We start from the raw sequence: 55,774 nt of genomic DNA on the forward strand, positions 1-55,774 counted from the left end.
CCAGCGCGGCCGCCTCCGCCGCGGACAGCGAGTCCGGCAGCGCGACGAGGTTGACCTCGGCGTTCTCGATGGCGACGTACTCCGCGAACGAGCCCCAGTGGGTCGCGCCCGGCTGGAACTCGCGGTCGCAGATCTGCTGGTCACCGGCGGCGCACCGCGCACAGGTGCCGCACGCGCAGACGAACGGGACGGTCACCCGGTCCCCCACCGACCAGCCGCGGACGCCCTCGCCGAGCGACGCGATCCGGCCGGCGAGTTCATGCCCGGCGACGTGCGGCAGCTTGACGGAGGTGTCGTGACCTTGCCAGGAATGCCAGTCGCTGCGGCACACCCCGGTCGCGTCGAGCGCGATCACCACCCCGCCGGGCGGTACCGAGGGGTCCGGTACCTCGCGCACCTCGGGCAGTACCCCGAACTCCTCGAAGACGACCGCCCGCACCGGCTCTCCTTCAGTTTCCCGTCTCGCGGCCCCGCTGCATCACCAGGCCCTCGCCGGGCACCGTACACCGGGCGGCTCGGCCACGCGGTGGTCCCAAAAGGCGCGACAGGGACTCCGACGGCACCCCGAGGATCTCTTCGAGGTTCTTGAGCACCAGCAGGGATTCCGGCCGTTCGGGGCGACAGCGCCCGGACTGCCAGTGGCTCAGCGTCGCGAGGCTGATCGAGCAGCCACGGCCGCGAAGCCGGTATCGGATCCTGTCGAGACCGAGCCCCCGCGCTCTGATCGCGGCTCTGAGGGCATCCGCGAACGGCCCGGTCTCCAGCAGCCGCCTGAGTTCACGTCCTTCCGCCACCCCCCGGTCGATGGTGTGTGTCCGCTGACCGGTCATTGTCATCGCCTTCGCACGCTCGCTAGCCACCCGGAAAAGCGCAGCCTAGGCGTGCGAACACATGATCGGAAGGGCCTTAGATCACCTAAACCCGTGGCATGTGGGTGATGTGCGAAGAGGCGAATTATGCAGGGACGTAGGGAAAATTCCCACCGCGAGTCCCGGCCGAAATGCGTCCACAGTGGACGGGAGCGACGAGGGGTCAGCGCAGCGCGACGGACAGCGCCTGCGCGATCTCCTTGCCGATGGCGTGCGTCGCCGCGTCCGGCGGCGAGCCGACCTTGACCACCATCGGGCCGCCGAACGGCTGGCGCTCGACGACCTCGATCCGCTCGCCGAGGTTGATGGCGTGCTCGGTGAGGTACCTCAGGAGCTCCGGGTCGGTGTCCCAGACCCGGACGATCTCGCCCACCGCGCCGGGCGGGAGGTCGTCGAGGATGCGCATCGGCATCTCCTCGACGCTGCCGTCGGGAGCCGGGATGGGGTCGCCGTGCGGGTCGCGCACCGGGTTGCCGAGCTTCGCCGCGATGCGCTCGACGAGCCTGTCCGACACCGCGTGTTCGAGCGCGTCGGCCTCGGCGTGCACCTCGTCCCAGGTGTAGCCGAGCTCGGACACCAGGTAGGTCTCGATGAGCCGGTGACGGCGGAGCACCGAGCGGGCGAGCTGCCTGCCTTCGGCGGTCAGTTCGATCCCGCGGTACGGAACGTGCGCGACCAGCCCGAGCTGGGAAAGCTTCGTGACCATGCCGGACGCGGACGACGGGCTGACCTCCAGCCGTCCGGCCAGCGACGTGTTGGTGACGGCCTCACCGCGCTCCACCAGCCCGTAGATCACCCGGACGTAGTCCTCAACGGACGACGACCTGCGGTTTGCCCCTTCACCCATGCCCGTGAGTTTACGGCTTGCCGGTCAGCTCCGGCTCATCCGCCGTGGGGCCGCCAGCGGTACCGGATCCAGCCCGGGACCTGCTCGGCGCCGAGCTGGGCGTAGAACGCCTCGCCCTTTGCGTTGCCTTCCTGCATGTCCCATTCGACCCGGCCCGGTGTGCGGGCGGCCAGCTCGTCGAGGAGCTCCCGTCCGAGGCCGAAGCGGCGGTGCTCCGGGCGCACGAAGAGGTCGTCGAGCCAGATCCCCGGGCGGGCCTCCCAGGTGGAGAAGTTCCAGCTGCAGAAGGCGAAGCCGGCGACCTCGCCCGGCTCGTCCGGCGGAGTGGCGAGGAGCACCCACGCCTTCGGATCCGGCCCGAAGAGGAACCCGGCCATCTCCTGGCGGTCCAGCTTCAGATCGTGTTTGTCCTCGTAGACCGCGTGCTCCTCGATGAGCGCGCAGATCTCCTCGATGTCTTCCGCGACAGCGTCCCGTACCGGCATGGGTCTCAGCTCCGTTCGTAGACGATGTCGCCGCCGACGGCGGTGGCGACGACGTGGATGGAATCCAAAGTGGACTCGTCGGTCGGGTCCGCCGAGAGTACGGCGAAGTCGGCGAGCTTCCCGGGTACCAGCGTGCCCAGGTCCTTCTCGGCGAAGGCGGCATACGCGGAGCCGTATGTGTATGCGCGCAAGGCTTCCGCCGGGGTGAGCCGCTCCTCGGGTCCGAGCACGACGCCGGACGAGGTCTTCCGCCGGACCATGTCCGCGAGCCCGAGCAGCGGCGCGCCGTCGACGACCGGTCGGTCCGAGCTGGCGGGCAGGACACAGCCGGCGTCGAGCAGGGTCTTGAGCCGGTAGCACCACGGCTCGCGTTCCGGGCCGAGCGCGGCGCGCATCCCGTCGCCGATCTCGTTGACGAACCTGCCCTGTGGCGACGCGATCAGCCCCAGCGACGCCAGCCGCTTCAGCTCCTCGGGCCGCAGCACCGCGCAGTGCTCGATGCGGTGCCGGTGATCCGGCCGCGGGTCTGCCTTCAGCGCCGCTTCGTAGGCGTCGAGGACGACGGTGATCGCACGGTCGCCGATGGCGTGCGTCGCGATCTGCCAGCCGGCTTTGTGCGCGGCGGCGATCGTCCGCGCGATCTCGTCCTCGGGCACCTGGAAGTAGCCGACGTTGTCCGGCTCCCCGGCGAACGGTTCGTGCATCGCGCAGGTCCGGCCGATGAGCGAGCCGTCGGCGAACAGCTTCATCGCGCCGATCCGCAGCCGGTCGTCACCGAAACCGGTGCGCATCCCCAGGTCGAGGCCGTAGCCGGCACCGGAGTCCAGGTCATGGAGCACACTCGCGGCGACCATCACCGTGCTCCGCACGCGCAGCACCCCGCGATCGCGCGCCAGCTGGTACGCGGCGAGTTCGGCGGGGGTCTCCCCCACGAGCCCTCCGCCGATCCCGGCTTCCTGGACGCTCGTGATCCCTTCGGAGAGGTACCGCGCGCTCGCCCGGTCCAGCCCGCGCGCGACGGTCTCCACCGGCGTCGGGTAGGTCAGCGGCCGCAGCAGCAACTGGGCCTGCTCCCGCAGTAACCCGGTCGGCGAGCCGTCCTCGTCGCGGACGACGTCGCCGCCCACGGGCACGCATCCGAGGTCGAGCTGCTCCAGGACCGCGGAGTTGACCACGGTCATATGTCCGGACGTGTGCTTCAGCCGCACCAGGAAGCCGGGCGCGGCGCGATCGAGGCCGTACCTCGTCGGATGCCCGCCTTCGAGCTTGTTCTGGTCGTAGCCGCTGCCGATGATCCAGCTGCCCGCCGGGAGGCCGGCCGCACGGGCCGCGACGGCGTCGTAAACCTCGTCCACGCTGCGGCAATCGGACAGCGGGACGTCGTCGAGCGCCATCCCGAACCACGCCATGTGGTTGTGGGCGTCGTGGAATCCGGGCACCACCACGGTGCCGCCCAAGTCGACACGACGCACTGCGGAAAGCGCTGCCGCGTCGGCGCCGATGGCGATAATTCGTCCGTTCAGCACCGCTAGAGCATCGGATTCCGCAACACCGGTGAGGAACCGGGCGTTCTCGTAGACCGTGTCGACCCGCATGGATCCGACCCTATCGATCGATCGATCGGTCGTCTAGGCTCGGCGTCATGAGCACCGTGGACTACGCACTCGACGACGGCATCTGCGTGATCTGGCTGAACCGCCCCGAACGGTTGAACGCGGTGGTCGCCGAACTGGTCGACGACCTGCTGGAAGCCCTCGACGCGGCCGCGCGCTCGGACGCGCGGGCCGTCGTCCTCGCCGGCCGGGGACGCGCCTTCTGCGCCGGGCACGACCTCAAGGAGCCCACCCCCGCCGGGGATACAGTCGATTCCCGAGCGCGACTCGACCGGCTACAGGACGTCACCCGCCGCCTGCGCGGGCTGCGCCAGCCCGTCATCGCCGCGGTCCACGGCTACGCGATCGGCGCGGGCGCCGAGTTCGCGATGGGCTGCGACCTGATCCTCGCCGCGGACGACGCGGTGTTCGCCTTCCCCGAGGTCTCCCTGGGCCTGAGCGTGACGGGTGCGGCGTCGCGGCTGCTGCCGCTGCTGGTCGGCCCGCTGAAGGCCAAGGAACTGCTGCTGCTCGGCGAACGGGTGAACGGCGCCAAGGCGCACGAGCTCGGACTGGTCAACGCCGTCGTCCCGGCCGACGACCTGATGGACACCGCGCTCGACTGGGCGGGCCGGATCGCCGCGCATCCGGCCGCCGCGGCCACGATGGCCAAACGGGCCCTCGATTCCGGCATCGACAGCTCACTCGACGCCGCGCTCGAACTCGAGGTCAGCCACGCGCTGATCACCGAGCACTCCGCCGCCGTCCTCGCGTCGTCCGAAGCCTTCCGGAGCCGCACATGACCTCACTCGCCGGGATCGACACCCTCGTCGGACTGACCACCCGCGCCGCCGGACTGTGGCCGGACAAGACGGCCTGGATCTTCGACGCCACCGGCGAACGCTTCACCTTCGCCGACGTCGACGCGCGTAGCACCGGCTTCGCCCGCGCGCTGCTGGATCTCGGCGTACAGCCCGGTGACCGGGTCGCGGTGATGCTGCGCAACCAGCCCGAGTTCCCGCTGCTGTGGTTGGCGCTGGCGAAGATCGGCGCGGTGCTCGTCCCGGTGAACACCGGATACCAGGAGTTCGACGGCGCCCACGTCCTGCGGCATTCCGGCGCCCGCTTCGCCGTCGCGGCCGAGGAATTCACCGGGCTGCTGACGAAGATCGCGCCGGAGACCTCGCTGGAACGGGTGCTCACGCCCGGCGAACTCACCGACCCCGGCGGCGACCAGGCCTTCGAAAGCGAGGGCGAGCGCCCGATCAACATCCAGTACACCTCGGGCACCACGGGCGCGCCCAAGGGCTGTGTGCTGCCGAACCGGTACTGGACGACCCTGGCGATCAGCCTGGCCACGGATTTCCCGATGGTCGGCGCGGACGACGTCATCCTGACCGCGCAACCGTTCCACTACATAGATCCACAGTGGAATGTCGCGCTGGGGCTCGCGGGCGGCGCGACCCTGGTGGTGCTCGACCGCTTCCACCCGTCGACGTTCTGGGAGAAGGTCCGCGAGCACGGCGTCACCTGGTTCTACTGCCTCGGCCTGATGCCCACGCTGCTGCTGCGCCTGCCGGAAAGCGAACTGGACAAGGCACACCAGGTCCGGGCGATCTGCGCGTCGGCCATCCCTCGCGACCTGCACGCCTCGCTCGAAGCACGCTGGGGCGCCCCTTGGTACGAGGCCTTCGGAATGACCGAAACCGGCGGCGACATCCGGATGTACCCGGCGGATCACGAGGAGACCGTCGGCACCGGCTGCCTCGGCAGGCCCGCGCCCACCCGCGAGGTGATGATCGCGGACGCGGACGGGAAACCCCTGCCGCGCGGGGAAACCGGTGAACTGCTGATCCGCGGGGTCGGGCTCATGCACGGCTACCACGACGACGAGGAAGCGACGGCGCGCGCGTTCGCCGGCGGCTGGTTCCACACCGGCGATCTGGCCACAATGGACGGCCAAGGCCGCGTGTACTACGTGGGCCGCACCAAGGACATGATCCGGCGCAGCGGCGAGAACATCTCCGCCGACGAGGTCGAGCGGGCGCTGCAGCTGCACCCGGCGGTCAAACTCGCCGCCGTCGTCGCGGTGCCGGACGACCTGCGCGGCGAAGAGGTCAAGGCGTACCTCGTCCTCGACGAAAACGAGGGCCACCAGTGCGAACCGGCCGAACTGGCGGAGTTCTGCGCGGCGAAACTGGCCTACTTCAAGGTTCCGCGGTTCTGGGCGTTTCCCGCCGAACTGCCGATGACTCCGTCGGAGCGGGTCGCCAAGGGCGAGCTCAAGAAGGTGGAGGACCCGCGCGCCGGATCCTGGGACAGGACGACCGAAGAATGGCTGTGAACACTCGTGAGCGGGTGCGTCAGGCGGCGGTGAAACTGTTCGCCACCAAGGGTTTCCATGGCACCGGCATCCGGGATCTGGCCCAGGAGGCGGAGCTGTCGTCCGCCAGCCTGTACCACTACATGGGCACCAAGGAGGATCTGCTGGTGGCCATCATGAACGAGTCGCTGCGACGCCTGCTCGACGCGGCCGAGCAGGCGACCGCCGGGCTCACCGATCCGGTGTCCCGGCTCGGATCACTGGTGGCACTGCATGTCCTGGCCCACGCCATCCAGCCGGACGACACCCGCGTGGTGGACAACGAGGTCCACGCGCTCTCCCCCGAAGCCAGGGCCGGGGTGGTCGGACTGCGCGACGCCTACGAACGCCTTTGGGCCGACGCCATCGAAGACGGTGTCCGGGCCGGCGTCTTCCACACCGATCAGCCGTCGGTCACCAGGCTCGCACTGGTGGAGATGTGCAGCGGGGTCGCGCGCTGGTATTCGCCGCGGGGGCCGCTCACCCTCGATCAACTGGCCTCGCACTACGCGGAACTGGCTCTGCGAGCGTTAGGCTGCACACGTCACCTGGACGTCACCGCGGTGCAAAACTGCCGTGAAGTGGTCTCGGGAGTGTGGCGAGTGCCCGTTTAGCGGCGACTTTAGGACGGTACGCCTTGCTCAGACGGCTTCTCTGGGGGACGCTCGAAGGGTGACTGAGCAAACGATCCAACTCGAACTGGACGACTCGGGTCTCTCGCCGGCGTTGCCGGTGCCTTCGAACCCCCGTGATCAGGTACAGGATGTCCCGTATCGTCCGGTGGGATTTCGCGACGACGACCTGCCCACGGCACTCGAACGGTGTGCCAAGTGGCTGCGTCAGGCCCAGGAGTGGCTCGGGGAGCCGGTCGATGTGCTGGCCGTCCATCTCGATTACGACGACCGCCAGGGTTCGCCGTATTACGACGTGAAGCTTCTCTGCAACGAGGAGGACCTGGCCGGGGTCCCGATCGCGATGCGGAACCAGAAGGAAGACTAGACGCGACGCAATGAACGGCCCGTTCCTTGCGAAATTTGCAAGGAACGGGCCGTTCATGGCATGTACCGGGGAGCTCGGGCGGCGTCGGCCCGGTGTCAGCCGAGAGTGCCGCCGACCTTGACGTGCCCCTTCAGCAGGTTCCGCGCGATGGTCCGGCGCTGGATCTCGTCGGTGCCCTCGTAGATGCGCAGCAGCCGCAGTTCGCGGTACCACCGCTCGACCGGCAGTTCCCGCGTGTAGCCCATTCCGCCGTGGATCTGCAGGACGCGGTCGACGATCTCGTTCGCCTTCACCCCGCCGTAGAGTTTCGCCATCGACTGCGCGTGCCGCGAGTCCATCTTCTGGTCGACCTGCCAGGCGGCGTGCAGCACCAGCCAGCGCAGCGCCTCCAGTTCGGTGCCGGAGTCCGCGATCATCCACTGGATCGCCTGGCGCTCGGCGATCTTCTGCCCGAACGTCTCCCGCGTGTTGGCGTGCTCGATGGCCATCGAGATGAGCCGCTCGCACGAACCGATCGCGCGGGCGGGCAGCAGGTAGCGGCCCGCGCCGATCCACTGCATGGCCAGGTCGAAACCGTGGCCGAGTTCGCCGAGGATCTGCGTCTCGGGCACGCGGACGTCCTCGAAGACCAGCGACGCCGGGCCCCATTCGCCCATGGTGTCGATGTATTCGGACTTCCAGCCCGCGTCGCGGTCGACGAGGAAGCAGGTGACGCCGCCGTTCGCGCCCTTCTCCGGGTCGGTGATCGCGAAGACCATCACGAAGTCGGCCTCGTTGCCGCCGGTGATGAAGGTCTTCTCGCCGTTGATGACCCACTCGTCGCCGTCCTTGCGGGCCGACGTCCGGATGGCCTTGGCGTCCGAGCCCGCGCCGGGTTCGGTGATCGCGAAGCAGGACTTGCGCTCGCCCGAGATCGTCGGGAGCAGGTAGCGCTCCTTCTGCTCGTCGTTGGCGTAGTACAGGATGTTGTCCGCGGCGCCGCCGAAGCGGAACGGCACGAACGTGCGGCCGAGTTCGGCCTCCAGCAGCGCGGTCATCACCGCGGACAGGCCCATGCCGCCGTACTCCTCGGGCGTCTGCACGCCCCAGAAACCGGACTCCTTGGCCTTCAGCTGCAGCTCGCGCAGCTCGTCGGCGGTGATCCCGGGCTGGCCGGCGCGTTCGCGGCGCAGCACCTCCTGCTCACGCGGCATCAGCTCGCGCTGGACGAACGTGCGGACCCAGTCGCGCACCTCGCGTTCCTCGACGCTCAGAGTGAAATCCATGGCGGGACCGTTCCTCCTCGGCATTACTAAGCGCTTGCTTAGCCCAAGCGTACCGCTTCGGTTGTCGTTCGCCGAGGAACTGTCATAAGTTTTCGCGACCTGTTCCCATGTCGTCGAAGGGCACCCATGGCCACCGAGACCTCCGCACCGAAGCGGGACCGGACCCATTACCTCTACATCGCCGTCATCGTGGCGGTGGCACTCGGCATCGCGGTCGGCATCCTGTTCCCCGCGCTCGGCAAGGAACTGAAGCCGCTCGGCACCGGCTTCGTGAACCTGATCAAGATGATGATCTCGCCGATCATCTTCTGCACGATCGTGCTCGGCGTGGGCTCGGTGGCGAAGGCCGCGAAGGTCGGCCGCGTCGGCGGGCTCGCGATCGGCTACTTCCTGGTGATGTCGACGGTCGCGCTGGTCATCGGCCTGGTCGTCGGCAACATCCTGCAGCCCGGCACCGGCCTGCACCTGACCCCGGAGATCGCCGAAAAGGGCCAGGACCAGATCGCCAAGAGCGAGAGCACGGTCGAGTTCCTGCTCGGCATCATCCCGAAGACGCTGGTCTCGGCGTTCACCGAAGGCGAGGTGCTGCAGACGCTGCTGGTCGCCCTGCTCGCCGGGTTCGCGCTGCAGAAACTGGGCACGAAGGGTGAGCCGATCCGCCGCGGCATCGAGCACATCCAGCGGCTGGTGTTCCGCATCCTGGCGATGATCATGTGGGCGGCCCCGATCGGCGCGTTCGGCGCCATCGCCGCCGTGGTCGGCGAGACCGGCTGGAAGGCGCTCCAGAGCCTGGCCGTGATCATGCTCGGCTTCTACATCACCTGCGCGCTGTTCGTGTTCGTGGTGCTCGGGCTGATCATCGGGCTGCTGGCCAGGGTCAACATCTTCAAGCTGCTGAAATACCTGGGCCGAGAGTTCCTGCTGATCCTGTCGACCTCGTCGTCGGAATCGGCGCTGCCGAGGCTGATCGCGAAGATGGAACACGCCGGGGTGTCGAAACCTGTCGTCGGCATCACCGTGCCGACCGGGTACTCGTTCAACCTCGACGGCACCGCGATCTACCTGACGATGGCGTCCATCTTCATCGCCGACGCGCTCGACAAACCGCTGACCATCGGTGAGCAGATCTCCTTGCTGGTGTTCATGATCATCGCGTCGAAGGGCGCGGCGGGCGTCACCGGCGCCGGACTCGCGACGCTGGCGGGCGGGCTGTCCTCGCACCGGCCGGAACTGGTGGACGGCGTCGGCTTCATCGTCGGCATCGACCGGTTCATGTCCGAGGCACGCGCGCTGACGAACTTCGCGGGCAACGCCGTCGCGACCGTTCTCATCGGCACCTGGACCAAGGAGATCGACCGCGAACAGCTGGACCGGACGCTCAACGGCGAATCGCCGTTCGACGAATCGACACTGCTCGACGAACACTCGAGTGATGCCAGTGCGGAATCGGGTAAGAAGGAGACGTGATCGAATGTGCGGTCCGCTGGTCCCCGCCCCTGCCCGCTGAACCCCGGTTCCTGGCCCTGCTCGACGACGTCGAACAGGGCCGGTACGACGGCTACCGTCAGGACATCGACAAACGCCGGTTCCTGACCGGCCGCGTGCTGGCCAAGACGGTCACCGCCGAACGGCTCGGCCTGGCCGTCGAGGACGTCGCCTTCGACGCGACCTGCGACGACTGCGGCAAACCGCACGGCCGTCCGCGGGTGCCCGGCGCGGCGCTGATGCTGTCGATCTCGCATTCCGGCGACCTCATCGGCGTCGCGGCCACCGCGGGGACCCCGGTCGGCCTCGACGTCGAGACGGCCACCAGGAAGGCCGACGACTCGCTCATCGAGTACGCGCTGAGCCCGGTCGAGCAGGCGGCGGTGTCCGGTCTGCTCGCCGAGCAGCGGGCGACGGCGTTCTTCACGTACTGGACGCGCAAGGAAGCCGTCATGAAGGCCACCGGGAAGGGCCTGAAGATCCCGCTGCAGAGCATCACGTTCTCCGGGCACGACGAGGCGGCGAGGCTGGTCTCGTCCGGCGACGCGGCCCTCGACCCGGCCCGGACGCGGCTCGTGGACCTGAAGGCGTCCGAGGGCTACCGGGCCGCCGTCGCGCTGCTCACTGCCGACGAGATCTCGGTGACCGAGGACTTCGCGACCCTCTGACCCCTCGCGTTTAGTCCTCTGGATGCGGTAGTTGCACACGCAAGGACCGCATCCAGAGGACTAAACGCGGGCGGGGCTAGATCTCCAGGCCCATGGCGGCGAGCAGGGTGCGGAACTTCGCCGAGGTCTCGTCGAGTTCGGTCCGCGGGTCCGAGGCGGGCACGATGCCTCCACCGGCGTAGAGCCGCATGGAGGTGTCGGCGATCTCCGCGCACCGGATCCCGACGGCCCATTCGCCGTCTCCGGCCGCGTCGACCCAGCCGACGGCGCCCGCGTAGTACGCGCGGTCGAACGGCTCCAGTTCCTGAACCAGTGAACGGGCGGCGCCGGTCGGTGTGCCGCAGACGGCGGGCGTCGGATGCAACGCGGCGGCGAGGTCCAGCGCGGTGACGTCCGGGTCGATCAGCTCGCCGGTGACGGTCGTCGAGAGATGCCAGATCGCCGGCGTCGAGACCAGTTCGGGGCCGCGGACGTCCAGCCTGCGGCAGAACGGCCGCAGGATCTCGACGACGGATTCGACCACCACCGCGTGTTCGACGTGGTCCTTTTCGGACGCCAGCAGCGCCTCACCATTCGCCTTGTCGATGGCCGGGTCCGCCGACCGGGGCATCGACCCGGCATGCGGCCGGGAGACGACGGAGCCGCCGGTGCGGGACAGCAGGAGCTCGGGGGTGGCGCCGACGAGCGTGCGGCCGCCGGGAAGCTGCGCGGCGTAGGTGGTGTGCCGGGGGTTCCCGTTCGCCAGGTTCCGGACGACGCGAGCGACCGGAACGGCCTCGGAGAAGTCGAGATCGAGTGCGCGGGCCAGGACGACCTTGCGCAGGTCACGCTCGTCCAGGGCGGCGACGGCCGCGCGGACGGCGGCCAGATGTGCCTCCGGTTCGGGCACAGGAGTGACCTTCACCGGCTGCGGGAGGGCGGTGCGAGGCGGGACGGCCGCGTGTTCGGCCGACGCCCGACGCACCGCGCGAGGCAGGACCAGATGCCCCGGCGTCGTCGTGCCCTCGCTGGTGTCGAAGGGCAGGACACCGACCGCGATCGGCGTGTCCGACGCGCTGAACAGCCCCGGGAGCGCCCGGGACAGCCGCGCCGGATCGGTGTCGGTCGCGGTCGCCGCGGCCCCGCTCGCGAGGAGCGCGTGCCGAGCCGTGGCCAGGAGGAAGTCGCCCCGCTCGTAGCGGGCGGCCAGGTCTGCCGGGGTCGCCGGTGCGGTACTGGTCGTCACCCCACCAGCGTCCCAGCCTTCGGCTGAGACCAGGGGAAAGTGTTGCCCGGGCAACAGCCTCTCAGGCAACACCTTCCCCCGGACAGCCCGTGACCTGGGCGGAAGCGTTACTTCAGCGCCTCGAGGAGGGCCTCGCGCTGCCGCTCGCCCAGGCCGGCGGCACGCCGGTCGGGGTCGATTCCGGCCTGCTCCAGCAGGGCGGCGACCTTGACCGCGCCCAGGCCGGGGACGGCCTTCAGCAGCTGCGTGACCTTCGTCTTGCCGATGGTCTTGTTCTCCTTGGCCTGCTTGAGCACCTTGTCGATGCTCTCCTTGCCGGACTTGATCGACGCAAGCAGCTCGGAGCGCGCCTTGCGAGCCTCAGCCGCCTTGGCGAGGGCATCGGCGCGCTGCTCCGGAGTCAACGTGGGCAGAGCCAACGTAGTAGTCCTTTCATCTCAGGTCTCCGCTTTCGCGGCCGACGGCCATTTACCCGTGCTTGCAGCCGCAAGCGCTGGCCAGCCGTCTCTGTACCACGGCCCCAGTAAACGCCACCCGTTCCGTGGCCGTGAAACCGACACGCACTTATTACCCCTCGACCACGCCATGGGCAACCCGCCCCAGCCTGCGGAAACACGCCATTCGGGCGGCGATTCGATGGCGTTCATCACCCTTATGAGCGATGCCGTCACTTCACAGTGTTAGTCATTTTTCGTTTGATGGCAGGAAAAGTACGAATTATTGACGATCTTGACCCGAACCGGCGAACACCCGTTAGCGCGACACTGTGACCGAACGGTTGCCTGCGACGTTACTGACCAGTTCACCCGACCCGGATTAGAGTCGGCCCAACCCCAGTTCACCGGAGAACGAGCACTACGGGAGTACACGATGTTGAGCACGATGCAGGACGGACAGCTGTCGCTGGGCAGGCTGCTCCGCCACGGCACCAAGGTGCACTCCAGCAGCGAGGTCATCACCTGGACCGGTTCAGAAGCCCGTCGCGAGACCTACGGCGAACTCGGCAAGCACGCCGCCCGGCTCGCCAACGCCCTCCGAAGCCTGGGGATCACCGGCGACCAGCGCGTCGGCACGTTCATGTGGAACAACGCCGAGCATATGGCCGCCTACCTGGCCATCCCCGCGATGGGCGCGGTGCTGCACACCCTGAACATCCGGCTGTTCCCCGAGCAGCTGGTCTTCGTCGCCAACCACGCCGAAGACCAGGTCGTCATCGTCGACGGCACGCTGGTCCCGCTGCTGGCCAAGCAGCTCCCCGAACTGAAGACCGTGCGCCACGTCATCGTGGCCAACGGAGACGCCTCCACCCTCCCGGCGCCCGACGGCGTCCAGGTGCACTCGTACAGCGAGCTGCTGGCGGGGCAGCCGGACACCTTCGACTGGCCCGAGGTGGACGAGCGCTCGGCCGCCGCGATGTGCTACACCTCGGGCACCACGGGTGACCCGAAGGGGGTCGCGTACTCCCACCGGTCGATCTGGCTGCACTCGATGCAGGTCACCATGACCGACAGCATGCGGCTGGCCCAGCACGACAAGGCCCTCGCGATCGTCCCGATGTTCCACGCGATGGCGTGGGGAATGCCGTACGCGGCGCTGATGGTCGGCGCGTCCCTGCTGATGCCGGACCGCTTCCTCCAGCCCGCCCCGATCGCGCAGATGCTCGACGCCGAGAAGCCGACCTTCGCCGGCGCCGTGCCGACGATCTGGCAGGGCCTGCTCTCGCACCTCGACGCGAACCCGCAGGACATCTCGCACCTTCGCGAGGTCGTGGTCGGCGGTTCGGCCGCGCCGCCGTCGCTGATGCACGCGTTCGAGGACCGCTACAACGTGCCGATCCTGCACGCCTGGGGCATGACCGAGACGTCGCCGCTGGGCAGCGTCGCGCGCCCTCCGGCGGACGCGACGGGCGAGAAGGCGTGGGACTACCGCTACACGCAGGGCCGGTTCCCCGCGTCCGTCAGCGCCCGGCTGATCGGCGACAACGGCGAGGAACTGCCGTGGGACAACGAAAGCGTCGGCGAACTCGAGGTGCAGGGCCCGTGGATCGCGGCGTCGTACTACAGCGGCACGTCCGGTGACGAGCCCGATCCGGAGAAGTTCCACGACGGCTGGCTGCGCACCGGCGACGTCGGCAAGATCAGCCCGGACGGCTACCTCACGCTGACCGACCGCGCGAAGGACGTCATCAAATCCGGCGGCGAGTGGATCTCGTCGGTGGACCTGGAGAACCAGGTGATGGCGCATCCCGCGGTGGCCGAGGCGGCCGTGGTCGGCATCCCCGACGAGAAGTGGGACGAGCGCCCGCTGGTCGCCGTCGTCGTCAAGGAAGGCCAGACCGTCACGGCCGAGGATCTGCGCGAGTTCCTGTCCGACAAGGTCGCGAAGTGGCAGCTTCCGGAGAATTGGACCTTTGTGGACGAAGTCCCCAAGACCAGCGTCGGCAAGTTCGACAAGAAGCGGCTGCGGGCGTTCCACGCCGAAGGCAAGCTCGACATCAGTCAGCTCTAACGGGTTAATCTCCCGCGCGCCTGCCCTTCCGTGAAGGCCATCTTGAGGGACGCTGTTCCCTGAAGATGGCCTTCACGACGTTCGGCGAAGGGTTTCGTTGGTGCGTAAGACAAGCAGGCGCGCGTTCCTCGCGCTGGCCGGTACGGCCGCGCTTTCGGCCTGCGGGTCCAACACCGTCCAATCAGGAAACCCGCCACCGTCGACGGCCTATTCCGCCGGGGTGACCCGGCCGAAACCGAAGCCGGTGGACCTCGCGCAGTGGTACCACCCGTATCCCGATGCGGGAGTCCAGGAAGCCGTCACGCGCTACGCGGCCGTATACCAGAAGTCCAAGGTCGCCGTGCAGTGGAATCCCGACGACTACGAAACGAAGCTCAACGCCGCTCTCCAGGCAGGCCCGGTTCCGGACGTCTTCGAAGGCCAGGTCACCGTCGACCGCGTCCGGCAGAACCTTCTCGTCCCGCTCGACGACGTCATCGGGCCCGTGCGCAACGACTTCACCAAATCGCTGCTCGCGGCGCAGACCGTCGATGGCAAGATCTACGGCATCCCGCAGTCGATCGACACCCAGGTTCTCTTCTACCGCAAGAGTTTCCTGCAGGAGGCGGGAGTGCAGCCGCCGCAGACGCTCGACGAACTCGTCGAGGCGGCGCGGAAACTCTCCAAGGACGGCGTCAAAGGACTGTTCGCCGGCAACGACGCCGGCGCGGCGACGCTCGCCGGACCGCTGCTGTGGGCCGCGGGACTCGACTACGTCAAGGACGGCAAATCGGTCGGCTTCGACGATCCGCGCGCGGCCACGGCGTTCGCGAAACTGCGTGACCTCAACGGTTCACTGCTGCTGGGCGCGTCCGGGGACTGGGCGGATCCGATCCCGTTCATCGACGGGGTCGCCGCCATGCAATGGACCTGGCTGTGGAATCTGCCGAAGATCCAGGAAGCCCTGAAGGACGACTTCGGCATCCTGGCCTTCCCGAGGCTCGACGGGGCGGGCGCGCCGTCGGTCCCGGTCAGCGGGTTGAGCGCGATGGTGCACTCCAAGAGCCTGAACGCCAACGCCGCCAAGGACTTCGTCAAGTGGCTGTGGCTGGAGCGCGTCGACTTCCAGCAGGAGTTCGCCACGAAGTTCGGTTTCCATCTGCCCGCCCGGCTGAGCGTGCTCGACCGGGTCGCCCCGGCGGCCGACGCGGCGAAACTGGTCCGGGAGAACGGCCGCGCCGCCGGTCCACTGTGGACACCGGCGGCGAACACCGCGCTCGTCGAGGCGGTGGGCCGGATCGCCCGTGACGGCGCCGACCCGGCCACCGAGACGAAGGCCGCCGTCGAAGCCGTCAAAGCGGAACTGGGTCGCCTGTCCGCGTGAGCCGGCGCGAGCGCACGTAGGCGACGATCAGGACGACCGAAAGGATCACGGCGCCGCCGTCGGTGACCAGCGACGGCAGCACCCCCGGCCAGCCGTGCGCCTCGATCGCGGCCCGGTGCACCTCGAACGGGACGACGAACACGCCGAACGACTGGCCGACGTTGAACGCGAGCACCGGCCAGAACAGCCGGCGCCGTCGGAACCACACGAGCAGGCCGAGCGCGTTGCCGACGATGAAGACGTTCCCCACCAGCCGCAACGCGCTGAGATAGGCGGGCGCGTCGCCGGTCGGCACACCCTTCAGCCGCATGCTCCGTTCGATCAGGTCCAGATCGATGATGACGAAGTTCTGCAGCACGGTCCCGATCACGAAAATGACCGAGCACAGCACCGTGACCAGGCGAATCTTGGGTGTCCAGCGCATCACTTCCCCCGTTCTCTATCAGTGATAGAGACAAATCTATCACTGATAGAGTCAGCCGGGTGGCACGCAAAGGCTCACTGGACCTCGCCAAGATCACCGAAGCGGCCGTCGCCCTGCTCGACGAGGCGGGTCTAGCCGAGCTGACCACCAGGCGCTTGGCGGCGAAGCTCGGCGTCAGCTCACCGACGCTCTACTGGCACGTGAAGGACAAGGCGGAACTGCTCGACCTCGTCGCCGAGGCGATCTGCGCCGACGCCTTCGAGATCGACCCGGACCTGCCATGGCGCGGCCAGCTCGCGAGCGGGCTCCGCCAGTTCAGGGCTTTGCTCCTGAGCCACCGGGACGCGGCCGCGCTACTGCGGGAACGGCCGCCGACCGGGCCGCACCGGCTGGGACATATCGAAACGACCGCGCGGATCCTGCTCGGCGCGGGCTTCTCCGAAGAGGACACGGCGGGGATTTCGCGGCTGCTCACCGCACACGTACTCGCGTCAGTGGAATCGCAGCCCGCGCGAAAGCCGGACGAAGGGTTCCTCGAACGTCTCGCGGCCTACCCGCACGTGAGCAGACTCGGCCCGGCGTTCGCGAAACAGAGCAGCGAAGACCTGTTCGAACTCGGCGTCGACGTGATCCTCGACGGACTGGCGGCCCGTCTCTAGTCCCCGGAAATGCCCCAGATCGCCAGCTCCACGGCGGTGTCACCGTCGTAGAGCAGCGCGCACCGCGCACTCCAGCGCGGCGGGTCGCACGGCAGCCTGTTCTCCTTGGCGAGTTCGTCGAAGGCCGCGACCGACGGCTCCTCGGTGCCGAAAGCCTCGACGAGTTCGCCGTCGGTCAAGGGCCGGATCGTGCCGAAGTCGTCCTCGCCCATGGCCCCGATGAAGTAGTGGACATCGAGCACGGAATGGGTACCGACCTCCTGGAAGGTCTCGGTCTCCTGCAGCTCTTCGAGGGTGTCCGGCGGCTCGGCTTCGTCGTCCTGCCAGAGATAGTCGTTCTCGGCGAAGACCCGGGCCTTCAACGTCGCCAGCGCCCCGTCCGGGTCGCCGTCGAACCGGCCCCGGACCGACCAATACGAAGCACCCACACCGACCGCCTCCTCGTTTCGGCGCCCACCCTAACCGCGGCCTCCGACAGTCCTTTCGCATTCGGCCGAACGTGACAAATTTTCGCATTACCCTTTTCCGGCGTTCACCCCACGGCTAACGTCGTCCGGCATCGTCCTTCCGCGACACCCACCCGCGACGACTAGGGGCACCGCCATGTCCGTCATCTCAAGGCGCACCTTCACCGCGGCAGGCGCCGCCGGCGTCGGCCTGCTGCTGTGCACCCCCACCGCCAACGCGCTCGACCGGGCCTTGGCACGCACCACGAGCCGCGCGGTGCGTACCGCGGGCACCACGCTGGAATCGGCCGCGGCTCCGCTGAAGAGCGGACCGGGCTACACCCGGCTGACCGCGGGCCCGGGCTGGCCGCTCGTGGTGCGGGGCGACCTCGCCGCACCGAAGTCCGGCCGCGATGACCGCCGCCGCGCGATGGCCTCGTTCGCGCAGTTCACCGACCTGCACTTCACCGACGCGGAGAGTCCGGCGCGGTTCGAGTACCTGCACCCCTTCATCGGTTCGGCGCACCGGCCGCAGGAAACGCTCGGCCCGGTCGCGACGACGGCGCTCGTGGAACGCGTGAACAGCCTGAAGGCGGGCCCCTTCACCGGACGGCCGATCGACTTCATGGTCACCACCGGCGACAACACCGACAACCACGAGCTGATCGAACTCGAGTGGTTCCTCAAGGTGCTCAACGGCGGCACGGTGAACCCGACTTCGGGCGACCCGAACGCGCACGAAGGCGTCCAGACGTCCGGGTCCTCGCACTACTGGAACCCGGACAAGGCACTCGACGACGACTACACGAAGAAGGGCTTCCCGCAGGTGCCCGGCCTGCTCGGGGCGGCGTCGAAAACGTTCACCTCGCCGGGTCTCGACGTCCCGTGGTTCTGCACCTTCGGCAACCACGACGACAGCATCGTCGGCACGCTGCCGGATCTGCCCGGGATGGACGCCTGGTACACCGGCCGCTTCAAGGTGATCGGCAAGGACGAGACGACGTCGAAGAAGCTGGCGAAGGCGATCAACGCCGGCTCCGGCGTGCCGATCACGGAGCTGTTCGGCGGTTCGGGCACGGTCCGCGAGATCACCCCGGACGCGCGACGGCGGCCGTTCAGCACCGCCGAGTTCGTCCAGCACCACCTCGACGCGGCCAACACCGGGCCGGGCCCCGTCGGACACGGGTTCAGCGGAAACAACGCCGACGGCCGGAACGTGTACTACACCTTCCGCATCGCGCCGGGCGTCGTCGGCATCAGCCTCGACACCACGACGATGGCCGGACTCGCGGACGGCTCGATCGGGCTCGGGCAGTTCACCTGGGTGGAGAACACGCTCAAGCGCGCCAGCTCGACGTACTACGACTTCTTCGGCCGCAAGGTGAAGCAGAACGTGACGGACGAGCTGTTCATCCTGTTCAGCCACCACACCAGCGGCACCATGGGCAACGTACTGCCGGATGTGCGCCATCCGCTGGAGCCGCGGCTCGACGGGAACACCTTCGTCTCGCTGCTGAACCGGTTCCCGAACGTGCTGGCGTGGGTCAACGGGCATACGCACCACAACAAGATCACCCCGCACGCGGGCAAGACGCCGCAGCAGGGCTTCTGGGAGATCAACACCGCGTCGCATATCGACTTCCCGCAGCACGCGCGGATCATCGAGGTCGCCGACAACGCCGACGGCACATTGTCGCTGTTCACGACCCTGATCGAGGCCGAGGCACCCTACGAGGCTTCGTACTCCGACACCTCGACGCAAGCGCTTGCGTCGCTGTACCGGGAGTTCTCGTACAACGACATCCACGCTTCGCTCACCGCCGTGGGCACGGCCCAGGACCAGAACACCGAACTCCTGCTGCCGAACCCCCTCGCCTGATCACGCGTGCCGTCCGTCTGATCACGCTTGCCGTCCCTCTGATCACGCTTGCCGTCCGTCTGATCACGCGCGTCGTCCGTCTGATCACGCGCGTCGTCCGTCGCCGCACGGCCGAGCGACGTGGCTGTCGCGCTTGGAGATGTAACTCGCGTGCTCAGAGGGCGAACTCGCGTGATCGGAGGGACGGCACGGTTACCTCGGGGGTAATCGACAAAGGGACGGGGAGCCGGGCACGCTCGGCGGCATGACGGACGAAGCGGGTACCGCGCTGTTCCACCGGACCATGCCGTTCACCGAACGGCTCGGCATCGAGGTGCTGGAGAACTCCGCCGACGTCGTGCGCGGCCGGCTCGCCTGGGACGAGACGCTGTGCACGCTCGGCGGCGCGATGCACGGCGGCGCGCTGATGGCGCTCGCCGACTCGACCGGCGCGGTCTGCGCGTTCCTCAACCTGCCCGAGGGCGGACAGGGCACGACGACCATCGAGTCGAAGACGAACTTCCTGCGCGCGGTCCGGTCGGGCCACGCGACGGCCACCGCGAAGCCGTTGCACACCGGCCGCAAGATCATCGTGGTGGAAACGGAAATCCACGACGACGACGGCCGGCTGGTCGCGAAAGTGACACAGACCCAGGCCGTCTTGTAGGGAACTATTTACATACCTCGCGCGACCGGCGAAAATCCCTTGCCTGGACTGGGCGGACTCTAGGGATGGAACTGCGGATGCGCATACGAGGGCTGGTCACGCTGCTGACGATCGCGACGATGACCGCAGTGACGGCACAGACGGCGGGGGCGAGCCCGGTGCGCCCGGACGACGACGAATCGATCGACTTCCACGAATGGTCCGGTCACCACGGTTTCCGTGACGGCAGACTGGAAGGTCTCGACCTCGACCACGGCGCCCTGCGCATCGGCCGCCCGATCGGCACGATCGAGCACACCGAGCCCGTCCTGGGCACCACGAAGACCTACGAGTACGGCCAGTGGACGTCGAGAAGCCACACGCAGGGCTTCGACGCCTCCCAGCTGGTCGCGTCGTGGAACGCGCGGACGCCCGCCAAGACCTGGCTCAAGATCGAGGCGAAGGGCCGGACGGCGACGGGCGCCGAGACCACCTGGTACGTGATGGGCCGGTGGGCCGGCGGCGACACCGACATCAAGCGCACCAGCGTCGACGGCCAGAGCGACGCCAACGCGGCGGTCGACGTCGACACGCTGGTCATGAAGGCGGGCGTCGCCCTGCGGTCGTACCAGCTGCGGGTCAGCCTGTATCGCGAAGCCGGTTCCCGCGCCACGCCGTCGGTGACCTCGGTCGGCGCGATGACGTCGCTGGTGCCGGACCGTTTCGAGGTCAAGGCGACCAAACCGGGCCGCGCCACCGGGATCGAGCTGAAGGTGCCCGCCTACGCCCAGAACCTCCACAAAGGACAGTTCCCCGAGTACGGCGGCGGCGGGGAGAACTGGTGCAGCCCGACGTCCACCGAAATGGTCGTCGAGTACTGGGGTAAACGGCCCAAGCGCGAGGACATGGCTTGGATCCCGGAGGGTTACGTCGATCCGACCGTCGCGTACGCCGCCCGCCACACGTTCGACTACGCCTACGACGGAACCGGCAACTGGCCGTTCAACACCGCCTACGCCGCTTCACTCGGACTGCGTGGGCACATCACCCGTTTGCACTCCTTGAACGAACTCGAAAACTACATCGCGCGCGGCATTCCGGTGATCACGTCGCAGTCGTTCAAGGCCGAGGAACTCGACGGCGCGGGCTACGGCACCGCCGGTCACATCATGGTCGTCGTCGGCTTCACGAAGGACGGCGACGTGATCGCCAACGACCCCGCCGCCAACAGCAACGACCGCGTCCGAAATGTCTACAAACGACACCAGTTCGAGACGATCTGGCAGCGCACCAAGCGGTACAACACCACCGGCGGGGTGTCCAGCGGTCCGGGCGGGGTGGCGTACATCATCACGCCGCACTGAACCGATACCGCACCCGAGCGGATGTCGCGATCCGAGTCGGTTCCATGGCAAGCTTTCCCCTGGAATCGACTCGGAGGTGGGCATGCCGTACGAGGTCCAGGGCGTCGTTTCACGCGCCAAGGGTGAACCGGTCTCGCTGGAGCCCGTGACGGTGCCCGATCCGGGCCCCGGCGAGGCCGTCGTCTCGGTCAAGGCCTGCGGCGTCTGCCATACCGATCTCCACTATCGGCAAGGTGGGATCAACGACGAGTTCCCGTTCCTGCTCGGCCACGAGGCCGCGGGATTCGTGGAGGCCGTCGGCGAGGGCGTCACGGATCTCGAACCGGGCGACTACGTGATCCTGAACTGGCGCGCGGTCTGCGGCACCTGCCGGGCCTGCCGCCGGGGCAAGCCCTGGTACTGCTTCTCGACGTTCAACGCCGCCCGGCCGATGACACTGGCCGACGGCACCGCCCTGTCCCCGGCACTCGGCGTCGGCGCCTTCCTCGAAAAGACGCTTGTCCACAGTGGACAGTGCACGAAGGTCGACCCCGCCGCCGAACCGGCCGTCGCCGGACTGCTCGGCTGCGGGGTGATGGCCGGTCTCGGCGCGGCGCTGAACACCGGTGCGGTGGGCCGCGGCGACTCGGTCGCGGTCATCGGCTGCGGCGGGGTCGGCGACGCGGCCATCGCCGGGGCGAACCTGGCCGGCGCGAAGACCATCGTCGCCATCGACACCGACGACCGGAAATTGGCCTGGGCCAAGGACTTCGGCGCGACGCACACACTGAACAGCAAGGGGCTGAGCGAAGACCAGGTCGTCGAGGCGATCCAGGAGTTCACCGACTCGTTCGGTGCCGACGTCGTGATCGATGCTGTCGGCAGGCCGGAAACCTGGCGGCAGGCGTTCTACGGCCGCGATCTCGCGGGCACGGTCGTCCTCGTCGGCGTCCCGACCCCGGACATGCGCCTGGACCTGCCGCTGATCGACTTCTTCTCGCGCGGCGGCTCGCTCAAATCGTCGTGGTACGGCGATTGCCTGCCCTCACGCGATTTCCCGATGCTGATCGACCTCTATCTGCAGGGCAGGCTCCCGCTCGACAAGTTCGTCACCGAGCGGATCGCGCTCGACGGCGTCGAGCAGGCCTTCGAGCGGATGCACCACGGGGACGTCCTGCGCAGCGTGGTGACGTGGTGAAGCTCTTCACCGACGCCGATTTCCCGGCCGACCCGTACCCGGGTGCTCGGCCCGGCCATTCGTTCGTCCACCTCGACGGCGCCGGGCACAGCCTGGACACCGCGCCGGAGGGCTGGCGCCAACGACAGGCCGTCCTCGCCTACGGGTCGAACGCCTGCCCGTCCAAGATCACCTGGCTGCGGGAGAACATGGGGCTGGAAGGCCCGGTCGTGGTCTGCCACGCGCGCTGCACCGATCTCGCCGCGGTCTGGGCGTCCGGACTGCGGTTCCGGGACGGGCAGCGGCCCGCGACGCTCGCCGCCGCGCCGGGTGTCGTCGAGGAGCACGCCGTCTGGTTCGCCACCCCCGGCCAGCTCGCCGTACTCGACCGGTGCGAGGGCAACGGGCAGCGCTACCGCCTGGTGCGGCTGACCGCGCCGGCCATCACCCTCGACGACGGCACCGTGCTCGACGACGTGGTGGCCTACGTCGGCGCCGCGGACATCCGCCTGCCGATCCTGGTCGACGGACGGCATATCCGCGTCGCCGACCTCGAACAGCGCCGGGCCGCGTCGCTGCAGGGGATCCCGGCCGAGACGCACGGCCTGGACTGCACGCTGGTCGACGCCGGGAGCCTGGTCAGAGAAGCTTCCCGGGATTGAGGATCCCGTCCGGGTCGACGGCCTTCTTCGCCGCGCGCAACACCTCGACGCCGATCTCACCGATCTCCGCCGCCAGATAGGGCGCGTGGTCGACGCCGACGGCGTGGTGGTGCGAGATGGTGCCGATACCGGTGATCGCCTCGGACGCCGCCGCCTTGGCGCGCCGCCACTGTCCGATCGGGTCGGCCTCGTCTCGCGGGGTGAGCACCGTGAAGTACAGCGACGCGCCCGTTTCGTAGGCGTGCGAGACGTGGCACATGATGATGGCCCGGCCGAGGGTGGCGGTGAGCGCGGCTCGCACGGCGTCCCGCAGGTCGCTCAGCTCGCCCCAGTACGCGGCCGTCTCCAGGGTTTCGACGCAGACCCCGTTGTCCATCAAGGCGTCCCGCTGCCTCGGCCCGGAGAACCGGCCGCGGCGCCAGGATTCGCCGAGGGTCCGTCCGATGCGGACGGCGCCGAACGGCTCCAGCACCCGCGTGGTGTCCTGACGCCGCCGCGCGACCTCGCGTTTCGTCGCGCCTTCCCAGCCGACGATGAGCAGGCAGGGCTTGGCGATCCCCCGCGCCTCGAGGTACCGGCGCAGTGCCTTGGTCTTCCAGCTGTCGTTGAGTGCCAGCGAAACCTCGGATTCGTCCACATCGGACAGCCGGGTGACGTCCGCGAGCACGTGCCGCTGGGCCAGTTCGCGCACCGCGGCGGTGCCGTTCTCCCAGCCGTCGAGCACGTAGCCCTCGTACCGGCGTACTTCCGGCACCGGGCGCACACGGAGGGCGACCTCGGTGATCACGCCGAGCGTGCCTTCGCTGCCGAGGGCGAGGTGCCGCAGGTCGGGTCCGGCGGCCGACGCCGGCGCGACGCCGAGCTTCCATTCCCCGCGCGGGGTCGCGAGCCGGACGCCCGAAACCATGTCCTCGAACCGGCCGTAGCCCGACGATGCCTGCCCGGCGGACCTGGTCGCGGCGAACCCGCCGATGGTGGCGCGTTCGTAGGACTGGGGCACGTGCCCGAGGGTGAACCCGTGCGCGGCGAGCAGCCGGTCGGCTTCCGGTCCGGTGACCCCCGCTCGCAGGACGGCGATGCGCGACACCGGGTCGACGGAGACCAGCTCGTCGAGCCTGGTGAGGTCGAGCGCGATCACCGCGGTCTTGTCCCCGCGCAGCGCCGAAACGCCACCGACCACCGACGTCCCGCCGCCGAACGGCACCACTCCGACGTCGTGCCGCGCGCAGATCTCCAGAACCGACTGGACCTCGTCAGGATTCCCCGGCAGGACGACCGCGTCCGGCACCGGGAAATCACCGACCCCCCTTCGCCGCAGCAGGTCCAGATAGGACAAACCGCTCGCCCGGGCGAGCCTTTCCCCCGGTGCCACCAGGACGTGCCCGGCGCCCACGACGTCCTCGATGTCTCGTTTCGACTGTTCGGCCAGCGCCGATTCGGGAACGGACAGGGCCGAATCCGGCGCTAACGGCGCCACCGGGGCCAACGGGCCGATACGCTGGACGAGCCACCGCAACGCCTTCGGCGGCAAGTGCGCCGCGTCACCGGCTTCAGCCGTCCAGGATCGTCTTAACCGGTGGTCAATAGGCTCCGTCACGACTACAGTGTTACATATGGACGTAAAACGTCACTCACCTGCGGAAACAGGCGCTTCGGCACTGGCGGACACCCGATCCCGCCAGGCCTCCACGCGCGTGTCCGACGACGTTCTGCTCGACGCGGCGAAGAAGTGCGTTCTCGCCGTCGGCGTGAGGCGGACCACGCTCGCGGAGATAGCCCGGACCGCGAAGGTCAGCCGGATGACCGTCTACCGGCGGTTCCCGGACGTGCGCAGTGTGCTCGCGACCCTCATGACCCGCGAGTTCGGCGGCCTGCTCCAGGGCGCCGCCGAACCGGGCGACGAACCGGCCACCCACCGCGAGCGGCTCGTGAAGGCCTCCGCCGCTGCGGTCTCCGCGCTGTCGAACGACCCGCTGTTCCGCACGCTGCTGGACCTCGACCCCGAACTCGTCCTGCCCTACATCGTCGAACGGCTCGGCAAGACCCAGCGCTTCGCCGAGGGTGTGATCCTGCACCTGCTGAAGGGCGGCCACGAGGACGGCTCGATCCGCGAGGGCGACCTGCCCGCGCAGGCGCGCACCCTGCTGCTGCTGATCCAGTCCTTCGCGTTCTCCCTGCGTCCCGCCACCGCGGATGTGAACGAAGAACACCTGATGGCGGAGTTCACCCACGTACTCGACGCGGCGTTGCGCCCGTGACGCCGGGCTCGCTCAACGCCCTGCGCCGTGAGCGGGAGCTCGCGGCACTGGCCGGTGGTGAGCGGGTCGATCTGGCGGTGGTCGGTGGCGGCGTCACCGGCGCGGGGATCGCGCTGGACGCGGCCGCGCGCGGGCTCTCGGTGGCCCTGATCGAGGCTTACGACCTGGCGTACGGGACCTCGCGCTGGTCGAGCAAGCTGGTCCACGGCGGACTCCGCTACCTCGCCAAGGGCGATCTGGCGCTGGCGCACGAGAGCGCCGTCGAACGCGGGATCCTGATGACGCGTACGGCGCCGCATCTCACCCGCGCGATCCCCCAGCTGTTCCCCATGTACCGCCGGACCTCCCGCGGCCAGCAGGCCTTCATCATGACCGGGCTGGTGGCGGGTGACGGTCTCCGTCGCGCCGCCGGCACTCCCGCGTCCGTGCTGCCCCGGCCGCGGTCGATCCCGGTCGCGGAGGCGCTCGCGCTCGCCCCCGGCCTGACCCCACAAGGCCTGCGCGGCGCACTGCTGGCCTACGACGGCGCGCTGACCGACGACGCCCGGCTCGTGGTGAGCCTGGCGCGCACGGCGGCGGCGCGCGGCGCGAAGATCCTCACCAGGGTCGAAGCGCTGCGGCTCGACGCGGGTGCCGTGCTCGCGCGCGACCGCCTGACCGGGCGGGAAGTGGAGATCCAGGCCGCGCAGGTGATCAACGCGACCGGCGTCTGGGCGGGCGAACTGGCGGAATCCGTACGACTGCGGCCGTCCCGCGGCTCCCATCTCGTCCTCGCTTCCGGGGCCGCGCAGATCGGCGCGACGTCGGTCAACGTGCCCGTCCCCGGTGAGAACAACCGGTTCGTCTTCCTGCTGCCGCAACCGGACGGCCGCGTGTTCGTCGGCGTCACCGACGAACCGACCGACGGCCCGGTCCCGCGCGTGCCGACGGTGCCGGAGTCCGATGTGGACTTCCTGCTCGAAGTGGCGTCGACGGCGTTCACCCGCCCGCTGACCCGCGCCGACGTCGCCGGTTCGTACGCCGGGCTGCGACCCCTGGTCGAGGGTGACGGCGGGCGCAGCGCGGATCTCTCCCGCAAACACGCGGTGGTGACCGGCGGGAACGGCGTGCTCACCATCGTCGGCGGCAAGCTGACGACGTACCGGAAGATGGCCGAGGACGCCGTCGACGCGGCGCTGAAGCAGTCCGGCCTGAATGCCGGCCCCTCGACGACGTCGCGGCTTCCCTTACTGGGCGCGGCACCCCGCGTTCGCTTGTCCACTGTGGACGCACCCGCCCGGCTCGTCGCGAAGTACGGCACCGAGGCACCCAGGATCGCCGCACTCGGCGAGGTCGACCCGGAACTGGGCCTGCCGCTGTTCGGCGGGACCGAGATCAGCGCGGCCGAGGTCGTCTGGGCCGTCCGGCACGAGGGCGCCCTCGACGTCGAGGACGTCCTGGAGCGCCGCACCCGCCTGAGCCTGGTCGCCCCCGAGGCCGAGGCCGCCCGCCCCCGCGTCCAGGAACTCGTCGACAAGTCGCTCGCCGGCCTCTCCTGACCCCTCGCCCGCGTTTAGTCCTCTGGATGCGGTAGTTCGTGTTGCCAACTACCGCACCCAGAGGACTAAACGCGACGTAACGCGTCATCGAGTTGACGAACCGTTGGGTTTTTGCAACAGTATGTTTCATGAGTCCGGTCAGACGCGGCAAAGAGCTGCCGATCTACAACCGGCTTCCCGTGCTCCGGGCGGAGCGCGGACTGAGCAGGGCCGCCCTCGCGGCGGCGGTCGAGGTCAACCCGCAGACCATCGGTGCGCTCGAACGGGGGGACCACTACCCGAGCCTCGACCTGGCGTTCCGCATCTGCGCGGTGTTCGACCTCCCGGTCGAGGCCGTGTTCAGCCGCGAACCGTTCACGCCACTGTCCACTCAGGTCTACCGGGAGGGGGGAGCATGAACGGGAAACAGGGATGGCTGGCCTCCCGCTGGGAACGACAGCTGGAACGGTTCGAAGAAGTGGAACTCAAACGGGCCCGGAAGCTGCCGACCTGGCGCACGCGACGCCGTCGCCGTCAGCTGGCCGTACTCGTGATCCTCGGGAACTCGATGCTGCTCGTCGGTGCCGCGCTGTTCGTCACGCGGCAGGGGCCGGTCTTCTTCGGGCTCTGGTTCGGCGGCGCCCTGATCACCGGGACCGCCCACTGGTTGCTGCGCATCCTCACCGGCAAGATGAGCGGCGGCTTCTCGCTTCGGCTCGACGAACGCGAACGGGAAATGCGCCACCGGGTCACCTACGTCAGCTACCAGATCCTGGTCGGCCTGATGATGGTCGGGATGGTCTACTCGATCATCATCTCGAATACGGAGGACGCGGGTTTCCGCATCGCCCTGATGCTGACCGCGCTACTGCTCGCCGGGACCACCTCGGCGGCGACGATCCTCGGCTGGACGCTGCCGGACGACGATCCCGAAGACTACGAGGGGGTGAGCCCGGTATGACCGTCACCAGGACCCGCGCCGACCGCCGCCGGTACGCCGTCGCCGCGGTGATCGGCCACCTCGTGGTCATCGCCGGGGCCGCGCTACTGCGCGAGCCGACCCTGTGGTTCGCCGTCGGCCTGATGATCCCCGGGCTGTGCCTGTGCGTCGGCACGGCGGCCGTGCTGCGCCGTTCGGTCGGCAGACCCGGTTCCGCGGCGAAGGACCTCGACGAGCGCGAGCTGCTTCTGCGTAACCGCGCGCACTACGCGGCCTTCCAAGGGATCTGCGTGCTGATGCTGGTGGATCTCGCATACGGGCTCTACGCGGCCGGGCAGCCGGATCCCGGCTCTCTGCTTTCTTCGATGACAGCGGCGTTGTTCGTCCTGGGTACGTCGCTGCCGGCGCTCTGGCTCGCCTGGAAGCTGCCGGACGACGATCCGGAAGACTTCGACGAGGAGGTGGCTCCGGGATGACCGGGGGCAAAAAGCGCTACAAGGTGTCCATCGGGGTGGTCGCCGTCGTGCTGGTGGCGGGTGGGGTGCTCGCCGGCGCGGGACGGGCCGTCCTGGTGTACCGGGCCACCTCGGTGGTCGGCAACGTGAAGCTGGACGGGCTGATCCAGCGCAACCGCACGGTTTCCGGCGTCCATCGGGGAATCACGGCGCTGGTGCGGTATTTCGAGGAGGGGAAGTGGAAATGACCGAGGGGAAACTGGAGATCGATCGGGTCTCCAAGAGCTACGGGCAGAAGAAGGCACTCGACGGCGTCACCTTCGACGTGCGGCCGGGTGAGCTGTACGGGTTCGTCGGGAGCAACGGCGCCGGCAAGACCACCACGATGCGGATCATCCTGGGGGTGCTGGCGGCCGACTCCGGGGAGGTGCGGTTCGGCGGCGCGCCGATCACGCACGAGACCCGCACGCATATCGGGTACATGCCGGAGGAACGCGGCCTGTACCCGAAGATGAAGGTGCTGGAGCAGCTGGTCTACCTCGCCGAACTGCACGGGATGTCCGCCAACGACGCCCACCGCAGCGCGGAGAACTGGATCTCCCGGCTCGGTCTCGCGGAGCGCCGCAAGGACGAGGTCCAGAAACTGAGCCTGGGCAACCAGCAGCGCGTCCAGCTCGCGGCGGCCTTGGTCCACGACCCGAAGGTCCTGGTGCTGGACGAACCGTTCTCCGGCCTCGACCCGCTGGCCGTCGACGTCATGAGCGGCGTGCTGCGCGAGAAGGCCGCGACCGGCGTCCCGGTGGTGTTCTCCAGTCACCAGCTGGATCTGGTCGAGCGGCTGTGCGACCGCGTCGGCATCATCCGGAACGGACAGATGGTCGCTTCCGGCACCGTCGGCGAGCTGACCGCCGGTGCGGGCAACGGTCTCGTCGTCACCGCGCCGAACGCGGCACCCGGCTGGGCGGCGGCCGTCCCCGGCGTGCGGGTGGTCGAGCAGAACGGGCCGACGACGATCCTCGAACTCGAAGCCCACGCCGACGACCAGGCCGTGCTCGCCGCGGCACTGGCGACCGGCCCGGTCACCGAGTTCACCAAGCGCAGGCGTTCGCTGACCGAACTGTTCCGCGACGCCGTCGCCGAGAAGCCTGGAGTTCCCGCATGAACACCGTCTCACCATGGCGCGCGGTCTGGCTCATCGCCAGGCGTGAGCTGAACACGCGCCTGCGCACCCGTTCGTTCGTGATCGGTACCGCTGTCCTGCTGCTCATCCTGATGGGCTACGTCCTGCTGCAGTCGACGCTGATCAGCGCCGAGGACAAGAGCAAGATCGGGCTCACCGGGCAGACCGCCGGGATCGCGCAGCAGCTCAAGACGGCGGGCGCGGAGATCGGCGAGAACATCGAGACCGTCACGATCGCGGATCCGGCCCAAGGCCGGTCCCAGGTCGAAAGCGGCGACCTCGACGCGTTGCTTTCCGGCAACGCCACCGAGTTGAAGGTGCTCGTCAAGTCCGAATTGGACACCAGACTGCGCTCGCTGCTGACCGGCGTCTCACAGCAGGAAGTGCTGAACGGCAAGCTTTCCGAAGCCGTGGAGAACCCGGACCAGGTGCTGCGCGCGGTGGCCGAAACCCAGGTCGAGGTCGACTCGATCAAACCGCCGGATCCGGAGAAGGCCCAGCGGATGGTGATCGGGCTGATCGTCGCCGTGCTGCTGTACATGAGCATCGTGACCTACGGGACGCTGGTGGCCCAAGGCGTCGTCGAGGAGAAGTCCAGCCGCGTCGTCGAGATCCTGCTGTCCACCGTCCGGCCGTGGCATCTGTTGCTGGGCAAGGTGATCGGGCTCGGCCTGGTCGGCCTGACCCAGCTGGTGATCATCGGCGGCGCCGGGTTGATCGTCGCGTCGGCGACCGACGTGCTGACGCTGTCCGGGGTCGCGACGAGCGCGCTGCTGTGGGGCGTCGTCTGGTATCTGCTCGGCTTCCTGTTGTACGCCACCATCTACGGCGCGATGGGTTCGCTGGTCTCCCGCCAGGAGGACACGCAGTCGGTGATCGGCCCGGTCAACATCGTGCTGATCCTCGGGTTCGTGGTCGGCTTCAACCTGCTGGCACAGGCTCCGGACGGCACGGGCACGAAGATCCTCTCGCTGGTGCCGCTGCTTTCCCCGGTGCTGATGCCCGCCCGGATCGCGTCGGGCTCGGCCGAGGTCTGGGAGATCGCGTTGTCACTGGGCCTGACGGCGGGCGCCATCGTCCTGTTCACCTGGCTGGGCGCTCGGATCTACCAGAACAGCGTCCTGCGGGTCGGCAGCCGGATCAAGCTGAGCGAGGCCCTGCGAGGCTGACCGTCATTTGATGGCGCCGTAACGCTCCAGTGCGACCTGGCGTTCGTGGGCGTGATCGACCATCGGCGAGGGATAGCCGCGCACATCCGTCGGTTTGTGCGCGGCTTTCCCTTGCACGGAGCGGAGCTCGGGGACATAGCGCCGGACGTACTCGCCGGAGGGGTCGAACTTCTCACCCTGTGTGGTCGGGTTGAAGATGCGGAAGTACGGCGCTGCGTCGGTGCCACTACCGGCGACCCACTGCCAGTTCAGCTGGTTCGACGCGAGATCGCCGTCGACCAGATGCTTCATGAAATGCCGCGCGCCCAGCCACCACGGCAGGTGCAGATCCTTCACCAGGAAGCTCGCCACGATCATCCGGACGCGGTTGTGCATCCAGCCTTCGGCGAGCAACTGCCGCATCCCGGCGTCGACGATCGGGAACCCGGTGCGGCCCTCGCACCACCGCTCGAAGGCCTCGTCGTCGGTCTCGTGCTCCATCTTGTCGAAGCGGGAATCGTAGTTCTTCCGCGCGGTTTCGGGGCGGTGCCACAGCACGTCGGCGTGGAACTCGCGCCACGCGAACTCGCCGCGCAACGACTTCGCGCCCACTCCCTCGTTCCCGGCGATGTCGGCCAGCAACGTGCGCGGGTGCACGCAACCCCAGCGCAGATACGGTGAAAGCCTTGTCGTACCGGGACGATCCGGGCGATCACGATCCTCGTCGTAGGTCTCGATCCCGTCGTCGAGAAACTCGCGCCAGCGTTCCAGCGCCGCCTCCTCGCCGGGCTCCGGCAACTCCATTCCCTTGAGAGAAGGGGATTTCGGGAGCTTCACCGATCGCGGCGGCTCAACCCAGTCCACTATGGACTTCCCGGTGTCCGCAGGCCGAGGCCAGCCGTGCCGCGCCCAAGCGCGATAGAACGGGGTGAAGACGCGATACGGGTCGCCGTCCGGTTTGGTGATCCGGCCGGGCGTGATGGCATACGAGGAACCCGTCTCGACCCACGCGATGTCGTGCTCCGCCAACGCTTTCGCGACCTCGGCGTCACGGCGGCGGCCGTACGGCCCGGTGTCCGCGCTGACGTGCACCGCGGCGGCACCGATCTTCCGGGCGGCCTTGACGACCTCCTCGACCGGGTCGCCCTTGACCAGCATCAGGCGTCCGCCGAGCTGGTCGTCCAGCGCCTTCAGGCAACCGTGCAGGAACGCGACGCGCGGCGCGCCCGACGGCTTCAGGAGCGCGTCGTCGAGGACGTACAGCGCCAGGACGTGCTTGCTGTGCTTCGACGCCTCCAGCAGGGCGGCGTGGTCACCCAGCCGGAGGTCACGGCGGAACCACAGCACTACGGGGGCTTCTCGGGTCACTCCGGAAACCCTAAGGGCGCACTCCGGTCCTCGCACGCCCGGATGCCATGAACGGCTCGTTACTTGCAAAATTTGCAAGTAACGAGCCGTTCATAGCGCTTACGAGAGGCGGGGTCAGCGCTCCGAGATCGGCGCGTAGTCCCGCTCGGCGGAGCCGGTGTAGATCTGCCGCGGGCGGCCGATCTTGGTGGCCGGGTCCTGGATCATCTCGCGCCAGTGCGCGATCCAGCCCGGCAGACGGCCGAGCGCGAACAGCACGGTGAAGTACTTGGTCGGGAAGCCGAGCGCCCGGTAGATGAGACCGGTGTAGAAGTCGACGTTCGGGTACAGCTTCCGCTCGATGAAGTAGTCGTCCGAGAGCGCGGTCTCTTCCAGCTTCTTCGCGATGTCGAGCAGCTGGTCGCCGCCCTTGAGCTTCGAGAGGATGTCGTCCGCGGTGTTCTTGATGATCTTCGCGCGCGGGTCGTAGTTCTTGTAGACCCGGTGCCCGAAGCCCATCAGGCGGACACCCTTTTCCTTGTTCTTCACGCGGGTGACGAAGTTCGCGACGTCGCCGCCCTCGGCCTGGATGCCCTCGAGCATGTCCAGCACCGCGCTGTTGGCGCCACCGTGCAGCGGGCCGAAGAGCGCGTTGATACCGGCCGAGATGGAGGCGAACAGGTTCGCCTCGGAGGAACCGACCAGGCGCACGGTCGAGGTCGAGCAGTTCTGCTCGTGGTCGGCGTGCAGGATGAACAGCAGGTCGAGCGCCTTGGCGACGTCCGGGTCGACCTCGTAGGGCTCGGCCGGGAAGCCGAAGGTCATCCGGAGGAAGTTCTCGACCAGGCCGAGCGAGTTGTCCGGGTACAGCAGCGGCTGGCCGACGGACTTCTTGTAGGCGTACGCGGCCAGGGTCGGGACCTTGGCCAGCAGGCGGATGGTGGACAGCTCCACGTTCGGCTCGTCGAACGGGTTGAGCGAGTCCTGGTAGAAGGTCGACAGCGCCGATACCGCGCTGGACAGCACCGGCATCGGGTGCGCGTCGCGCGGGAAGCCGCTGAAGAAGGCCTTGAGGTCTTCGTGCAGCAGGGTGTGGCGCTGGATCTTCTCGGTGAACTCCGACAGCTGCGTCTCGGTCGGCAGCTCGCCGTAGATGAGCAGGTAGGAGACCTCGATGAAGGTCGACTTCTCGGCCAGCTGCTCGATCGGGTACCCGCGGTAGCGCAGGATGCCGGCGTCACCGTCGATGTAGGTGATGGCCGAGGACGCGGCGCCGGTGTTCACGAACCCGGGGTCGTGGGTGATGTACCCGGTCGTCGCCAGCAGCTTCCCCAGCTCGATCCCAGGCGCACCCTCGACCGGGTGGATCACCTTGAACTCGTGCTCGCCATTGGGCAGGCGCAGCGTCGCGGTTTCGCCGGACTGCCCCGCAGCCGTCGTCGCGTCGGACATGTAAGTCCCTCTCACGTTCAGCACGGGCCGGCGGCGCCTGTAGGTTCCACAGGTACGCCCTCTTTCACGCGCGTGACCCACGGCCTCGCTGCACACCGCCCCGCTGGGGTATGAATTCCCCACCACGCTAGTCGAGAAGGGGGTCAACGCGCAGCGGGTGAGTTGCTCACAACAGCCCCTTTGGGACCAGGTTCACACGGCGGATGCCATATCTTCGGCCGTCGGCGGTTCCGCCCCACTCCGCGAGACGGTGATCGACGCCGCTTTCGCCGCGAATTCGAGCGCCGAACGCCAGCCATCGGCGTCGAGAGTGGACAAGTCGCGCACCTGATTCGAGTACAGCCACGCGAGCAAAGCGCCTTGCACGGTGTCACCCGCACCGATCGTGTCGACGACGGCGACTCGGCGTGACGGGACCTGGGCGATTTCCCCCGCCTGTGTGATGACGGACAACCCCTGTGCGCCTCGCGTGAGCACCACGGCATCGACCCCGTTAGAGGTCCAGACCTTTGCGGCGTCGACCGGATCGGCGCCCTCGGCGAGCCATTCCGTGTCATCGTCGGAGATCTTGAGCAGCCGGATATGCGGCAGCCAGGACTCGAACCGAGCCCGGTACGCCGCCGGGTCGGTGATCAACGCCTCACGGATGTTCGGGTCGAGGACGGTCAGGACGCCTCGCGCGGATTCACGGCGCAACACGGTTTCGTACGTGCTCGCACCCGGTTCCAGGACCATGCCGAGGGTGCCGAGCGAGAGCGCCGTCACAGCGTCCGGCAGCGGACCGGGATCGGCGACGAGCCTGTCCGCGGTGCCCTCGGTGTAGAAGGTGTACCGCGCGGAACCCTTTTCGTCGAGCGCGACCACGGCCAGCGTCGTCGGCTCGTTTCCCCGCTGCAGCAAGGCCGTGTCGACTCCGGAGGCGTGCAGCCGGTCCACCAGCGCGACACCGAAACGGTCTTCGGAGACACGCGAGAAGAAGCCCGTCGGGACGCCGAGCCGCCCGGCTGCGAGCGCGACGTTGTAGGGACCACCACCCATTCGGGGCAGCAGGGCGCGCAGCCCACCGTCCACAGTGGAATCCAATGGTTCACCGGGAACGAGGTCGACCAGCGCCTCTCCACCTACGACGATCACGGGCGCGATGCTAGCCGAGGGGGTCGTTCCACCACCAGAATTGTCATTTCAAGACATTTTCGGCGCGAGGCCTCCGAGGAGAAGCTCCGAAAGCGCGGTGAAGGCTTCGGCGTCGGTCACCCCGGTGCGCTGGCCGACCACACCGGTCTGGATTCCCTCGATGATCAATCCCGCCATTTCCGCGATCAGCCGCGCGTGCACCTCGCGAAAGACACCGTCGGTGACACCGTGATCGATGAACGACCGGATCCGGGCGGCCGCCGCCCGGCTGTTGAGCTGATACGCGTCGCGCGCCGGCGCGAATTCGGCGATGTCGGTCATGAACGCGGCCGAGGCGCGATTCAGGTATTCGGAGATGCCGGCGAGGTACTCGCCGAGGATCTTGCGGGCGTCGTCGATCCCGGCGATCCGCTCCTCCAGCAGTTCGGCCGCGCCCTTGAAGAAGTGGGTGACGACCTTGACCGCGAGTTGCTCCTTGCTGGGCGCGAGCGCGTAGAGCGTCGACTTCGAGCAGCGCAGCCTGGCGGCGAGGTCGTCCAGCGTGAACTGCGAAAACCCTTCGGCGAGGAAGAGCGCTTCGAGTTCCGAGAGCAACGCGCGTTGCCGCGCTGTCGGCTGACGACGGGTCCTGCTCTCGGTCATCGGATCACTATCCCTTACGCGGACGGTGTACCCCCAGACAGTCTTACTGTACTCTCAATGAGCCCACAGTACTGTTTTGAGTACAGCTCAGCTCGGAGGAGTCCATGCCGGCCGAACGTCTGCTGCCCACCACCGAGGCCCAGGACCTGATCGACCTGGCCAAGGAGATCGCGCGTGAGGAACTCTCGCCGATCGCGAGCAAGTACGAAGAGACCGCGCAGTTCCCGCGTGAGCAGTTCCGGCTGCTCGGGCAGGCCGGGCTGCTCGGCCTGCCGTACGCCGAGCGGTGGGGTGGCGGCGAACTGCCGTACGAGGTCTACCTGCAGGTCCTCGAAGAGATCGCGGCCGCGTGGATGTCGGTCGGCGTCGGCCTTTCGGTGCACACGATGTCCTGCTTCGCCCTGGCGCACTACGGCACCGACACGCAACGGGACCGCTGGCTGCCCGGGATGCTGGAGGGCGACCTGCTGGGCGCGTACGCGCTTTCGGAAACCCACGCCGGCTCCGACGCCGCGGCCCTTTCGACCCGCGCGCGGCTCGACGGCGACCAGTACGTCGTGAACGGCACGAAGGCCTGGATCACCCACGCGGGTGAAGCCGACTTCTACACGACCATGGTGCGCACCAGCGACGACGGCGGACACGGCATCTCGTGCCTGCTCGTCGACGGCGCGACGCCGGGCCTCCTGGCCGCGCCGCCCGAGCGGAAAATGGGCCTCACCGGTTCGACCACCGCCCAGCTGATGTTCGAGAACGCCGCCGTCGACACCGACCGGCGGATCGGCGAAGAGGGCCAGGGCCTCAAGATCGCGCTGTCGTCCCTCAGCTCCGGGCGGCTCGGCATCGCCGCTTGCGCCGTCGGACTCGCGCAGGCCGCGCTGGACGAAGCACTCGAATACGCGAAGGGCCGTACGCAGTTCGGGCGGCCGATCATCGAGTTCCAGGGCCTGGAGTTCCTGCTGGCCGACATGGCCGCGACCGTCGAATCGTCGCGCGCGATGTACCTCGACGCCGCCCGCCGCCGCGACCGCGGCCTGCCGTTCCAGCGGCAGGCGTCCATCGCGAAGCTCGTCGCGACCGACGGGGCGATGAAGGTGACCACCGACGCCGTACAGGTCCTCGGCGGCGCGGGTTACACGAAGGACTTCCCGGTGGAGCGGTACATGCGGGAGGCGAAGGTGCCGCAGATCTTCGAAGGCACGAACCAGATCCAGCGCATGGTGATCGCGCGGGAACTACGGAAGTCCTGACTCTCCGCGCTGACACGATCACGGGCGGTCACCTGCAGTCGGTCGCGGAGCACGCGGCGCCCGGTGAGCCCGATCCCGGATTCACCGAGCTCGTGGAACGCCGTCCTGTCATGTCGCCGAGTCCCGAGAGGAGAACAACGAGGCGCTCTACGCCTTGTCCTGATCGCGCTCACCGGATGATGCGAAAGCCACTTTCGCAACGTCCAAGGTTGCGAAAGTGGCTTTCACGTCATCCGGGCCGAACCGGCCGGGGCTCAGTGCCCTTGCGGGCCGAACTGTTGCTGTTGCTGCGGCGGCGGACCGAACTGCTGCGGCGCAGACCCACCCTGCGGCGGCTGCTGCGGCCACCCGCCCTGCTGCGGATACGGCTGCTGCGGCGGTCCGGCCTGCCACTGAGGCTGAAGCTGCGGCTGTGACTGCGGCTGCGGCTGCGGCTGAAGCTGCGGCTGAGATTGCGGCTGCGGCTGTTGCGGCGGGAACTGCTGAACGTACTGCTGCGGATTCCCTTGCTGCGGCGGGAAACCCGGCTGCTGCGCGAACGGCGGCCGCATGTCCTGCCCGGCCGCGGCGACGGCAGTCGCCTTGCGCCGTTTCCCGCGGATCAGCATCGTCGCGCCCAAACCGGTCAGCGCGACCCCGACCCCGGCCATCCAGATGCCGTGATCACGGAACGTCGCGGCTCGCGATTCGGCGGCCGCCTTCATCTCGGCGTAGGTGTCCTCGCCGGTGGTGCGGCCGTTCTTCGTGGTCTCACAGACGTCACCGGGCGACATGATCTTGCCGCCACATTTGATCAGATTCGGATCCTCGGTCGAGAACAGCAAGGTGACGAGCAGGAAACCGGCACCGACGACCAGAACGAAAACCCAGCGCTTCATGTGTTACACACCCTCCCCATGTGTAACACATGAGAGCACAGGTCACCGGTCCGTGGCAAGAGCCGGATCAGGCTTCGCGGTACCGGCGTTCCTCGGTGACGCCGACCCCGGCCTCCTCGTCGAAGTGGTAGACCTCGCGGCCTCGCACGAACACCCGCATCGCGCGGTTCATCACGTCCAGCGGGTCACCCGACCAGAGGACGACGTCGGCGTCGAGACCCGGCTTCAGCGAGCCGACCTGGTCGTCGAGGTTCAGCATCGCGGCCGGATTCACGGTCAGCGCCTTCAGCGCGGTCTCCGGGTCCAGGCCGTCCTTGACCGACAGTGCCGCCTGGTAGACCAGGAAGTTGATCGGCACGACGGGGTGGTCCGTGGTGATCGCGATCCGCACGCCCGCCCTGGCGAGGATGCCGGGAGCGCGCAGGGTGCGGTTGCGCAGTTCCACTTTGGACTTGGTGGTGAACAGCGGGCCGAGGATCACCGGCACGTCCCGCTCGGCGAGCAGGTCCGCGATCAGATGCCCTTCGGTGCCGTGGTTGATCACCAGGTTGTAGCCGAACTCGTCCGCCAGGCGGATCGCCGTGACCATGTCGTCGGCGCGGTGGACGTGCTGGTCCCAGAAAAGCTTGCCGTCGAGGACCTTCGCCAGCGTCTCCTTGGTCAGGTTGACCTCGAACGGTTTGCCCTCGCCGGCGGCGTGGTCGCGCTGGGCGGCGTAGTTGCGCGCGGCGGTGAACGCCTCGCGGATGATCGACGCGACGCCGAGCCTGGTCGACGGCGTCTGCTTCTTGTCCCCGTAGACCCGCTTCGGGTTCTCGCCGAGCGCGCTCTTCACGCTGACCTCTTCGGCGAAGATCATGTCGAGCACGGTCCGGCCCCAGGTCTTGACGCCGATCGTCTGCCCGCCGATGGGGTTCCCGGAGCCGGGTTTGATGACGACGCTGGTGACGCCGCCCGCGAGCGCGTCGTCGAAACCGGGCTCGTACGGGTCGATCCCGTCGATCGCCCGGAATCGCGCGCCGTTCGGGTCGGTCATCTCGTTGGTGTCGTTACCCGACCAGCCTTCACCGTCCTCGTGGACGCCGAGGTGGGCGTGCGCGTCGATGAACCCGGGCAGCACCCAGGTGCCCGCGGCGTCGATCAGCTCGGCGTCGTCGGGGACGTCGACGTCGGCGTCGGTGCCGACCGCGACGATCTTCCCGTTCTCGATGAGGACCGTGCCGCCGTCGATCGGCTCACCGTCCACAGGGACGACGTACCCACCGACGATGGCCTTGACCAGTGCTTTGTTCGACATACTTTGACACGCTAACGAACTGGGTCCTCCGGGCGCACGCGGGGCTTTTCAAAGTGGACCACCTGGTAGTGCAATTCGGGTGTCCGGCGCGTTTCGACGTAGCCGAGCTTCGGATACATCCGCAGCGGCCCGAAGCTCCGCTCGCCGGTGAACAGACGGAACACCGTCACCGACGGCGGCATCGCCGCTTCGGCGGCGAGCAGCAGCGAACCGCCGAGCCCGTGCCCCTGCCTGTCCGGCGCGACGACGAGCCTGCCGACGAGCCCGGCGTCACCGTCCACGACGATCCGGACACTCGCCACCAGCCGCCCGGCTTCCCTGATGCCCCAAGCGAAACACGCGGGGTCACCCAGCGCGCCCTTCGCCTGTTCCAGGGTTTCCAGCAGCGGCGGCAGTTCGAGCGTGCCGTGGGCCTGCGCCTCGGTCACGTACGCCGCCCGCTGCAACGTGAGCATCTCCCCCGCGTCCGCGGGCCCCAGCCGGAGCAGCGACGTCATCAGCGCACCCGGATTCCCCAGCTCCCGGTCCACGAGGTGGCGGGGTCGAGTTCGATCAGGTCGGTGCCGGTGTTGAGCGCGTCGGCGGGGCAGGTCATCGGCTCGATCGCCACCGCCCGGCCGCGGCCGACCAGATCCCCGGGCGTGAAGACCTGCGCCCAGTGGAAGTCCGGCCCGGCCCAGACCAGCAGTTGCTTGTCCCCGTGGGAGAGGACGTGGTGGTGGTTGCCGTCCTCGGCGACGCTCAGCCCGCCGAACGCGGTGTCGAGGTCGACGCCCTCCAGCACCTTGCCGGACCGGAAGTCGTACTCGGTGCCCTCGACGTCCTGCTCGTCGGCGTACGGCATCTGCTCGTCGCCCAGGTACGGCCGGACGCGGCTCGCGGGCAGCGTCAGGGTCAGCTCGTCGGTCGGCACGTCGCCGATGCGGAAGTACGGATGCGTTCCGAGCCCGACGCCGATCGGGCTCTCACCCTCGTTGCGGATCTCGTGCGTCACGACCAGCTCGCGCGGCGCGATCTCGTAGGTGATCGTCGCACGCAGCGGCACCGGCCAGCCCTCCTGCGCCGGGACGTCGATGGCCAGCGTGATCGACGACTCCGCGTGCTCCAGCAGCTCCCACTCCTCGTGCCGGGTCAGGCCGTGGATGGCGTTGCCGCGCGCCTCTTCGGTGATCGCGAGCTGCTGCTTCTCACCCCGGTGGACCCATTGGCCGCCCTTGGTGCGGTTCGGCCAGGGCAGGAGGACCTGCCCCGCGCCCTTCGGCGGCTTCTCGTCTTCGGCGAAAGCCTCGACGTACGGCACCCCGCCGACCTCGAACGCGCGCAACCCGGCACCGATCTCGGTGACGACGGCGCGCGCGTTGCCGCGGGTGATCTCGAACTGCTCTCCGGTGGGATTGGCCATGCGGACGAGGTTACCGGCGGCCGCCGGGAAAGTACGGTGGGAATACCACCGCCCGGACGAAGGAGACCGCCGCGATGACCGTTCCCGGCTACCCCAGCACCGTCGGCCGCGTCCTGGAGCGCAGCGCGCGGCGTGTCCCGGACAGGGTCGCGCTCACCTTCGCCGATCGCGTGTGGACATACGCCGAGCTGGACCGCGCGGCCGGCCGGGTCGCGGCGAAGCTGCTTGAGCGGGGACTCGTCCACGGCGACCGCGTCGCGGCCTTCGGCAAGAACTCCGACGCGTACCTGTTGCTGTACCTGGGTTGTGCGCGAGCCGGGCTGGTGCACGTGCCGGTGAACTTCAACGCGCGGGGCGAAGAGCTCGCTTATCTGCTCACGCAGTCCGAGCCCGCGGTCGCTTTCGTCGACCCCGCCCTGGCCGGCCACGTGACGGCCGAGCATGTGCCCACTGTGGACGTCCTCGACTGGGCGCTCGACGAAACCATTACCCCGCACGAGGAATCCGGTGTCGCCGACGACGACCTCGTGCAGCTGCTCTACACCTCCGGGACGACCTCGCGGCCGAAAGGCGCGATGCTCACCCACCGCGCGCTGGTGCACGAGTACTCGTCCTGCATCGCCGCGCTCGACCTGAGCGACCGTGACGTGCCGTTGCACGCGCTGCCGCTGTACCACTCCGCGCAGATGCACGTGTTCCTCATGCCCGGCCTCGCCGTCGGCGCGACGAACCACCTCGTCGAAGGACCCGACCTCGGCGACATCCTCACGCGGATCCCGCGCCAGGGCGTCACTTCGCTGTTCTTCCCACCGACGGTCTGGGTGGGGCTGGCGAACCACCCCGGCCTCGCGGAAGCGGATCTGAGCAGCCTCACCAAGGCGTACTACGGCGCGTCGATCATGCCCGTACCGGTGCTGAACAAGCTGCGCGCCCGGCTACCGGGCGTCGGGTTCTACAACTGCTTCGGGCAGTCGGAGATCGGTCCACTCGCGACGGTCCTGCGCCCCGAAGAACACGACGCGCGGCCGGATTCCGTCGGCCGCCCGGTGCTGTTCGTCGAGACCCGGGTGGTGGACGCGGCGATGAACGACCTCCCGCCGGGCGAGCTCGGCGAGGTCGTGTACCGCTCTCCGCAACTGTGCACCGGCTATTGGGGCAAGCCCGAGGAATCGGTGGAGGCGTTCGAGGGCGGCTGGTTCCACTCCGGTGACCTGGTGCGCCAGGACGACGAGGGTTACCTGTTCGTCGTCGACCGGATCAAGGACGTCGTCAACACCGGCGGCGTGCTCGTGGCTTCGCGCGAAGTGGAGGACGCGCTGTACGCGCATCCCGCCGTCGCCGAGGTCGCCGTCGTCGGCCTGCCGCACGAACGCTGGATCGAGGCGATCGCCGCGGTGGTCGTGGTGAAGGAGCCCGTCGAGGAAGGGACTCTGATCGAGTTCGCCAAGGGCTCGCTCGCGGCGCACAAGGTGCCGAAGTCGGTGCATTTCGTCGACGAATTGCCGAAGAACGCTTCGGGGAAGCTGCTGAAGCGTGAGTTGCGGCAGCGGCTCGGCGGACCGGGGTCGGCCATCGGCGTCTAGGGCTCGGCGGCAGCAGCGGACTCGTCGCCGGACCCGAATATCCACAAAGGACATCGGATAGGGCGTCGTACTTGTTCTCCGGGTAGTGAAGTAAGGCGTGACTCGCGTGCTTGAGCACGTGACTCGCGTGCCTGGATGCCGCACTCGGGTGTACGGAGTCCAGGCACGCGAGATCCGCCTCCAAGCACACGAGATCCGGGTCTGAGCACACGAGTGCGGTGTTGCGTCACCCCCTGCCGCCAAACGAACGAGGTTGCGATCCAAGGCGACCTTGACAGCCACGCGCGCCTGGTTATAGCTTCTAACTAACATTAGAACTACCAAAGGAGCGCTCGTGTTCAGCCTTCGTCCGACCACCGCCCTGGTCGCGATCCCGCTGGCCCTCGCCGGCGTCCTCGGCGTCACCGCCACCCCCGCCCAGGCATCCTCGAAGCCGACTTCTCTTACCTGCCAAGGCAAAGGTGTCGACCCGGCCGCCAAGGCCCGCTACCGGACCGAAGCCTTCATCCAGGCGCCGCTGCGCAGGATCTGGAACCTCCAGACCGACGTCGAAGCCTGGCCCTCTTGGCAGAAACCCGCCGCGCCCATGACCATCGAGCGCCTGGACCCGGGCCCACTCCGCAAGAACTCCCGGTTCCAGGCGACCATCGAGGTGCCGCCCGTGGTCATCACCTCCACCGTCCGGCAGATCCGGCACGGCGAATGCCTGCGCTGGACCGGACCGGCCGAAGGCCCCGGATTCCACATCGACGGCGTCCATGTCTGGACCTTCACCAAGGTCCACGGCGGCGTCCTCGTCCGCACCGAGGAAAGCCACACCGGCCCCCAAGCCGCCCCCGGCAGCGACATGGGCCTCGAAACCTGGCTCAGCGACCTGAAAGCCGCCGCCGAAGCGAACCCTTGCGCCTGACTTACTAGACCGGTCGTCATAGTTTGGGCTACAGTCGGCCGCATGGTCCGCCGTACCGACACCCGGCAGCGCATGCTCGATTCCGCCGCCGAGCTCTTCCACAAGCAGGGGTATCACGCCACCGGCCTCAACCAGCTCGTCGCCGCCGGTGGCGCCCCCAAGGGTTCGCTCTACTTCCACTTCCCCGGCGGCAAGGAACAGCTGGCCGCCGAGGCCATCCGGCAGTCCGCGGAGCGGTTGTGCGACACCTTGCGCACGGTCGTCGCGAATTCCCCGGACGTCATCACCGGTATCGAGAACGTCGTCGACGCCCTCGCGACCTCGCTCGACGAGTCGGACTTCCAGCGCGGGTGTCCACTCGCGACGGTCGCACTCGACGCGTCGGGTGAGAGCGAGACGATCCGCCAGGCCTGCGCCGACGGCTACACCTCCTGGCACACCCTCATCGCCAGGGCGCTGAACAGCGAAAAGGCCGACGAGCTGGCGACCATCGTCCTCGCCGCCGTCGAGGGCGGGCTGTTGCTCGCCAAGACGTTGCACGACACCGCGCCGCTGCGCGCGATCGCCCCGCACCTCCGTGCCACCCTCGAACGGGAGCTGTCCTGATGCGCGTCCACCACCTCAATTGCGGCACCCTGCGACCCGTCGGCGGCAGGCTCGTCGACGGCAGGCCGGGCCTGTTCCGCCGCGCGGAACTGGTCTGCCACTGCCTCCTGCTGGAGACGGACACCGGGCTCGTGCTCGTCGAGACCGGCGTCGGCACCCCGACGGTGACCCGGCCGGCGGACTGGCTCGGCGCCGGGTTCGTGCGCCTGGTCCACCCCGACAGCGACGACGATCTCAGCGCCACCACCCAGATCCGGAAACTCGGCTTCGACCCGGCCGACGTACGCGACATCGTGCTGACCCACCTCGACCTCGACCACGCGGGCGGGCTCGTCGACTTCCCGCGGGCCCGGGTCCACGTCCACGCCCGCGAGCTCCAAGCCCTCGAGAACCCCATCGACCGCAAGGAGGCGAGCCGCTACCGGAAGGTCCAGTTCAGCCACGGTCCGAACTGGAAGTCCTACCGCGCCGACGGCGAGCCGTGGTTCGGTTTCGACGCCGTCCGCGAGCTCGAAGGCGTTCCGGACGTCCTGCTCATCCCGCTCGCCGGGCACACCCGCGGACACGCCGGGATCGCCGTCGACACCGGCGACGGCTGGCTCCTCAACGCCGGGGACGCCGTCTTCCACGGTGGCGAACTCGAGCAGAAGCCGCGCGTCCCCTTCGCCCTGGGCTTCTTCGAGTCGTACATGCAGACGGAAAAAACGGCCCGACTGGACAACCAGCGCCGGCTGCGCGAACTTGTCAGTAACAACGGTGACGAAGTGTCGGTCTTCGCGGCGCACGACGTCACCGCCTTCGAGCGGTTCAGCCAGAGGAGCAGGATATGAAGGTCCACCACCTGAACTGCGGCACGATGCGCGCTCCGGGAGGCAAGTTCCTCGACGGCCAGCCGGGTCTGCTGCGGCGTTCGGAGCTGGTGGCGCACTGCCTGCTCATCGAGACCGGCGACGGGCTCGTGCTGGTGGACACTGGATTCGGCCGTCAGGGCGTGGCTCGGCCGAGCGCGTGGCTCGGCGGACCGTTCACGAAGATGGTCGGGGCGAAACCGGTCGAGATCGAGACGGCGGCGCATCAGGTCGAGGCGCTCGGCCACAAGCTGGAGGATGTGCGGCACATCATCTGCACGCATCTCGACGTCGACCACGCGGGCGGGCTCGCGGACTTCCCGAGCGCCGTCGTGCACGTTCGTGCGGAGGAGCACGACGCGGCGACGGCGCCGGGCAACGCGAGCGAGAAACTCCGCTTCCGCGCCAACCAGTTCGCCCACCGTCCACTGTGGAGCAAGTACGACGAGGCCGGCGACGAGTGGTTCGGCTTCCAGGCGGTCCGCGAGCTGAAGGGGCTGCCGTCGGAGATCCTGCTGGTCCCGCTCGCGGGCCACACCAAGGGCCATACGGGGGTCGCGGTCGACACCGGCGACGGCTGGCTGCTGCACGCGGGCGACGCGTACTTCTTCCACGGTCAGATGGATCCGGTGAAACCACACTGCCCGCCGGGGATGACGGCGTTCCAGAACATGGTGCAGACGCTGCGCAAGCCGCGGCTGGAGAACGTCGAGCGGCTGCGTGAGCTGAGCCGAGAACACGCCGACGAGGTCACCGTGTTCTCGGCCCACAGCCCGGTGGAGTACCAGGCGCTCAGTCGCGGTTGAGCGAAGAGGTCAGCCGACCGGCGGCTCGATGGGCTGCCGGTCCTCCTCGCTGTGTGTGGCCCGCATGACGAGCCAGTTGATCCCCCACAGCACGATGCCGACGCCGAGCAGGATCGCGGCGACCTTGTAGTCGCGCGCGGGCCGCCCGGACAACGGCGTCACCAGGTAGAGACAGAAGATCGCGGCCAGCACCGGGATGATCGTCGGCGCCTTGAAATGCTTGTGCGCCGACTTCTCCTTGCGCAACACCAACACCGAGACGTTGACGATGGCGAAGACCGCCAGCAGCAACAACGCCGTCGTACCGCCGAGCACACTGATGTCCACAAAGGACACGAGGCCGATGGCGATGACGCTGGTGAACACGATCGCCACCCACGGGCTGCGGCGGAACGGGTGCACCGTACCCAGCTGCTTCGGGATGATCCGCTGATTCGCCATGCCGTAGAGCAGACGGCTGGCCATCAGCATGTTGATCAGTGCCGAGTTGATGACCGCGAAGAGACCGATCGCGGAGAAGACCTCACGCGGGAACCCGGGGGCCCCGACGTCCAGCACCTTCAGCAGCGCGCTGCTCTTGGCGGCCTCCAGATCGTCGGCCGGCACCAGCAGCGAAGAGGTCACGGAGACCAGGATGTAGATGGTCGCGGCGATGACCATGCCCCACAGCATCGCCTTCGGGAAGATCCGGATCGGGTCCTTGCACTCCTCGGCCATGTTCACCGAGTCCTCGAAACCGACCATCGCGAAGAACGCCAGCGACGTCGCCGAGGTGATCGCCACCAGCATCGTCTGGTTCTCGGTGTCGAACTCGACCAGCCGCGACGCGTCCCCGTTGCCGTTCAGCACCGCCCACACACCGACCCCGATGATGATCAGCAGGCCGCCGATCTCGATGCAGGTCAGCACCACGTTGGTCTTCACCGATTCGGAGACCCCGCGGAAGTTGATCAGCGCCAGCCCGATCACGAACAGGATCGCCACCAGCGGCATCGGCGCGGTGATGAACTCGGCGAGATAGGTGTCCCCGAAGGCTTTCGCCGCGGACGAGGCCGACGTGACCCCCGAGCACATCACCGCGAACGCCACCATGAAGGTGAGGAAGCGGATCTTGAACGCCTTGTGCGTGTAAAGCGCCGCACCCGCCGCCTGCGGGTACTTGCCCACCAGTTCCAGGTAACTGAACGCGGTCATGATCGCGACCACGAAAGCGATCAGGAACGGCAGCCACAGCGCGCCGCCCACCCGGCCGGCCACCTGCCCGGTGAGCGCGTAGACCCCGGTACCGATGATGTCGCCGACCACGAAGAACAGGAGGAGCTTGGAGCCCATCACCCGCTTCAGGCTCGGCTGCCCCGAACCCGTCTGTTCGGTTGTAGTTGTGTCCGCCATGCGGCAAGAGTGTGCCGCATCACGTCTGTGACCGACAGTCCGATTTGGTCAGTTCTTCGTCACGGGTTGGCGTAGCCCGCTTTTGGGTAAGTCGATCAGTTGGCGTCGACGGCGGTCTTCACGAGCGGGGTCATCATGTCCCGCGTCATCTTGACCGGACCGGTGTAGTTGACCAGTACCGGGACGTCGCCCGACATCTCGGCGGCGGCCAGCGTCGCGGTCTTGTTCTCGTCGACGTAGTAGATGGCGCCCTCGCCGACACCGGCGACGTCCGTCGAGCCCGGCTTCGCCTTCTTCAGCGCCGCGACCATCTCCGCGGGCTTGATCGGGTTGCCCTCGAAGCGGGTCACCGCGAGCGCGCCGACCTGCTTGCCGGCGGCCGAGTACACGCAGCTCTTGGCCTTGCCGCCGTTGGCGGCGTTGTCCTGCACCGGTCCCGGCGCCGAAGTGATGCCCTGGATGGAAATCGCCTTCGCGACGGCCTCGGCGGGCAGCAGCGCGCACGGCTCCTTCGAACCGGCACCACCGGTGGGAGCGGCCGAAGAGCTCGGCGCGGCGGACGAGGACGGGGCGGGAGCCTGGCTCTCCGGCTTGGCCGCGTCGTCCGACTTCTGATCCCCGGACGAGCAGGCGGTGACGGTCGCGATGACAGCGGCGGACAAGACGATCGCCCGTGAAATACGCATGGGGCCGACGATAGCCCCGGCCGGTCAGTCCACCGGGGCCCGGTACCGCCAGAACGAGGGGATCAGCAGCGCCGCGGCGACGACCAGCACGATGACCAGCACCCCGCCGCCGGAAGCCGCGGCGGCGGTGCCCACGCCCGCGGCGGCCCAGCCGTGGGTGAGGTCGGCGATCCGCGGCCCGCCCGCGACGACGACGGTGAACACGCCCTGGAGCCGTCCGCGCATCTCGTCGGTGGTGGCGACCTGGAGGATCGACATGCGGTAGATCGCGCTGACCATGTCGGCGGCGCCGGCGAGCGCCATGAAGAAGACGGCGAGCCACAGCGACTGCGCGAGCCCGAAGCCGACGATGGCGGCGCCCCAGACGCAGATCGAGACGATCACGCCGACGCCCTGCTTCCGGATCCTCGTCAGCCAGCCGGAGAAGAGACCGATCAGCATGGCGCCCGCGGGGAGCGCGGCGTAGAGCCAGCCCAGTGCCGGACCGCCGCCGGGCGGGTCGCCGAAGGTGCGCTCGGCCATCTCCGGGATCAGCGCGCGCGGCATGCCCGCGACCATCGCGATGATGTCGACGAGGAACGAGGCCAGCAGGATCTTCTGCGTCGCCAGGTACTTGAAGCCGTCGATGATGTCGCGGATCCCGGCGCGCCGCGCGATCTCGCCGAGCGGCGGGATCGGGGGCAGCTTCCAGACCGCGTAAAGCGTCACGGTGAGGGCGATGACGTCGATCAAGTACAGCGTCGACAGGCCGAGGACCGGGATCAGCGAACCGGCGAGCAGCGGGCCGAAGACCGCGCCGAAGGTGGCCATCGTGCTGCTCAGCGCGGTCGCGGGGGCGATCAGGTTGTCCGGGACCAGCCGGGCGACGACGGCGCCGCGGGTCGGCATGTTGATCGCGAAGAACGCCTGGTTGACCGCCAGCAGGACGAGGACGAGCCAGACCGAGCCGATGTCGAGGAACGCCTGCAGCCACAGCACCGCCGAGGTGACGGTGACGCCGACGTTGGTGACGAGGAGGAGCTTGCGGCGGTCGACGGCGTCCGCGATGGCGCCGCCCCAGAGACCGAAGACGAGCAGCGGGATCAGCGCGACCAGGCCGGTCAGGCCGACGTACGCCGAGGAGCCGGTGAGGTCGAAGACCTGTTTCGGGACCGCGACCGCGGTGAGCTGGGTGCCGACGGCGGTGACCGCGGTGGACATCCAAAGGCGCCGGAACGCGGGGATCTTGAGCGGCCTGGTGTCGACGACGATCGAGCCGAACAGCTTCCGGGCACCTTTGCGCTGTTCGACCCCCACGTCATCACTCACAACCAGACAGCTTAGCCGCGCTAACTAACCAAAAGCGCGCGATTTACGTCACCGCCGACCTTCCACGGGCCGTTACCCGTGATTGAACGGACGGCAAGCGTGATTGAACGGACGACACCTCGCCGTCCGTCTGATCACGCGTGCCGTCCGTCTGATCACGGGGCGACGCGCTCGATCTGCCAGCCGTCGTCGGTGCGGACGTAGCGGAGCCGGTCGTGCATGCGGTCCTCACGGCCCTGCCAGAACTCGACGAAGTCGGGACGGATGCGCCAGCCACCCCAATGCGGCGGGAACGGGATGTTCTCGACGTCGGCGAAGCGGCGCTCGATGCCGTGAAGCGCGGTCTCCAGCGCACGGCGGCCGTCGACGACGCGGGACTGCGGCGAGGCCCAGGCCCCGAGCTGCGAACCTCGGGGGCGGGACGCCCAGTACTCGGCGGTCTCGGCGACGTTGACCTTCTCGACCTCGCCGCGCACGTGGACCTGACGCTGCAGCGGGTACCAGGGGAAGGTGATCGACGCGTAGCGCGTCGCGGTGAGGTCGTGGCTCTTCGTCGACGTGTAGTTCGTATAGAAGACGACGCCGCGCTCGTCGAGGCCCTTGCACAGGACGGTCCGGGAGGACGGCCTGCCCTCCGGGTCGGCGGTGGCGAGCACCATAGCGTTCGGTTCGGCGATCCCCGCGGAGACGGCCTGGTTCAGCCAGTCCTGCAGCTGCGCGGTCCAGGTCTCCGCCAGCGCGGACTCGTCGAAGGCGGCGCCTTCGTAGGCGACCCTCATTCCAGGCAGACGTACGACGGCGTCGCCGTTTTCGGCCGCACCATCCTTGATCTCCGGCATCATCCGCCAAACCTCCGTACCCGGTCAGGGCCATTTCTTCGGCTTTGCCGCCGACGGTATTGCCTAGAAGGCGGCGGCGAAACCCACTGAACGGTGACTCCCGCCACCCCGTTCCGGTCATCAGCGTGTAACCGCTGGACCGCAAGCCGTTACCCCCCGGTTACCTGCCGGACCCTGATCGATAAAGGCCGGTCCTACCGTCGGCGTGCTCCCAGACCGTCCCCGTCCCACCACCACGGAGGCAGGTTCATGACCGGCACGCTGCCCACCACGGGATCCCCGGAAACCGCACCGCCGAATCGCACCTACGCCCCGCTCGCCGCCAACGAGAACCGTGAGGACTACTCACTCCGCTTCGCCCCGCACTCGTTCCGCCGCTGGTCGCCGTTCGTCGTCGCGACGACGGCGCTGGGCGGGATCGCCTACCTCGCCGACTTCGCGATCGGCGCCAGCATCGTCCTCTCCTACGGGTTCACCTCGGGCGTCCTCGCGATCCTCGCGGCGGCCCTGGTCATCTTCGTGACCGGCGTCCCCATCGCGCACGCGTGCGCGAAGTACGGCGTCGACATGGACCTGCTGACCCGCGGAGCGGGCTTCGGCTACTTCGGCTCGACGCTGACGTCGCTCGTGTACGCGAGCTTCACCGTCATCTTCTTCTCCCTCGAAGGCTCGATCATGGCGCAGGCCTTCGAGCTGGCGATGGGCATCCCGCTGCCGGTCGGCTATCTGCTCTCGACGCTGATCGTCCTGCCGTTCGCGCTGTACGGGATGGGCGCGGTCGCGAAGATGCAGGCCTGGACGCAGCCGCTGTGGATCGCCGGGCTGGTCCTCCCGTTCGTGGTGATCGCCGTCCGCGAGCCGGGCAAGTTCGCCGAGTTCGCGTCGTTCGGCGGGACCGAGGGCGCCGGATCGGGCTTCTCGGCCATCGGGTTCGGCTTCGGCATGGGTGTCGCGCTGTCGCTCATCGGGCAGATCGGCGAGCAGGCGGACTACCTCCGGTTCATGCCCCAGAAGACGGACTCGAACAAACGTGCCTGGTGGGGCGCGGTCCTGGCGGCCGGTCCCGGCTGGGTGGTGCTCGGCGCCGCGAAGCAGATCGGCGGCGCGCTGCTGGCCTTCCTCGCCCTCGGCGTGGTCGGGAAGACGCACGCGCTGGAGCCGATCGCGCCCTACCTGGAGGCGGTCGAGCCGGCGCTGGGTCCGGCCGCCCTGACCTTCGCCGCCCTGTTCGTCGTGGTCAGCCAGATCAAGATCAACACCACGAACGCCTATTCCGGTTCGCTGTCGTTCGCCAACTTCTTTTCCCGCGTCCTGCACCGGCATCCGGGCCGGGTCTGGTACGTCCTGGTGAACTGCGGAATCGCGCTCGCCCTGATGGAATTCGGCGCCTTCGGCTTCCTGAACAAGATTCTCGGGTTCTACTCGAACGTGGCAATCGCCTGGATAGGCGCGGTCTGCGCGGATCTGGTGATCGTGAAACCGCTCGGCCTCTCGCCGAGGTACATCGAATTCAAACGAGCCTATCTCCCGAAGATCAATCCGGTCGGTTTCGGATCGATGGTCGTCGCTTCCACTATTTCCATCATCGCCTATTTCGGCGCTTTCGGACAATTCCTCGCGGCATTCAGTCCACTGCTCGCGCTCGTCATCGCGATGGTGCTCGTTCCGGCCCTCGCCGTCGCGACCAAGGGGCGCACCTATCTGGCGCGCCCTAATTCTGTCATTCGACAGAAATTATCCCCGGAAGAACTTCGCGCGACACATATCTGCACGGTGTGCCAGGACGAGTTCGAACTGCCCGACATCGCCGACTGCGCGAAACAGTCCGGAGCGATCTGCTCGCTCTGCTGCACACTCGACGCGACCTGCCACGACCTGTGCCAGACGGCCGGTCCGGTCGACCTGCCGATGCCAACACTGCCGACACTGCCGACGTCCAAGCCGTGAGACACGGCGCAGGCCGCTTCTCCGGTCTTGCGCTGTCAGTTCGTGACAGTGAACTCCGCGCGAACAATCCAGCCCCAGCAGTCGTACGTCGCCGTGTACCGGCCCGGCACCGTCCCCACTGGACCGTCCCCTCGCAACGCGACACCGATGCCGCCGGTGCCGCCGTCTCCCACTACCCGCAAGGGAATCGGCGCCGCGAGACCGTCCGCGGCGAGTGTGGTCGCGAGCTCGCCGGCACCCGACGGACGCAGGCAGTAGATGTCCGCGGTCACCGTCCCACCTGCGACGACGACGGCCGGACCGACGACCAGACTGGACGGTCTGGTCGCGTTCGCCTGCCCCGCTCCGAGCATCGTGGACACGAGCGCGGCCCCTGCGGCGCACAACGCGACTGCGCGAATCTTCATCCTCTTCTCCCTCCAGGATGCGGGCGAAGATTTCACCCGCCACCCAGCGGACGCGCGCCGCCACACCTGCGGTTGCCCGGCCGGAGAGACCCCGCCCGATGGGGCGAAACGGCTCCGGATTTAGCGCATTGTGACAGGAATTCGTGCAAGAGCTGATCATCACACTATGTAGACCTTGCGCCCCTCGATAGGATCGCCGCCGAGGGCAACGGGGTGATCACCTCTATACAGAGTGTTTAGAGGTCAAGGGTGGGCCGGCCGGGTGTGCGGGCGATCCATCCGATATTGCCGGCAAGGCTTCCGCCAGGGAGTTCGACACCGGTCGATCACTCCTGCGCTCGAGCCGCCGGAACTTCTACTCCCGTGTTACTCCCCTTCCCCAGGAGTGCGTTGTGATTTCCCTTTCCCGCCGTCTCATGACGGCGTTGTTGTGTGCCATTTCCCTGGCCGGTGTGACAGCCCTTTCGGCTTGTTCCGACAGCACGGCCGCGTCCGGCAGCAAGATCACCATCGGTTACAGCGCCTGGCCGGGCTGGTTCCCGTGGGCGGTGGCGCAGGAAAAAGGCCTTTTCGAGAAGAACGGCGTGAACGTCGATCTGAAGTGGTTCGACAGTTACACCGAAAGCATCAACGCGCTTTCCTCCGGGGCGATCGACGCCAACAGCCAGACCCTCAACGACACCCTCGCCTCGGTCAGCGGTGGCGCGAAGCTGTCGGTGGTGCTGGTCAACGACAACTCGACCGGCAACGACAAGATCATCGCCCGTGAGGGGATCTCCGGCGTCGCGGACCTCAAGGGCAAGAAGGTCGCCGTCGAGCAGGGCACCGTCGACCACTACCTGCTGCTGCTCGCGCTGCAGGAGGCGAAGCTGACCGAGAAGGACATCGAACTCGTCCCGCTGCTGACCGACGCCGCCGCGGCCGCGTTCGTCGGCGGGCAGGTCGACGCCGTCGCCGCGTTCGCCCCGTTCACCACGACGGCGCTGCAGCGCCCCGGCAGCCGCGCGGTCGCGACGTCGGCCGAGTTCCCCGGCGCCATCCCGGACCACCTCGTCGTCTCCGAAAAGCTGTCGAAGGAGCGCAAGAAGGAGGTCCAGTCGCTGGTCAACACCTGGTTCGAGACGGTGGCCTGGATCAAGGCCAACAAGGACGAGGCCGTCCAGATCATGTCGAAGCGCGGGGCCGTCTCGATCGACGAGTACAAGACCTACGACGCCGGCACCACGATCTTCACCAAGCAGCAGAACCTCGACGCGTTCACCCCGGGCGTCACCCCCGCACACCTGAACTTCCAGGCGGGCAAGATCGCCGACTTCATCGTGTCCAACGGTCTCGCGCAGACGCGGCCCAACTTCGACGGGCTGTTCGACGACCAGTACGTCAAGTCGGTGCCGTGAGCACCACCGACTCGGCGCGCCAGGCCGCGCGGCGGACGACGGCGGGCGACGAGGCGGAGGCGCTGCGCCTCGACGACGAACAGCGCCTCGCCGAAGCGCAGGAAAACCGGCGTCAGGGCGGCGCGCGACCGGACTGGTCGCCGCTGCCCCGGCGGGCCGGTCTCAAGCCGAACGCGTCCCCGCTGTTCTCGCTCCGGACGCCGATCTCCACGCGCTGGCGGTGGACGCTGGCGGTGCTGTCGTTCGCGATCCCGCTGCTGATCTGGGTGACGCTGAACGCGCTGGGCGTCGTCAACCCCACGTTCCTGCCGACGCCGGTCGCCGTGTTCGACGCCCTGCTCAAGATGATCGAGTCGGGCGAACTGTTCAGCGACCTCTGGGCCACCACGCAGCGGGTGCTGCTCGGCTTCGGGCTCGCGGTGATCGTCTCGGTGCCGCTCGGCATCGTGATGGGGACGTTCAACGCCGGGCTGGCGCTGTTCGAACCGGTCATCGCGATGCTGCGCTACCTGCCGGCGAGCGCGTTCATCCCGCTGCTGATGATCTGGCTCGGCCTCGGCGAGCCGTCGAAGGTCGCGGTCCTGTTCCTCGGCACGGTCTTCTTCAACACGCTGATGACGGCCGACGCCGTGCGCGGGGTGCCGCGTTCGCTGATCGACGTGTCCTACACGCTCGGCGCTCGGCGCGGCGAGGTGCTGCGCAAGGTGATCGTGCCGCACGCGCTGCCCGGCATGATCGACGCGACCCGCGTCAACGCCGCGGCCGCGTGGAACTTCGTGGTGGTCGCCGAACTGATCAACGCCACCGCCGGACTGGGCCTGCGGATCATGCGCGCGCAGCGGTTCACCCAGACCGACCGGATCTTCGCGCTGCTGATCGTGATCGGCCTGCTCGGCCTGATCATCGACATCGCGCTGCGGCTCCTGCGGACGCGCGTCGGGAAGTGGGCGGTATGACCCTCCGGCTGAAGGCCGTCGCCAAGGACTACACGGTCCGCGGCAAGACCACCCGGGCACTCGACGGGATCGACCTGGACGTCACGCGCGGCGACTTCGTCTGCGTCGTCGGCGCGAGCGGCTCCGGCAAGTCGACCCTGCTCTCGCTGATCGCGGGACTGACCGAACCGTCCGAGGGCCTGATCACCCTCGACGACGAGGCGGTCACCGGTCCAGGCCCGGATCGGGGCCTGGTGTTCCAGCACGGGGCGCTGTATCCGTGGCGCACGGTGGAGAGCAACGTCGCGTTCGGGCTCGAACTGCTGAGCCTGGACAAGGCCGAACGCGCTCGCCGCGTCGACTGGTACCTCGAAGAGACCGGGCTCGCCGGGCTGCGGAAATCGTTGCCCAAACAGCTTTCCGGCGGGCAGAAGCAGCGGGTCGCGATCGCGCGGGCGCTGGCTTGCGAGCCCGACGTGCTGTTGCTGGACGAACCTTTCGGCGCGCTGGACGTCCAGACCAAAGAGGACATGCAGGTCCTGATCCGCCAGATCTGGACCGACACCGGCACGACCGTGCTGATGGTGACCCACGACGTCGAGGAGGCCGTGTTCCTCGGCCGTCGGGTCGTGGTGCTCGCCTCGGATCCGGGCCGGATCGCCGCCGACATCGCGGTCGACCTTCCCGGTGAGCGCGACCTCGCGGTCAAGCGGTCGCCGGAGTTCCTCGCGCTGCGCGCGTCCATCGAAGACCTCGTCCGGGAGCAGCACCGCGGACATCTCGGGCGGAGTTGAGGAGAAAGGTGACCATGAGGCACGGGAAGACCCGGCCGGAACGCGGGCCGCGTTCCGGGCTACTCGGCAGACTCGGCATCCGGGGCAAGCTCAATCTGCTCCTGATGTTGCCGTTGACCGCCGTGGTGCTGGTGTCGGTGCCCTACGTCGCCGGGGAAATCGACGACGCTCGGTCCGCCCGTACGACCGCCGACGTCGCGTCGCAGGCCCGCTCGCTGGGCACGCTGGCGTGGGAACTACAGCGGGAACGGCTGCTGACGGCGCACTACATCGCGTCGTCGTCGGCAGGCAGCGCGGCGATGCTGAAGCAGCAGAGCGTCGTCGCGGAGACGGTGAACCAGGTGCGTTCACAGCTGCCCTCCGACGCGCCGGAAGAACTTTCGGCCGCCCTGGTCCGGATCGGTTCGCTGGACGAGATCCGGGCGAACGCGCTCCGGCGCGGGGCCTCGCTGGACAGCGTGGCGCGGACGTATCACGCGGTGATCGACGCGGTCATCAACTCGCTTCGCCTGGTACCGCAGCAGACCAGTGACGCGGAGGGCACCCGGCAGCTGACCGCGCTCGACGCCCTGCTGCGCGCGAACGAGGAGAACTCGTTGCGCGGTATGGCGTTGATCATCGTGCTGGCCAACCCGGAGTCCGGTGAGCCGGTGCTGGCCGACGCGAAACAACAGGCTTCGCTGTTCCTCGAACGGTTCGTGCAGCAGGCCGACGTCACCCAGGCCACGCAGGTCGTCGCGGTCGACCAGGGTGAGACCGGCCGCCGGGTCGACGCGCTGGAGGCCAAACTCCCGCAGGCGCGGACACCGATCGCCATCCAGGCGTTGCTGCCGGACATCCTCGGCGCGGTCGAAGCCCAGTCGAACCAGCGACGGCTCGCCCAGGACGAGGTCACCACCGGCATCACCGACGCGGCGGCCGCACGAGCCGACGCCGCGCAGAACCTCGCGTGGACCATCGGTATCGGCGCCGGTGTGCTGTTCCTGCTGGTCGGTGGTCTCGCTATCGCGGTCAGCCGGTCGATCGCGGATCCGCTGCGCAAGCTGACCACCGCGGCGACGTCGGTCGCCGACCTCGCGAGTACCGAACTGGTCCGCGTCACCGACACCGAGCAGGCCGAAGAACTCGCGCCACGCCTTGCCACCATCGACGTGAACTCCCAGGACGAACTCGGGAAACTGGCCGAGGCGTTCAACCGGGTGCAGGCCACCGCGGCCGAACTGGTGGAACGGCAGGCCGTCACGCGGCGCAACGTCGGCATGATGTTCGCCAACGTCGCGAAGCGCACGCAGAACCTGGTGGGCAGGCAGCTGGCGCTGGTCGACGAACTGGAGCGCAACGAACAGGACGTCGCCCTGCTGGCGAGCCTCTACCGGCTCGACCACCTCTCCACGCGTCTGCGGCGGAACGCGGACAACCTCCTCGTCGTCTCGGGAAACCGGGACGAGGCGCGGATCTCCGGTCCGATCGAGCTGTCGACGGCGCTGCGTTCGGCGCTCGCGGAGATCGAGGAATACCAACGGGTCCGGCTCG

The 55,774-nt window shown here is 68.4% G+C and carries 57 protein-coding genes (1 of these 57 cut by a window edge); 33 read left to right on the forward strand and 24 right to left on the reverse strand.

Annotated elements, in window-relative coordinates:
• From H5J31_RS08405 to H5J31_RS08425, 5 genes are all read right to left on the reverse strand, one after another.
• Positions 1 to 439, reverse strand: a 439-nt coding sequence (locus H5J31_RS08405; RefSeq protein ID WP_181771906.1) for an alcohol dehydrogenase catalytic domain-containing protein, incomplete at its 3' end; no start/stop codon positions are given.
• A gap of 10 nt (positions 440 to 449) precedes the next feature.
• The gene (locus H5J31_RS08410) at positions 450 to 836 is read right to left on the reverse strand and encodes a transcriptional regulator (RefSeq protein ID WP_181772030.1); all 387 of its coding nucleotides are present in this window, start codon (positions 834 to 836) and stop codon (positions 450 to 452) included.
• 196 nt (positions 837 to 1,032) lie between these two features.
• Positions 1,033 to 1,716 (reverse strand): metal-dependent transcriptional regulator, encoded by a 684-nt coding sequence (locus H5J31_RS08415; protein ID WP_181771907.1) that lies wholly within the window; start codon positions 1,714 to 1,716, stop codon positions 1,033 to 1,035.
• A 35-nt stretch (positions 1,717 to 1,751) separates the two neighbouring features.
• On the reverse strand, positions 1,752 to 2,201 hold the full coding sequence (locus H5J31_RS08420) for a GNAT family N-acetyltransferase (RefSeq protein WP_181771908.1): 450 nt from the start codon (positions 2,199 to 2,201) through the stop codon (positions 1,752 to 1,754).
• 5 nt (positions 2,202 to 2,206) lie between these two features.
• Positions 2,207 to 3,796 (reverse strand): amidohydrolase, encoded by a 1,590-nt coding sequence (locus H5J31_RS08425; protein WP_181771909.1) that lies wholly within the window; start codon positions 3,794 to 3,796, stop codon positions 2,207 to 2,209.
• Positions 3,797 to 3,843: 47 nt separating this feature from the next.
• Here H5J31_RS08425 and H5J31_RS08430 point away from each other — a divergent pair, with 47 nt between their 5' ends.
• From H5J31_RS08430 to H5J31_RS08445, 4 genes are read left to right on the forward strand one after another with little or no spacing between them, the layout of a single operon-like run.
• On the forward strand, positions 3,844 to 4,596 hold the full coding sequence (locus tag H5J31_RS08430) for an enoyl-CoA hydratase/isomerase family protein (RefSeq protein ID WP_181771910.1): 753 nt from the start codon (positions 3,844 to 3,846) through the stop codon (positions 4,594 to 4,596).
• Positions 4,593 to 6,137 (forward strand): AMP-binding protein, encoded by a 1,545-nt coding sequence (locus H5J31_RS08435; RefSeq protein WP_181771911.1) that lies wholly within the window; start codon positions 4,593 to 4,595, stop codon positions 6,135 to 6,137. The genes H5J31_RS08430 and H5J31_RS08435 overlap by 4 nt, the downstream gene beginning before the upstream one ends.
• Positions 6,128 to 6,769: a TetR/AcrR family transcriptional regulator gene (locus tag H5J31_RS08440; RefSeq protein ID WP_207897711.1), complete on the forward strand. Its 642-nt coding sequence runs from the start codon at positions 6,128 to 6,130 to the stop codon at positions 6,767 to 6,769. Before H5J31_RS08435 ends, H5J31_RS08440 begins: the two co-directional genes overlap by 10 nt.
• Positions 6,770 to 6,827: 58 nt before the next feature.
• Positions 6,828 to 7,154 (forward strand): hypothetical protein, encoded by a 327-nt coding sequence (locus H5J31_RS08445; RefSeq protein ID WP_181771912.1) that lies wholly within the window; start codon positions 6,828 to 6,830, stop codon positions 7,152 to 7,154.
• Positions 7,155 to 7,249: 95 nt separating this feature from the next.
• On the opposite strand, the gene H5J31_RS08450 is transcribed toward H5J31_RS08445, so the two are convergent.
• Complete coding sequence (locus H5J31_RS08450) at positions 7,250 to 8,419, reverse strand: acyl-CoA dehydrogenase family protein (protein ID WP_181771913.1); 1,170 nt, start codon at positions 8,417 to 8,419, stop codon at positions 7,250 to 7,252.
• Positions 8,420 to 8,545: 126 nt separating this feature from the next.
• On the opposite strand from H5J31_RS08450, the gene H5J31_RS08455 reads away from it, so the two are divergent.
• Together H5J31_RS08455 and H5J31_RS08460 are read left to right on the forward strand one after the other, a co-directional pair.
• On the forward strand, positions 8,546 to 9,886 hold the full coding sequence (locus tag H5J31_RS08455) for a cation:dicarboxylate symporter family transporter (protein ID WP_181771914.1): 1,341 nt from the start codon (positions 8,546 to 8,548) through the stop codon (positions 9,884 to 9,886).
• Positions 9,883 to 10,572, forward strand: coding sequence for a 4'-phosphopantetheinyl transferase family protein (locus tag H5J31_RS08460; protein WP_181771915.1), 690 nt, complete (start codon positions 9,883 to 9,885; stop codon positions 10,570 to 10,572). The genes H5J31_RS08455 and H5J31_RS08460 overlap by 4 nt, the downstream gene beginning before the upstream one ends.
• A 76-nt stretch (positions 10,573 to 10,648) precedes the next feature.
• Here H5J31_RS08460 and H5J31_RS08465 read toward each other — a convergent pair whose 3' ends face one another.
• On the reverse strand, positions 10,649 to 11,797 hold the full coding sequence (locus H5J31_RS08465) for an isochorismate synthase (RefSeq protein ID WP_181771916.1): 1,149 nt from the start codon (positions 11,795 to 11,797) through the stop codon (positions 10,649 to 10,651).
• A gap of 107 nt (positions 11,798 to 11,904) precedes the next feature.
• Positions 11,905 to 12,216, reverse strand: a complete 312-nt coding sequence (mihF, locus tag H5J31_RS08470; protein WP_005155963.1) for an integration host factor, actinobacterial type — start codon at positions 12,214 to 12,216, stop codon at positions 11,905 to 11,907.
• A 451-nt stretch (positions 12,217 to 12,667) separates the two neighbouring features.
• Between mihF and H5J31_RS08475 the strand changes: the two genes are divergently transcribed.
• Positions 12,668 to 14,305 (forward strand): long-chain fatty acid--CoA ligase, encoded by a 1,638-nt coding sequence (locus tag H5J31_RS08475; protein ID WP_181771917.1) that lies wholly within the window; start codon positions 12,668 to 12,670, stop codon positions 14,303 to 14,305.
• A 100-nt stretch (positions 14,306 to 14,405) separates the two neighbouring features.
• Positions 14,406 to 15,668 (forward strand): sugar ABC transporter substrate-binding protein, encoded by a 1,263-nt coding sequence (locus H5J31_RS08480; protein WP_181771918.1) that lies wholly within the window; start codon positions 14,406 to 14,408, stop codon positions 15,666 to 15,668.
• On the opposite strand, the gene H5J31_RS08485 is transcribed toward H5J31_RS08480, so the two are convergent.
• Positions 15,637 to 16,092 (reverse strand): hypothetical protein, encoded by a 456-nt coding sequence (locus H5J31_RS08485; protein WP_181771919.1) that lies wholly within the window; start codon positions 16,090 to 16,092, stop codon positions 15,637 to 15,639. The genes H5J31_RS08480 and H5J31_RS08485 overlap by 32 nt on opposite strands.
• Before the next feature lie 59 nt (positions 16,093 to 16,151).
• On the opposite strand from H5J31_RS08485, the gene H5J31_RS08490 reads away from it, so the two are divergent.
• Positions 16,152 to 16,751, forward strand: coding sequence for a TetR/AcrR family transcriptional regulator C-terminal domain-containing protein (locus H5J31_RS08490; RefSeq protein WP_181771920.1), 600 nt, complete (start codon positions 16,152 to 16,154; stop codon positions 16,749 to 16,751).
• Here the strand turns inward: H5J31_RS08490 and H5J31_RS08495 are convergent.
• Entirely contained in the window at positions 16,748 to 17,179 is a 432-nt protein-coding gene (locus tag H5J31_RS08495; RefSeq protein ID WP_181771921.1) for a hypothetical protein, read from the reverse strand. The two genes, H5J31_RS08490 and H5J31_RS08495, sit on opposite strands and share 4 nt — an antisense overlap.
• Positions 17,180 to 17,354: 175 nt before the next feature.
• On the opposite strand from H5J31_RS08495, the gene H5J31_RS08500 reads away from it, so the two are divergent.
• From H5J31_RS08500 to H5J31_RS08520, 5 genes are all read left to right on the forward strand, one after another.
• Complete coding sequence (locus H5J31_RS08500; protein ID WP_181771922.1) at positions 17,355 to 19,076, forward strand: TIGR03767 family metallophosphoesterase; 1,722 nt, start codon at positions 17,355 to 17,357, stop codon at positions 19,074 to 19,076.
• A gap of 244 nt (positions 19,077 to 19,320) precedes the next feature.
• Positions 19,321 to 19,722, forward strand: coding sequence for a PaaI family thioesterase (locus H5J31_RS08505; RefSeq protein WP_181771923.1), 402 nt, complete (start codon positions 19,321 to 19,323; stop codon positions 19,720 to 19,722).
• 77 nt (positions 19,723 to 19,799) lie between these two features.
• Positions 19,800 to 21,065 (forward strand): C39 family peptidase, encoded by a 1,266-nt coding sequence (locus H5J31_RS08510; protein WP_181771924.1) that lies wholly within the window; start codon positions 19,800 to 19,802, stop codon positions 21,063 to 21,065.
• A gap of 82 nt (positions 21,066 to 21,147) precedes the next feature.
• A complete protein-coding gene (locus tag H5J31_RS08515) occupies positions 21,148 to 22,242 on the forward strand; it encodes an S-(hydroxymethyl)mycothiol dehydrogenase (RefSeq protein WP_181771925.1) in 1,095 nt (364 codons plus the stop codon).
• Complete coding sequence (locus H5J31_RS08520) at positions 22,236 to 22,883, forward strand: gamma-glutamylcyclotransferase family protein (RefSeq protein WP_181771926.1); 648 nt, start codon at positions 22,236 to 22,238, stop codon at positions 22,881 to 22,883. Before H5J31_RS08515 ends, H5J31_RS08520 begins: the two co-directional genes overlap by 7 nt.
• Here the strand turns inward: H5J31_RS08520 and H5J31_RS08525 are convergent.
• Complete coding sequence (locus tag H5J31_RS08525; protein WP_181771927.1) at positions 22,861 to 24,480, reverse strand: FAD-binding oxidoreductase; 1,620 nt, start codon at positions 24,478 to 24,480, stop codon at positions 22,861 to 22,863. The two genes, H5J31_RS08520 and H5J31_RS08525, sit on opposite strands and share 23 nt — an antisense overlap.
• A gap of 97 nt (positions 24,481 to 24,577) precedes the next feature.
• Between H5J31_RS08525 and H5J31_RS08530 the strand changes: the two genes are divergently transcribed.
• The 8 genes from H5J31_RS08530 to H5J31_RS08565 all read left to right on the forward strand — a co-directional run bounded on the left by H5J31_RS08530 (position 24,578) and on the right by H5J31_RS08565 (position 30,402).
• Complete coding sequence (locus tag H5J31_RS08530; RefSeq protein WP_181771928.1) at positions 24,578 to 25,141, forward strand: TetR/AcrR family transcriptional regulator; 564 nt, start codon at positions 24,578 to 24,580, stop codon at positions 25,139 to 25,141.
• Positions 25,138 to 26,679: a glycerol-3-phosphate dehydrogenase/oxidase gene (locus tag H5J31_RS08535; RefSeq protein ID WP_181771929.1), complete on the forward strand. Its 1,542-nt coding sequence runs from the start codon at positions 25,138 to 25,140 to the stop codon at positions 26,677 to 26,679. The genes H5J31_RS08530 and H5J31_RS08535 overlap by 4 nt, the downstream gene beginning before the upstream one ends.
• Positions 26,680 to 26,807: 128 nt before the next feature.
• Positions 26,808 to 27,077 (forward strand): helix-turn-helix transcriptional regulator, encoded by a 270-nt coding sequence (locus H5J31_RS08540; RefSeq protein ID WP_126730549.1) that lies wholly within the window; start codon positions 26,808 to 26,810, stop codon positions 27,075 to 27,077.
• Positions 27,074 to 27,619 carry a hypothetical protein gene (locus H5J31_RS08545; protein ID WP_181771930.1) on the forward strand — a complete coding sequence of 182 codons (546 nt, stop codon included), beginning with the start codon at positions 27,074 to 27,076 and terminating at the stop codon, positions 27,617 to 27,619. The genes H5J31_RS08540 and H5J31_RS08545 overlap by 4 nt, the downstream gene beginning before the upstream one ends.
• Entirely contained in the window at positions 27,616 to 28,074 is a 459-nt protein-coding gene (locus H5J31_RS08550) for a hypothetical protein (protein ID WP_181771931.1), read from the forward strand. Before H5J31_RS08545 ends, H5J31_RS08550 begins: the two co-directional genes overlap by 4 nt.
• Complete coding sequence (locus H5J31_RS08555) at positions 28,071 to 28,301, forward strand: hypothetical protein (RefSeq protein ID WP_181771932.1); 231 nt, start codon at positions 28,071 to 28,073, stop codon at positions 28,299 to 28,301. The genes H5J31_RS08550 and H5J31_RS08555 overlap by 4 nt, the downstream gene beginning before the upstream one ends.
• Entirely contained in the window at positions 28,298 to 29,215 is a 918-nt protein-coding gene (locus H5J31_RS08560) for an ABC transporter ATP-binding protein (RefSeq protein WP_181772032.1), read from the forward strand. Before H5J31_RS08555 ends, H5J31_RS08560 begins: the two co-directional genes overlap by 4 nt.
• Entirely contained in the window at positions 29,212 to 30,402 is a 1,191-nt protein-coding gene (locus H5J31_RS08565; protein ID WP_181771933.1) for an ABC transporter permease, read from the forward strand. The genes H5J31_RS08560 and H5J31_RS08565 overlap by 4 nt, the downstream gene beginning before the upstream one ends.
• Positions 30,403 to 30,405: 3 nt before the next feature.
• Here the strand turns inward: H5J31_RS08565 and H5J31_RS08570 are convergent, their stop codons facing one another.
• The 4 genes from H5J31_RS08570 to H5J31_RS08585 form a co-directional block, all read right to left on the reverse strand.
• Positions 30,406 to 31,749 (reverse strand): cryptochrome/photolyase family protein, encoded by a 1,344-nt coding sequence (locus tag H5J31_RS08570; RefSeq protein WP_181771934.1) that lies wholly within the window; start codon positions 31,747 to 31,749, stop codon positions 30,406 to 30,408.
• Between the two features lie 114 nt (positions 31,750 to 31,863).
• On the reverse strand, positions 31,864 to 33,180 hold the full coding sequence (locus H5J31_RS08575) for a citrate synthase (protein ID WP_181771935.1): 1,317 nt from the start codon (positions 33,178 to 33,180) through the stop codon (positions 31,864 to 31,866).
• A 192-nt stretch (positions 33,181 to 33,372) separates the two neighbouring features.
• Positions 33,373 to 34,314 (reverse strand): carbohydrate kinase family protein, encoded by a 942-nt coding sequence (locus tag H5J31_RS08580; RefSeq protein WP_181771936.1) that lies wholly within the window; start codon positions 34,312 to 34,314, stop codon positions 33,373 to 33,375.
• Between the two features lie 48 nt (positions 34,315 to 34,362).
• Complete coding sequence (locus tag H5J31_RS08585; RefSeq protein ID WP_181771937.1) at positions 34,363 to 34,956, reverse strand: TetR/AcrR family transcriptional regulator; 594 nt, start codon at positions 34,954 to 34,956, stop codon at positions 34,363 to 34,365.
• A gap of 104 nt (positions 34,957 to 35,060) precedes the next feature.
• Here H5J31_RS08585 and H5J31_RS08590 point away from each other — a divergent pair, with 104 nt between their 5' ends.
• Positions 35,061 to 36,206 (forward strand): acyl-CoA dehydrogenase family protein, encoded by a 1,146-nt coding sequence (locus tag H5J31_RS08590; protein ID WP_181771938.1) that lies wholly within the window; start codon positions 35,061 to 35,063, stop codon positions 36,204 to 36,206.
• Between the two features lie 254 nt (positions 36,207 to 36,460).
• On the opposite strand, the gene H5J31_RS08595 is transcribed toward H5J31_RS08590, so the two are convergent.
• The 4 genes from H5J31_RS08595 to H5J31_RS08610 all read right to left on the reverse strand — a co-directional run bounded on the left by H5J31_RS08595 (position 36,461) and on the right by H5J31_RS08610 (position 39,783).
• Positions 36,461 to 37,084, reverse strand: coding sequence for a hypothetical protein (locus H5J31_RS08595; protein ID WP_181771939.1), 624 nt, complete (start codon positions 37,082 to 37,084; stop codon positions 36,461 to 36,463).
• Positions 37,085 to 37,151: 67 nt separating this feature from the next.
• Entirely contained in the window at positions 37,152 to 38,381 is a 1,230-nt protein-coding gene (locus H5J31_RS08600; RefSeq protein WP_181771940.1) for an amidohydrolase, read from the reverse strand.
• Positions 38,382 to 38,392: 11 nt separating this feature from the next.
• Complete coding sequence (locus H5J31_RS08605; protein ID WP_181771941.1) at positions 38,393 to 38,878, reverse strand: GNAT family N-acetyltransferase; 486 nt, start codon at positions 38,876 to 38,878, stop codon at positions 38,393 to 38,395.
• A complete protein-coding gene (locus H5J31_RS08610) occupies positions 38,878 to 39,783 on the reverse strand; it encodes an aldose 1-epimerase family protein (protein ID WP_181771942.1) in 906 nt (301 codons plus the stop codon). The genes H5J31_RS08605 and H5J31_RS08610 overlap by 1 nt, the downstream gene beginning before the upstream one ends.
• 74 nt (positions 39,784 to 39,857) lie before the next feature.
• On the opposite strand from H5J31_RS08610, the gene H5J31_RS08615 reads away from it, so the two are divergent.
• The 5 genes from H5J31_RS08615 to H5J31_RS08635 all read left to right on the forward strand — a co-directional run bounded on the left by H5J31_RS08615 (position 39,858) and on the right by H5J31_RS08635 (position 44,536).
• Positions 39,858 to 41,366 carry a fatty acyl-CoA synthetase gene (locus H5J31_RS08615; protein WP_181771943.1) on the forward strand — a complete coding sequence of 503 codons (1,509 nt, stop codon included), beginning with the start codon at positions 39,858 to 39,860 and terminating at the stop codon, positions 41,364 to 41,366.
• A 334-nt stretch (positions 41,367 to 41,700) separates the two neighbouring features.
• Positions 41,701 to 42,276 (forward strand): SRPBCC family protein, encoded by a 576-nt coding sequence (locus tag H5J31_RS08620; protein ID WP_328701438.1) that lies wholly within the window; start codon positions 41,701 to 41,703, stop codon positions 42,274 to 42,276.
• A 42-nt stretch (positions 42,277 to 42,318) separates the two neighbouring features.
• Positions 42,319 to 42,882 (forward strand): TetR/AcrR family transcriptional regulator, encoded by a 564-nt coding sequence (locus H5J31_RS08625; RefSeq protein WP_181771944.1) that lies wholly within the window; start codon positions 42,319 to 42,321, stop codon positions 42,880 to 42,882.
• Positions 42,882 to 43,712, forward strand: a complete 831-nt coding sequence (locus H5J31_RS08630) for an MBL fold metallo-hydrolase (RefSeq protein ID WP_181771945.1) — start codon at positions 42,882 to 42,884, stop codon at positions 43,710 to 43,712. The genes H5J31_RS08625 and H5J31_RS08630 overlap by 1 nt, the downstream gene beginning before the upstream one ends.
• A complete protein-coding gene (locus H5J31_RS08635) occupies positions 43,709 to 44,536 on the forward strand; it encodes an MBL fold metallo-hydrolase (RefSeq protein WP_181771946.1) in 828 nt (275 codons plus the stop codon). The genes H5J31_RS08630 and H5J31_RS08635 overlap by 4 nt, the downstream gene beginning before the upstream one ends.
• 9 nt (positions 44,537 to 44,545) lie before the next feature.
• On the opposite strand, the gene H5J31_RS08640 is transcribed toward H5J31_RS08635, so the two are convergent.
• From H5J31_RS08640 to pdxH, 4 genes are all read right to left on the reverse strand, one after another.
• Complete coding sequence (locus tag H5J31_RS08640; protein ID WP_181771947.1) at positions 44,546 to 45,928, reverse strand: APC family permease; 1,383 nt, start codon at positions 45,926 to 45,928, stop codon at positions 44,546 to 44,548.
• Positions 45,929 to 46,023: 95 nt separating this feature from the next.
• Positions 46,024 to 46,614 (reverse strand): DUF3558 family protein, encoded by a 591-nt coding sequence (locus tag H5J31_RS08645; RefSeq protein ID WP_181771948.1) that lies wholly within the window; start codon positions 46,612 to 46,614, stop codon positions 46,024 to 46,026.
• Positions 46,615 to 46,638: 24 nt separating this feature from the next.
• The gene (locus tag H5J31_RS08650) at positions 46,639 to 47,922 is read right to left on the reverse strand and encodes an MFS transporter (RefSeq protein WP_181771949.1); all 1,284 of its coding nucleotides are present in this window, start codon (positions 47,920 to 47,922) and stop codon (positions 46,639 to 46,641) included.
• Between the two features lie 155 nt (positions 47,923 to 48,077).
• Positions 48,078 to 48,764 carry a pyridoxamine 5'-phosphate oxidase gene (pdxH, locus tag H5J31_RS08655; protein WP_181771950.1) on the reverse strand — a complete coding sequence of 229 codons (687 nt, stop codon included), beginning with the start codon at positions 48,762 to 48,764 and terminating at the stop codon, positions 48,078 to 48,080.
• A 246-nt stretch (positions 48,765 to 49,010) separates the two neighbouring features.
• On the opposite strand from pdxH, the gene H5J31_RS08660 reads away from it, so the two are divergent.
• Entirely contained in the window at positions 49,011 to 50,708 is a 1,698-nt protein-coding gene (locus H5J31_RS08660; RefSeq protein ID WP_181771951.1) for a purine-cytosine permease family protein, read from the forward strand.
• A 35-nt stretch (positions 50,709 to 50,743) separates the two neighbouring features.
• Here H5J31_RS08660 and H5J31_RS08665 read toward each other — a convergent pair whose 3' ends face one another.
• Positions 50,744 to 51,115 carry a hypothetical protein gene (locus tag H5J31_RS08665; RefSeq protein WP_181771952.1) on the reverse strand — a complete coding sequence of 124 codons (372 nt, stop codon included), beginning with the start codon at positions 51,113 to 51,115 and terminating at the stop codon, positions 50,744 to 50,746.
• Positions 51,116 to 51,507: 392 nt separating this feature from the next.
• Between H5J31_RS08665 and H5J31_RS08670 the strand changes: the two genes are divergently transcribed.
• The 4 genes in view from H5J31_RS08670 to H5J31_RS08685 are tightly spaced (at most 14 nt apart) and all read left to right on the forward strand, a layout consistent with a single transcriptional unit that may run on beyond the window.
• Positions 51,508 to 52,512, forward strand: coding sequence for an ABC transporter substrate-binding protein (locus tag H5J31_RS08670; protein WP_181771953.1), 1,005 nt, complete (start codon positions 51,508 to 51,510; stop codon positions 52,510 to 52,512).
• Positions 52,509 to 53,468: an ABC transporter permease gene (locus H5J31_RS08675; protein ID WP_181771954.1), complete on the forward strand. Its 960-nt coding sequence runs from the start codon at positions 52,509 to 52,511 to the stop codon at positions 53,466 to 53,468. Before H5J31_RS08670 ends, H5J31_RS08675 begins: the two co-directional genes overlap by 4 nt.
• Positions 53,465 to 54,241 (forward strand): ABC transporter ATP-binding protein, encoded by a 777-nt coding sequence (locus tag H5J31_RS08680; RefSeq protein WP_181771955.1) that lies wholly within the window; start codon positions 53,465 to 53,467, stop codon positions 54,239 to 54,241. Before H5J31_RS08675 ends, H5J31_RS08680 begins: the two co-directional genes overlap by 4 nt.
• Positions 54,242 to 54,255: 14 nt before the next feature.
• Positions 54,256 to 55,774, forward strand: the 5' portion of a protein-coding gene (locus H5J31_RS08685) for a sensor histidine kinase (RefSeq protein WP_181772034.1). Its footprint extends 1,220 nt past the window's final position; 1,519 of the gene's 2,739 nt are visible here — the first part of the coding sequence; it begins with the start codon at positions 54,256 to 54,258; the stop codon falls past the right edge of the window.

Source organism: Amycolatopsis pittospori (assembly GCF_013870525.1).
Classification (GTDB): domain Bacteria; phylum Actinomycetota; class Actinomycetes; order Mycobacteriales; family Pseudonocardiaceae; genus Amycolatopsis; species Amycolatopsis pittospori.

Excerpts from the sequence above, each read along its gene's own strand:
- H5J31_RS08410 (WP_181772030.1), bottom strand. The coding sequence starts at position 836 with ATGACAATGACCGGTCAGCGGACACACACCATCGACCGGGGGGTGGCG.
- H5J31_RS08415 (WP_181771907.1), bottom strand. The coding sequence starts at position 1,716 with ATGGGTGAAGGGGCAAACCGCAGGTCGTCGTCCGTTGAGGACTACGTC.
- H5J31_RS08420 (WP_181771908.1), bottom strand. The coding sequence starts at position 2,201 with ATGCCGGTACGGGACGCTGTCGCGGAAGACATCGAGGAGATCTGCGCG.
- H5J31_RS08425 (WP_181771909.1), bottom strand. The coding sequence starts at position 3,796 with ATGCGGGTCGACACGGTCTACGAGAACGCCCGGTTCCTCACCGGTGTT.
- H5J31_RS08430 (WP_181771910.1), top strand. The coding sequence starts at position 3,844 with ATGAGCACCGTGGACTACGCACTCGACGACGGCATCTGCGTGATCTGG.
- H5J31_RS08435 (WP_181771911.1), top strand. The coding sequence starts at position 4,593 with ATGACCTCACTCGCCGGGATCGACACCCTCGTCGGACTGACCACCCGC.
- H5J31_RS08440 (WP_207897711.1), top strand. The coding sequence starts at position 6,128 with ATGGCTGTGAACACTCGTGAGCGGGTGCGTCAGGCGGCGGTGAAACTG.
- H5J31_RS08450 (WP_181771913.1), bottom strand. The coding sequence starts at position 8,419 with ATGGATTTCACTCTGAGCGTCGAGGAACGCGAGGTGCGCGACTGGGTC.
- H5J31_RS08455 (WP_181771914.1), top strand. The coding sequence starts at position 8,546 with ATGGCCACCGAGACCTCCGCACCGAAGCGGGACCGGACCCATTACCTC.
- H5J31_RS08475 (WP_181771917.1), top strand. The coding sequence starts at position 12,668 with ATGTTGAGCACGATGCAGGACGGACAGCTGTCGCTGGGCAGGCTGCTC.
- H5J31_RS08485 (WP_181771919.1), bottom strand. The coding sequence starts at position 16,092 with ATGCGCTGGACACCCAAGATTCGCCTGGTCACGGTGCTGTGCTCGGTC.
- H5J31_RS08500 (WP_181771922.1), top strand. The coding sequence starts at position 17,355 with ATGTCCGTCATCTCAAGGCGCACCTTCACCGCGGCAGGCGCCGCCGGC.
- H5J31_RS08505 (WP_181771923.1), top strand. The coding sequence starts at position 19,321 with ATGACGGACGAAGCGGGTACCGCGCTGTTCCACCGGACCATGCCGTTC.
- H5J31_RS08510 (WP_181771924.1), top strand. The coding sequence starts at position 19,800 with ATGCGCATACGAGGGCTGGTCACGCTGCTGACGATCGCGACGATGACC.
- H5J31_RS08515 (WP_181771925.1), top strand. The coding sequence starts at position 21,148 with ATGCCGTACGAGGTCCAGGGCGTCGTTTCACGCGCCAAGGGTGAACCG.
- H5J31_RS08540 (WP_126730549.1), top strand. The coding sequence starts at position 26,808 with ATGAGTCCGGTCAGACGCGGCAAAGAGCTGCCGATCTACAACCGGCTT.
- H5J31_RS08545 (WP_181771930.1), top strand. The coding sequence starts at position 27,074 with ATGAACGGGAAACAGGGATGGCTGGCCTCCCGCTGGGAACGACAGCTG.
- H5J31_RS08550 (WP_181771931.1), top strand. The coding sequence starts at position 27,616 with ATGACCGTCACCAGGACCCGCGCCGACCGCCGCCGGTACGCCGTCGCC.
- H5J31_RS08555 (WP_181771932.1), top strand. The coding sequence starts at position 28,071 with ATGACCGGGGGCAAAAAGCGCTACAAGGTGTCCATCGGGGTGGTCGCC.
- H5J31_RS08560 (WP_181772032.1), top strand. The coding sequence starts at position 28,298 with ATGACCGAGGGGAAACTGGAGATCGATCGGGTCTCCAAGAGCTACGGG.
- H5J31_RS08565 (WP_181771933.1), top strand. The coding sequence starts at position 29,212 with ATGAACACCGTCTCACCATGGCGCGCGGTCTGGCTCATCGCCAGGCGT.
- H5J31_RS08575 (WP_181771935.1), bottom strand. The coding sequence starts at position 33,180 with ATGTCCGACGCGACGACGGCTGCGGGGCAGTCCGGCGAAACCGCGACG.
- H5J31_RS08585 (WP_181771937.1), bottom strand. The coding sequence starts at position 34,956 with ATGACCGAGAGCAGGACCCGTCGTCAGCCGACAGCGCGGCAACGCGCG.
- H5J31_RS08590 (WP_181771938.1), top strand. The coding sequence starts at position 35,061 with ATGCCGGCCGAACGTCTGCTGCCCACCACCGAGGCCCAGGACCTGATC.
- H5J31_RS08595 (WP_181771939.1), bottom strand. The coding sequence starts at position 37,084 with ATGAAGCGCTGGGTTTTCGTTCTGGTCGTCGGTGCCGGTTTCCTGCTC.
- H5J31_RS08600 (WP_181771940.1), bottom strand. The coding sequence starts at position 38,381 with ATGTCGAACAAAGCACTGGTCAAGGCCATCGTCGGTGGGTACGTCGTC.
- H5J31_RS08605 (WP_181771941.1), bottom strand. The coding sequence starts at position 38,878 with ATGACGTCGCTGCTCCGGCTGGGGCCCGCGGACGCGGGGGAGATGCTC.
- H5J31_RS08610 (WP_181771942.1), bottom strand. The coding sequence starts at position 39,783 with ATGGCCAATCCCACCGGAGAGCAGTTCGAGATCACCCGCGGCAACGCG.
- H5J31_RS08615 (WP_181771943.1), top strand. The coding sequence starts at position 39,858 with ATGACCGTTCCCGGCTACCCCAGCACCGTCGGCCGCGTCCTGGAGCGC.
- H5J31_RS08625 (WP_181771944.1), top strand. The coding sequence starts at position 42,319 with ATGGTCCGCCGTACCGACACCCGGCAGCGCATGCTCGATTCCGCCGCC.
- H5J31_RS08630 (WP_181771945.1), top strand. The coding sequence starts at position 42,882 with ATGCGCGTCCACCACCTCAATTGCGGCACCCTGCGACCCGTCGGCGGC.
- H5J31_RS08635 (WP_181771946.1), top strand. The coding sequence starts at position 43,709 with ATGAAGGTCCACCACCTGAACTGCGGCACGATGCGCGCTCCGGGAGGC.
- H5J31_RS08640 (WP_181771947.1), bottom strand. The coding sequence starts at position 45,928 with ATGGCGGACACAACTACAACCGAACAGACGGGTTCGGGGCAGCCGAGC.
- H5J31_RS08645 (WP_181771948.1), bottom strand. The coding sequence starts at position 46,614 with ATGCGTATTTCACGGGCGATCGTCTTGTCCGCCGCTGTCATCGCGACC.
- pdxH (WP_181771950.1), bottom strand. The coding sequence starts at position 48,764 with ATGATGCCGGAGATCAAGGATGGTGCGGCCGAAAACGGCGACGCCGTC.
- H5J31_RS08660 (WP_181771951.1), top strand. The coding sequence starts at position 49,011 with ATGACCGGCACGCTGCCCACCACGGGATCCCCGGAAACCGCACCGCCG.
- H5J31_RS08665 (WP_181771952.1), bottom strand. The coding sequence starts at position 51,115 with ATGAAGATTCGCGCAGTCGCGTTGTGCGCCGCAGGGGCCGCGCTCGTG.
- H5J31_RS08680 (WP_181771955.1), top strand. The coding sequence starts at position 53,465 with ATGACCCTCCGGCTGAAGGCCGTCGCCAAGGACTACACGGTCCGCGGC.